Genomic DNA, 56,853 nt, shown 5'->3' with positions numbered 1-56,853 from the left:
CAGACGGCGTCGTACGACCTCGCCCAGGCGCTGGTCGGCACCGGCATCGGTGTGGCCCTCGTCTCCCGGATGGCCCTCACCCCCGTGCCGGGCACCACGCACCGGCCGCTCGCCGATCCGGCGCTCCACCGGGACGTGCACACCGTGACCCGGTCCGACACCGCCCTCACCCCGCTGGCGGACGTCTTCCGGGCCCTGCTGCTCGATGTGGCCGCCGACCTGAGGGGTACCTGGGCGTCACAGGGGTGAGCGGGCGACCGCCAGGAGGTCGGCCCCGAACAGCAGCGAGACCGCGGTGAGCGCGCCGACGACGAGGACGGCCTGGGCGGGGCGGATGCGCCAGCTCCTGACCAGCGCGCGGGCCAGGGGGATCAGGAGGGGGAAGGCGGGGAGCAGGAAGCGGGGCTTGGAGGAGAAGTTGCCCGAGCCGCCCACGACGACCAGGACCAGGACGCCCGCGAAGACCACCAGGACCAGCGGGGCGCGGTCCAGACAGAGCAGGCAGAACAGCAGGACGCCCGCCGCGACGATCACCAGGTCCGCCGCGAGGACGAAGCCACCGCCGTGCAGCAGCAGGCTCTTGAGGAAGCGCAGGGATCCCACGCCGAAGTCGAAGCGGGAGTTCCAGGCGCTCTGCACCTCGAAGTAGCCGCCGAGGAGGTCTCCGGTCCGGTGTCCCACCCACAGGACGTAGCCGAGCCAGCCGGCCGGAGCCAGCAGACAGCCCGCCCACAGTCCGAGGGGGACGCGCCCACGTCGCCGTACCGCCTCGTACGCGCCCGCGGCCACGACGGCCGCCGCGACCGCGAAGCCGCTCGGGCGGGACAGGCCGGCCAGCGCGGCCAGGGAACCGGCCCACAGCCAGCGGCCCCTGAGGACGCAGTACAGGGACCAGGCGGCCAGGGCGGAGAAGAGGGACTCGGTGTAGGCGATGGTGAGTTCGACCGACTGGGGCAGTACGGCCCACAGGGTGACCAGTGCGGTGGCGACGGCTCGGCCGTACAGGTGGTCGCCGATCCGGTAGACGCCCCAGGCGGCCACGACGGCGGCGGTCCCGGCGACGACCAGCGCGGCCTTGCCGGGGGTGAGCGGCAGGACCGTCGTCAGGGCCCGGATGAGCCCGGGGTACAGCGGGAAGAACGCCCAGTCGCTCTGCACGGCTCCCTTGCGGGTGATGTCGATGAGATCGCCGTAGCCGTACGTGGCGATGTGCAGGTACCAGCGGGCGTCCCAGGCGTGGGCCAGGTTCTTGATCAGAGGGCGCCCCATGGCGTGGTTGGCCATCACGACGGCGGCGACTCCGGCCAGCCGGACGGCCGTGAACACGGCGAGGGCGGGCAGCAGGCCGGACGGGGGCCTGCGGACGCCGACGGGGTGGGCGGGACCGAACGGCGCGGCGGACTCCGGCCGCGGGACGGAGGACGTGCTCACCCTCCGACCTTGGGCAATGGCCGAGGGTGTCGCAACGCGACATCCGGGTTTCTTACGGTCTTCCGCACCGGTTCAGACCTTCGCGACCGGCATCACATAGGGACCCCCTTGATCGATCATTCACCAGGCGGTTTAGCATATGAGCGCCACCTAGCTCGATCGAGAGATGGATCTGTGACTGTCAACGACGACTCGTTCACCAACTGGAAGAATCGCGAGGAAACCGCGGAGTCGATGATCCCGATCATCGGGAAGCTGCACCGGGAGCGGGACGTGACGGTCCTCCTCCACAGCCGCTCCCTGGTGAACAAGTCGGTGGTCAGCATCCTCAAGACCCACCGCTTCGCCCGCCAGATCGACGGCGCCGAGCTCTCGGTCACCGAGACGATGCCCTTCCTCCAGGCGCTCACCACGCTCGACCTCGGCCCTTCCCAGATCGACATCGGCATGCTCGCGGCCACCTACAAGGCCGACGACCGGGGCCTGAGCGTCGAGGCGTTCACCGCCGAGGCGGTCGCCGGGGCCACCGGCGCCAACAAGATCGAGCAGCGCGAGCCCCGCGACGTCGTCCTGTACGGCTTCGGCCGCATCGGCCGCCTGGTCGCCCGGCTGCTCATCGAGAAGTCCGGCTCCGGCAACGGCCTGCGGCTGCGGGCCATCGTGGTGCGCGGGGGCGGCGGCGAGGACATCGTCAAGCGCGCCTCGCTGCTGCGCCGGGACTCGATCCACGGCCAGTTCCAGGGCACGATCACCGTGGACGAGGAGAACAGCACGATCCTCGCCAACGGCAACGAGATCAAGGTGATCTACGCCGACGACCCGTCCGCCGTGGACTACACGGAGTACGGCATCCGGGACGCCATCCTCATCGACAACACGGGCAAGTGGCGGGACCGCGAGGGCCTCTCGAACCACCTGCGCCCGGGCATCGAGAAGGTCGTCCTGACCGCGCCGGGCAAGGGCGACGTGCCGAACATCGTGCACGGCGTCAACCACGACACCGTCAAGCCGGACGAGCAGATCCTGTCCTGCGCGTCCTGCACCACCAACGCGATCGTGCCGCCGCTGAAGGCGATGGCCGACGAGTACGGGGTGCTGCGCGGGCACGTGGAGACCGTCCACTCGTTCACCAACGACCAGAACCTGCTCGACAACTACCACAAGTCGGAGCGTCGCGGCCGGTCCGCGCCGCTCAACATGGTGATCACCGAGACGGGTGCCGCGTCCGCCGTCGCGAAGGCGCTGCCCGACCTGAAGGCGCGGATCACCGGCAGCTCGATCCGGGTCCCGGTGCCGGACGTGTCGATCGCGATCCTCAACCTGCAGCTGGCCCGCGAGGCGTCCCGCGAGGAGGTCCTCGACTACCTCCGCGAGGTGTCGCTGACCTCGCCGCTGAAGCGCCAGATCGACTTCATCACCGCCCCGGACGCGGTGTCCAGCGACTTCATCGGCTCGCGGCACGCGTCGATCGTCGACGCCGGGGCCCTGAAGGTGGAGGGCGACAACGCGATCCTCTACCTCTGGTACGACAACGAGTTCGGCTACTCCTGCCAGGTGGTCCGGGTCGTCCAGCACGTCTCGGGCGTGGAGTACCCGACGTTCCCGTCACCGGCGGTCTGATCCCCTCCGATCAGGAGGCTCAACTCTTCTTGGCGTGAAGGAGAGTTGAGCCTTCGGCATTTCACGGCGCCGCAGCACCCTTGACGTCCCCCGAAGCCGATGGCACCGTTTTTATCGATACAAAGGATCTCCCGACAGGAGTGCGTCCGTGCCCACCGCCACCGCGATCATCAACCTCGACATCGAGGGCCCGACGATCAGCCGCCATCTCTACGGCCACTTCGCCGAGCACCTCGGCCACTGCATCTACGGCGGCTTCTGGGTCGGCGAGGACTCCCCCGTCCCGAACGAGGGCGGCATCCGCCTCGACGTCGTCCAGGCCCTGCGCGCCCTGGACATCCCCAACCTCCGCTGGCCCGGCGGCTGTTTCGCCGACGAGTACCACTGGCGGGACGGCATCGGCCCGCGCGAGCAGCGCCCCCGCATGGTCAACACGCACTGGGGCAACGTGGAGGAGAACAACCACTTCGGCACCCACGAGTTCATGGCCCTGTGCGAACTGCTGGGCGCCGAGCCCTACATCAGCGGCAACGTCGGCTCCGGCACCGTCCGCGAGATGAGCGAGTGGGTGGAGTACCTCACCCGGGACGGCGACAGCCCGATGGTGCGGCTGCGCAAGGAGAACGGCCGCGAGGAGCCCTGGCGGGTGAAGTACTGGGGCATCGGCAACGAGACCTGGGGCTGCGGCGGCAACATGCGCGCCGAGTACTCCGCCGACCTGGCCCGCCAGTACGCCACCTACTGCCGCGACCACGGCGACAACAAGCTCTACCGCATCGCCTCGGGCGCCTCCGACGCCGACTACAAGTGGACCGAGACCCTGATGCAGCAGATCAGCTGCTTCGGCTGCGAGGCCACCCCGAAGAACTTCTTCCAGGGTCTCTCCGTCCACTACTACACGCTCGCGGGCCCCTGGGAGGCCAAGGGCAGCGCCACGGAGTTCGACGCCGAGGACTACTACCGCACGATGCTGTCGGCCCGCCGCATCGACCGCATCCTCACCGGCCACTCCACGGTCATGGACGTCTACGACCCGGGCCGCACGGTCGGCCTGGTCCTGGACGAGTGGGGCACCTGGTGGGACGTGGAGCCCGGCACCAACCCCGGCTTCCTCTTCCAACAGAACACCCTGCGCGACGCGCTGGTGGCGAGCACTCACTTCGACATCTTCCACAAGCACGCCGCCCGGCTGCACATGGCCAACATCGCCCAGACGGTCAACGTGCTCCAGGCCATGCTCCTCACCGACGGCGACGCCCTGGTCCTGACCCCGACCTACCACGTCTTCGAGATGAACAAGGGCCACCAGGACGCCGCCTCGCTCCCGGTGCACGTACGCGGCGAGGGCGCCCGGCGCCGCGTCGGGGACGCGGAACTCGACACCCTCTCCGCCTCCGCCAGCGTCAAGGACGGCAAGGTCCTGATATCGGTGAGCAACCTGGACGCCGAGGAACCCGCCGAGATCACCCTCGACCTGCGCGGCGGCACCCTCGGCGAGCCGACCGCCCGCATCCTCACGGCCGACAGGCTCCAGGCCCACAACACCCCGGAGGCCTCGGCGGCCGTCTCTCCGCAGGCCTTCGACGGTCTCTCGGTCACCGCCGACGGCCTGCGGCTCGCCCTCCCGCCCCACTCGTTCGTCACCGTCCAGGCCCCCCTGCACCAGCGCTGACCCCAGGAGTGCGCACATGACCCGATCCGCACGCCCGCTGCCCCCACGGCACCTGCGTCCGCCGATGGGCTGGAACAGCTGGGACTGCTACGGCACCACCGTCACCGAGGAAGAGGTCCTCGCCAACGCGGAGTTCATGCGCGAGCACCTGCTACCGCACGGCTGGGACACGGTGGTCGTCGACATCCAGTGGTACGAGCCGACGGCCCGCGCCCACGGCTACAACCCGGACGCACCGCTCGTCCTCGACGGCCACGGCCGCCAGCTCCCGGCACCGAACAGGTTCCCCTCCGCCGTGGACGGGGCCGGGTTCGGGCCGCTGGCCGAGCGGGTGCACGGCATGGGCCTGCGGTTCGGGCTGCACATCATGCGGGGCATCCCCCGGCGGGCGGTGGAGGCGAAACTCCCCGTGTTCGGGACGGAGTTCACGGCCGCCGACGTCGCCGACACGGACTCCGTCTGTCCCTGGAACTCCGACAACTACGGCCTGGACCACGACCACCCCGGCGCCCAGGCGTACTACGACGCGCAGGTCGCCCAGTTCGCCGACTGGGGCGTCGACTTCATCAAGGCCGACGACATGCTCTTCCCTTACCACGAACGGGAGATCGCCGCCTACGCCCGGGCGATCGAGCGCAGCGGGCGGCCCATCGAGCTGAGCCTCTCCCCCGGCACGGACATGTCGGTCGCCCGCCTGGACCATCTGCGGGAGCACGCCACCATGTGGCGGGTGTGCGACGACCTGTGGGACCGGTGGGAGGACGTCGAGGCGCAGTTCGCCCGCATGGCCCGCTGGGCACCCTGGCAGGGCGCGGTGCCGACCAGCGGCTCCGCCGCACGGGGCTGGGCGGACGCCGACATGCTGCCGCTGGGCCACATCGGCATCCGCGCCGAGCGCGGCGAGGACCGGCAGTCCCGCCTCACCCGGCCCGAGCAGGTCAGCCTGCTCACCCTCTGGCTGATCTCCCGCTCGCCGCTGATGATGGGCGGCGACCTGCCCACCAGCCCGCCCGGGACCATCGAACTGCTCACCAACGACGAGGCGCTCGACGTCCTGTGGCACAGCACCGGCAACCGGGAGGTGCTGCGGGAGCGGGACCTGGTGCTGTGGACCGCCCGGGACACCGACGGGTACAGCCGGTACGCGGCCGTGTTCTCCCTGGCCGGCGAGGAGCGCCGGTTCGAGGTGCCGCTGGGGTCGGTCGGGGCCGAACCCGGCGACCGGATACGGGAGCTGTGGACCCGCACCGACACCGCCCACGACGGCCGGCATCTGGTGGCCGAGCTGCCCGCCCACGGTGCCGCCCTCTATCGTCTTGGCGAGGACAGCAGGCGGGAGTGAACGTGGCGACGATCCAGGACGTGGCGAGGGCGGCCGGAGTCTCGGCGATGACCGTCTCCAATGTGATCAACGGCCACCCCAACGTCCGCCCCGCCACCCGGGACCGCGTCCTGGAGGCGATGACCCGGCTCGACTACCGGGTCAACGTCGCCGCCCGCAACCTGCGCAAGGGCCGTACCGGGACCATCGGCCTGGCCGTCCCCGAGATCAACCGCCCCTACTACGGCAGGCTGGCCGCCGCCATCATCGCGGCGGCGGCCCGGCACGACCTCCGGGTCAGCATCGAGCAGACCGGCGCCCGCCGGGAGAACGAACTGGCGGCTCTCTCCCTGTCCCGCAACCGGCTCTACGACGGGCTCATCCTCAGCACGGTCGGGATGGGCCCGGCGGATGTCGAGGCGCTCGACGTCGACCATCCGGTGGTCATCCTCGGCGAGCGGATCTTCGGCGGCCCTGTCGACCATGTCGCCATGCCGAACGAGGCGGCCTCGCAGGCGGCGACACGCCATCTCGTCGAGCGGGGGTGCCGGCGGATCGCCATCGTGTGCGGGCGGCTGGGCGGCGAGACCGATGTGTCGAGCCTGCGGCACGCCGGGTATCTGCAGGCGCTCGCGGAGGCCGGATCGGCGCCGGATCCGGAGCTGGTGGTGACCGTCGGGTCGCTCACCATGCAGGAGGCCGCCCGCCGCATCCGGGAACGGCTGGCGGACGGCCTGGTCTTCGACGGGGTGTTCTGTGTGACGGACACGGTGGCCATGGGCGTGCTGCGCGCTCTGGCCGACGCCGGGATCCGGGTGCCGGAGCAGGTCAGGGTGATCGGCTTCGACAACGTCGACGAGAGCGCGTATCTCGTGCCCTCCCTGTCCACCGTCGACCCGGACCACGACCTGATGGCCGAGCGCGCGGTCGCCCTGCTGGCGGCGCGCATCGACCGGGCCGGGCCCGGGCCGGAGCGGGAGGAGTTCGCCGGTCCCTTCCGCCTGGTGGTGCGGGAGTCGACGGGCGGCTGAACAGCTCAGGCGCCTTGGTGTTCCTTCGGCATCAGACAAGGTGACCGAACACCACCAGATTGTCCGTGTAGTCCTTGACGTCGTGGTCGTAGTCGCCCGCGCAGGTGATCAGACGGACCTCGGGGCGGCGGGTGTCCGCGTAGACGCGTTCGTTGGGGAAGTTGTCCTTGGCGAAGGTGTCGGCGTCGTCGACCACGAAGTTCGCCTGCGTGCCGTCCGCCCGGTCCACGGTGAACCGGTCGCCGCGCCCGAGTTCGTCCAGCCGCGCGAAGACGGCCGCCGAGACCTTGGTGTCGACGTGCCCGGCGATGATCGCGGTGCCCGCCTCGCCGGGTGCCGCGCCCCTCGCGTACCAGCCGACGAGGTTGGTGTCGTCGGCCGGCGGGGGCTGGAGCTGGCCCGAGGAGCCGATGGTGAGGATGGTGAAGGGGGCGTCGACGGCGATCTTCGGGATGACCAGGCGGGTCGGTGTGGACCGGGGCAGCGCCTCGACGGTCCGGCTCGCATCGGCCGACGGGGCGGCGTCCGCGCTCTCGGCCGGCACGGTGCCCGCGGCGTCGGAGGTCTTGCCGTGCCCGCCGAGCAGCACCACGGCCAGCAGCAGGACGGCCGCACCCCACACGGGAAGCCGCCCGCCGCGCCCGGGGCCGTTCGCGTCCTCGGGGTTCGGGTCTTCGGGGCAGGAGGCGCCAGCTGCCATCGGAGGTCACCTTTCTGGGTCGCGGCAGCGGGTTGGGCGGGCACGGGGGTCGCGGTGCCGTCGGCGTGTCGGACGTCGGCGGCACCGCAGCCCCCGTACGCGTATGCCCATCAGGACACGGACCCGGGGACTCTCCTGCGCCGCAGCGCGTAGGCTCCGGTGGCCGCTACCCCGAGGACTGCCAGCCCGCCGGCCGTGACCCCGGGCGTGGCGAGGCCGCCGCCTCCGGTGTGCATGCCGCCGTGCGGCTTGTCGCTCTGGTCGTCACCCCATGAGTCGCCCTTGCCCTGGTTCCCCTTGCCGCCTCCCTGGTCCCCCTTGCCGCTCTGGTCTCCTTTGCCTCCCTGGTTCCCCTGCCCCTCGTCGTCCTGGCCCTTGTAGCTGTCGGGGTCGAACCTGCTGTCGCTGCTGCTGTAGGAAGAGTCGTCACGGCCTCCGTCGTCACTGTTCCCCGTGCCCGACGCCTGGGCGGCGGGAGCGGAGAGGGCGAGGGCGGCGGTGGCGGCCGTCGTCGCGAGGATCATGCGGGCAGAACGCATCTCGATGTCCTTCCGCCGTGGCCGGGCGCCGATGCTCCATCAGCTGTAACGACCCGGCCCCGACATGAACCACCGTCAGTCAGCCCCACGCCCGGCACCATCCAGGCCGCCCATCCGGGGTGACGACACGCCCAACACCCCCCGGGTGGGTCAATCCCGTCCGAGGACGTACCGCCATTCGGGCGCGAGTGGGCCCGGCACCGGCGGGTCGCCGTGTGCCGGGCCCACCGCCGCGTCAGTAGCCGACGTAGAACGTGGCGTCGGCCTGGTCCGTGCTCGTGGAGATGGAGTCGATGCGCAGCACGTAGTCGGAGTGGCGGATGTAGCGCGTGGGGTAGTTGTACGACCGGAACGACGACCACGACGAGTCGGCGAGGCCGGCCGTCCGGTAGAAGGTGGCGTCCTGGGCGAACGCGGTCGTGCTGTCGTTCACGTCGAGCTGCAGCTGGTAGTTGTAGTGGCGCAGATAGCGGGTCGGGTAGTTGACCGACTGGAAGGACACCCCGCTGCTGTCGGCGAGCCCCGGGACCAGCTTCCACAGTCCGTCGGTGTACGGGTCGAAGGCGTACTCGTCGATCCGGCCGATGAAGTTGCTGTGCCGCACGTACCGGGCCGGGTAGTTGTAGGACTTCAGCCGGTTCCAGGTGGGGGTGCCCCATGCGGCGACGAGGTTGTTGTACTCGGTCGAGGTGATCGGCTGGATGCCGCAGTGCTTGGAGTTGAGTGGCTGGGTGTAGGTCTTCTGGTCGAGGGCGGTCCAGGTGCCGGCGGACAGGTCCGAGGTCTGCCAGGCGTAGAAGACGCCGTTGGGGGACCAGGTGTCGCCCCAGAGGTACCAGGTCGAGCTGGACGTGAGGGACTTGACCAGTTCCGGGGCCTCGGTGCCGTTGTGCGAGACGGCCGTGCTGAACTCCGTGAAGCTGCCCGGGTCCAGTGAGGTGGAGCGGGCGCCGACGAGCGTCGAGTTCTTCTTGAAGTACAGGTAGTTGACGCCGTTCACGCCGACCGCCAGGTCGCCGTCGATGACGTCGTAGCCGGGGTCGAAGAAGACCTGGGGGTCGCCGGCGGTGATGAAGTCGCTGGTGTAGTTGATCATGATGACGTTGTGGCCGCTGGAGTTGACGGCGGAGTAGATGACGCCGTACTCGCCGCGGCCCGCGTCCCAGAACGACTCGGGTGCCCAGGCGTGGGTGTCCATGTCGTGCAGCTTCATCCGCCGGTAGCCGGTGAAGGTGCGCAGGTCGGTGGAGTCCCAGACGTGGATGTACTGGCTGACGTACGTCCAGTCGGTGCCGTTCAGGTCGGTGGCGAGCACCACGAAGGTGCCGTCCTGCTTGCGCAGGATGAACGGGTCGCGCAGGCCGAGGGAGCCGGCCGTGGGGGTGGCGACGGGGTTGTTCTGGTTGAGCGGCGTCCACTGGAGGCCGTCGGTGCTGACGGCCAGGTGCAGGCCGTAGTTGGCGGCCAGCATGTCCGGGGACTCGGTGAAGTAGCACATCACGTAGGCCGAGTTGGTGGCGGCCTGTGCGCTGCCGGCGCCGAGGGCGAGGGCGCCGGTGGCGGCGAGGGGGACGGTCGCGGCCATGCCGAGGAAGTGACGGCGCGACAGGGGGGTGCCGTTCATGTGCGCTCCAGACGGGGGGAGCGTCCGATATATCGGACGCGGTTCGGAAAACCGATCAGAAACTAGAGGGACACGTGGGGCGCGTCAATGCTTGCGTAACAAGGGAGTTACTCGGATTTCCCTTTCCTGACCGGGAGCACGAGGGCCGCGGGGCGCAGCCCGGGGGCCGTTGCTGTGAGGGTCATGTGACCTGGCTGTTTGCCGGGACGCAGGATGGCCAGGGCCCGGCCGTGCCAGGTGTGGCGGCGCGGCTGCTGGAAGCTGTCCACGTTGTGCGGGTTGCCGTTGGCGACCCCGGCGAGCCCTCCGGCGCCTGCGACATCGAGTCCGACCTGCAGTGTCGCGTCGGGGACGAGTCGGCCGTGCGCGTCGACGACCTCGACGAGGACATGCGCCAGGTCGTCGCGGCCGGTGGTCAGGGACCGTACGTCGGAGACGAGCCGCAGGGCTGCCGGGGTGCCGGCCGTGCGCAGGGCCGTACGGCCGATCTCCTCGCCGTCGCGGTAGGCCACGGCCGTGAGCTCACCCGGCCGGTAGGGCACGGTGAAGGTGGCTATGGCGCGTTCGGGCGCGGCCGACGCCAACTCCTCTCCGTTGAGGACGAGTCGGGCGCTGTCGCCGGGCGTGTAGACGTGGACGGTCATCGGATGGCCGGGGTCCACGTCCCAGGTCCAGCCGGCGAGTTCGTCGAAGTACCCCCACCAGACGGCGACCTGCTCGGTGCCGGGCAGGGTCGGGCGTTCCACGAGGAGTTCCACGGGGCTGCGCCCGGTCAGCGCGGCCCGCCAGCGGTTCTGCGGCTTGCGCTGTCCGATCAGGTCCAGGTCGCCGCAGTTGCCCTGGAAGTAGGGGTACGGATAGCCGAAGCCGCCCCAGGAGTGGTGCAGGGTGCGGGCGATGGACCAGCCCGGCATGACGCTCTGGTCGCCGATGGACGCGGCCGTCCCTTCGGGGGCCATCGGTGTCTTGCCGATGCCGGACTCGCCGAGGTAGTCCCAGGCGGCCCACACCCAACTGCCGACGGCCCAGGCGTTCTCCGCCACGAACTCGGTGTCCTGGTGGAGGGTGGCGGGGAAGCCCTCGCTCTGGGTCATCGCCCGCTCGGGGTGGGCGGCGTGCATCGGCCCGTACGTCTTGCCGTTGGCGTTGTAGTGGACGTCACCGACGTCGACATAGCTCCAGGACGGGTCGTCGGCGCTGAAGGTGGAGCCGCCGCCGAGGGTGACGGGGCGGGTCCGGTCGAGGGCCCGGAGGGCGGCGGCCAGTTGGGCGCCCCGCTGTCCGCCGGTCTTGTCGGTGATCTCGTTGCCCAGGGACCAGATGACCACACTGGGGTGGTTGCGGTCGCGCAGGACGGTGCCGGTCAGGTCGCGTTCCCACCACTCGGCGAAGTACAGCGAGTAGTCCTGCGGGTTCTTGCCGGTGTCCCAGACGTCGAAGAACTCGTCCATCACCAGCATGCCGAGCCGGTCGCAGGCGTCGAGGAGCGCGGGGGTCGGCGGGTTGTGGGCGGTGCGGACGGCGTTGAAGCCGGCCGCCTTGAGCAGTTCGACCCGGCGCTCCTCGGAACGGTCCAGGGCGACGGCGCCCATCGGTCCGTGGTCGTGGTGGACACAGCCACCGGTGATCTTCACGGTCTCGCCGTTGAGCTGGAAGCCGACCTCGCCGTTCCAGACCAGGGAGCGGATCCCGAAGGCGGTGGTCACGGTGTCGACGACCCGGCCGCGGACCAGCACCTCGGCGCGGGCGGTGTAGAGGCTCGGCGAGTCCGGGGACCACAGGGCGGCGGGGCGGATCGGGAGGTCGAGGGAGGCCACTCCGGTGGCGTCGGTCGCGGCACGCCCCGTCGAGACCGGGTCGCCGTGCGGATCGAGCACGGTGACACGCACGTCCGCAGGGGCCCCTTCGACCGTCACCTCCGCATGGGCCACCGAGCGGTCGGGGCTCACCTCGGGGGTGGTGACATGGACGCCCCAGAGGGGGATGCGGACCGGGCCGGTCACGGTGAGCCAGGTGTGGCGGTAGATACCGGATCCCGAGTACCAGCGGCTGTTCTGGCCGCTGTTGTCGACCCGGACGGCGAGCACGTTCGGTCCCGTGGGATCGAGGTGCGGGGTCAGGTCGTATGCGAACGACGTGTAGCCGTAGGGGTGGAAGCCGAGGTGGACGCCGTTGAGCCAGACGTCGGCGTTCTGGTAGACGCCGTCGAAGCGCACCTCGGCGTGCTCCGCCGCGAGTTCGAAGCGCTTGCGGTACCAGCCGATGCCGCCCACGGTGTAGCCGGTCGAGCCGCCGTTCTCGCTGTGCGCGGTGTCGAACGGGCCGATGACCTGCGGGGCCTGGGACTGGCCCGGGTCCTTGACCACCAGCAGGGACGGATCGCTGGTGGCGGCGCCGTCCGTGGAGGTGGCGTAGGGCAGGTCCTCGATGCCCCAGTCGTGCGGGAGGTCCAGCGCCCGCCAGGCGGTGTCGTCGTACGACGGTCTCTGCGCGCCGTCGGCGTCGCCGCGCAGGAAGAGCCAGCCCTCGTCGAAGGACCGCTCGCGGGGTGTGCGGACATCGGCGGCGGCCGCCCGTGACACGGGCAGGCCGACCTCCAGTGCCGCCGCCGCTGCCGCGGCGAGGCCGAGGGCCTGACGCCGGGTCACTCCACGGGTGTGCTGTTCGCTCATCGTCGGCTCTCCGTCTCCTGAGAGAAATTCAGCGAAGGGCTTGTTCTTGCAAGTAATATGCAACAAGCTGATGCGACCCTTACCGCCGCCTCGCGACGTGGAGTCCCGCCGTGCCCCGACTCATGCCGGACACCGGACCGCAGCGTGTCCTCGCCCTCTCCAACCTCGTCTTCACGGTCGGCAGCGGCCTCTATCTGACGGCGGGGGTCCTGTACTTCACCGAGGCCGTACGGCTGCCCGCCGGACAGGTGGGGCTCGGGCTCGCCGCGGCCGGGCTGTTCTCGCTCGCGGTGGCCGTCGCCGTCGGCCATCTCGCGGACCGGCGCGGAGCGCGCGGTGTGTACGCGGCCACGCTCGTGGTGCAGACGCCGGCGACGGCCGCGTTCCTGTGGGCGGACGGCTTCTGGCCGTTCGTGCTGGTGGTGTCCGTGGCGACCGCCGCGAAGGCGGCCGGAACGGCGGCCCGCGCTCCGCTGATCCGGCACTACGGAGGCGACCGGCCGCAGGAGTTCCGCGCCTATCTGCGGGCCGTGACCAACGTCGGCGTCTCCGTCGGCGCGCTGGGCGCCGGCTGGGCGGTCCAGATCGGCACGGCCACCTCGTACCGGCTCCTGGTCGCCGGGCTCTCGGTGTCCTGCGCCGCCTCCGCGCTGGTCCTTCTCGCCCTGCCGCCGGTCGCACCCGCTCCCGCCGCCGGCGGCGGCCCCCGCCGGGTCGCGCTGCGGGACCGGCCGTATCTGCTGCTGACCGCCCTGGACGGGGTCATGGCGGTGCAGTTCAAGGTGCTGACCGTGGCCGTGCCGCTGTGGCTGGTCGGGGCGACGGCCGCGCCGCGCTGGCTCGTCTCGGGCACGATGCTCACCTGCACGGTGATCGTCGTCGCGTTCCAGGTGCGGGCGAGCAGGGGCGTCGACTCGCCCGCGGCCGGCGGGCGCGCCTATCGTCGCGCCGGGGTGGCGTTCCTCCTCTCCTGCGCGCTGATTCCGCTGGCCGCCGGGGTGCCGGGGTGGGTGGCGGCGGTCGTGCTGCTGGGGGCGGTCGTCGTGCACACGGTCGGTGAGCTGTGGCATGCGGCGGCGGGCTTCGAGGTGTCCTTCGCGCTCGCCCCGGAGCGGGCGACCGGGCAGTACCTGGGGGTGTTCGGGCTGGGCGCCGGGCTGGCCGAGGCCTTCGGGCCGGGGCTGCTGATCTGGCTGTGCATCGACTGGGGCCGGCCCGGCTGGTACATCCTGGGCGCGCTGTTCGCCGTCACCGGCCTGGCGGCGCCGCCCGCGGTGCGGTGGGCGCGGCGCCGTCAGGCTGCCGTGGGACAGGGGCGGGTGCTGGTGGCGGCCGGTTCCTGACGCGTTCACGCCCCGGCCAGGGCGGTGACCTCGGCCGGGGTCAGGGTTCTGCCGTGGACGCGGAAGTCGTCGACCGAGGCCTTGAGGTACGGGTCGGCGTACTGGGAGCGGCCGATGTAGTTGGCGCGGATGTGGTTGCCGAAGTGGCGGGGTTCGACGGTGACCGCCGTGTTGCGGCCCGTCTCCTGGCCGTCGACGTAGAGGACGGCCGTTCCGGCGCCGTAGGTCAGGGCCACGTGCACCCAGCGGTCGGTGGGCAGCGGGTCGGCGTCGATGCGCTGCTCGGCCCCGGCGCCGCCCGCGGTGATGGCGTAGCGGAGGGTGCCGGCGTCGCTGAGCGGGGTGAGGAACATGTTCGCGGTGACTCCGGTGCCGAAGTCGAAGATCCGGCTCCAGCCTGCCGGTTGGCCCAAGAGCTTGACCCAGGTGGTCACCGAGTAGGCGGACGCGCCCGCCAACAGGTCCTCGGCGAGGGCGACATGGCCGTCGGCGCCGTCCAGGGCGACGGCTCCGGCGAGGTGGCCCGCGGTCCAGCCCGCGCCGCCCGCCAGGGTTGCCGACCTGCCGTTGCCGGTGGCGTCGGACGCGACGGTGCCGGAGGTCTCGTCGAAGCGGTGCCAGGCGGCGAACTCCGGTGGCGGGGGCGGGGGTTGGCCGGTGAGCCAGTAGACGGAGTAGTGCTGGTGGTGGACGCGGGCGATCGGCAGCCGGGTGACCGGCTCGCCGTCCGCCAGGGCCGTGAAGGTCAGCGGGGTGGCCGAGGTCTGCCGGACCGAGTCCGTGTCCAGGCGGGGCAGCCAGGGGTTCGCCGTGTCACCGTACGCGCCTGCCAGGACGACCGGGCCGTGCAGGACGGCCTTGACGTCGGGGTCGTCGGGGGTCGCCTCGATGCTCGTGGTCATGGGCAGCGAGACCTCGACCCGGTCACCCGTGCGCCAGGCCCGGTCCAGGGTTAACCAGGTCGCGGAGGCGGGGCGTTGGGCCAGGGTGCGGCCGTTGAGCCTCACGCGGGCACCCGTGGCCCAGCCGGGGATGCGGACCAGGAGTGGGTGGGTGGCGGATCCGGCGGTGACGGTGAGCACGGTGCCGGAGGCGTCGGGCAGGGCGGTCTCCTGGCGCCAGGTGATGCCCTTCTCCGCCCACTTCACCTCGGACGGGATGAACAGGTTGACCAGCAGCCGCTGTTCGTCGTGGGTGTAGATCGTGTCGGCGAACTTGGCCTGCGTCTCCATGCCGGTGCCGTGGTCGCAGGAGAAGTTGTCGTAGTCGGTGGAGTAGGCGTCGGGGTCGGTGCCCATGAACGACGGCTGCTGCTTGAAGGAACCCGGGGCCAGGCCGGTGTAGTAGATGTTGAAGCCGTGCGCGGAGTCCGGGTCCTGTTCGCCGAGCATCTGGTTGAACAGGGTGCGTTCGTAGTAGTCGAGGAGGTCGGTGCGGTCCGGGGTCCGCAGGTGCAGCAGCCGGGTCAGCTTGAGCATGTTGTAGCTGTTGCAGTTCTCGCAGGTGCTGTTGCTCAACTGGCCCGCGACGACGTCCGGTTCGTGGAACGCCTCGCCGTTGCTGTTGCCGCCGATGACGTACGAGTGGTGCTCGGTGACGATCTGCCAGAAGTTCTCGGCGATGGTGCGGTAGCGGTCGGCCAGCCCCTCCTGCCAGAGCCGCATGGCGCCGACCATCTTCGGTATCTGGGTGTTGGCGTGCAGCCCGGCGAGCCGGTCCTCGCCGGCCGCGAGGGGGTCGAAGACCCGGGCGTGCGTGAAGCGCTCGGCGACCTGCAGCCAGCGGGCGTCGCCGGTGAGGGCGTGCAGATCGGCGAGCACGTCGTTCATCCCGCCGAACTCGGTCTCCAGCACCCGCTGCATCTGCTCGTAGCTCAGCTTCGCGGTACGCCGGTCGACCCACTCCCCCAGGCCCAGTACGACGTCCAGGGCCTGCCCGCTGCCGGCCAGCCGATGCTGTTCGACCAGCCCCGCCATGATCTTGTGCAGGGTGTAGTACGGCGCCCAGACCCCCGTTCCGGCCTCCAGCCGGTCGAAGAAGCTCTCCGGGAACGCCGAGAGATACCCCTGGCCGTAACCCGCGGCCGGTGCCGCGGCCTGGCACTCGGCGAGCGCGGCGACCAGCCGGGCGCCCTTGTCGCGCAGGGCGGTGTCGCCGGTGTTGGCGTAGGTGAGGGCGAGCCCGGAGAGCAGGTGGCCGGTGGAGTGGCCGCGCAGTTCGACGGTGGGGCCCTCCCAGCCGCCGCAGGGCTGGGCGGTGCTGGGCAGGCCGGCGTTGAGCCGGAAGGTGTGCAGCAGTCGGTCGATGTCGACGAAGCGCAGATAGGCGGTGTTGCGGCGCTGGTTGTCCTGGAACGGGCCGGGCAGCAGCGAGACGGCGGTGAGCGGGAAGGGCCGTACGCGCTCGTCCGGCACCTGCTCGTCCGGTGCGGCCTGGGCGCGGGCGCCGACCGGCAGTGTCAGGGCAGTGGCGGCCGCGGTGAGGAAGGCCCGTCTGCCGAGGGGGGGGTCACGAGATCCTCCGCATGTCGAGGGCGTGGGGCGAAGGAGTCCCGTTCCTCGCCCCACGGGCTGTCGTTCGAGATATCGAAAACGGTGCGACATGCTGTGCGGAGTTCTACGGTATGGGACGGACCGGTGATGTCAATGACGCCTCCCGAGCCGCGCCGGTCCACGCCCGCACCGGCCTTCCCCGGTCCACTCCCGCATCGGCCCGCTCCGGCCACTCCCGAAACGGCGTCACCTCCCCCGTCCGACGGGTCAGGCCGTCCGGACACATCGCCGCGCCTAGGGCCTGTCGTTTGGATCATGTCGGCGTCGCGGGGTGTGGCACGCACTCCCCCAGAGGGGGTACCCCCAGCGGCGTTGTCGTCACTCGCCGACGTCCCCCAGCCTTCGGCCGGGAGGTGCCCCCACCGCGTCGCCCGCCGCGGCAGCGGCTTATGTCTACGCCTCCTCCGCCCTGCAGCTGCACGCACCACACCCCGCTCGGGTCGGCAGAAATCCGCAGTCTCTCTCAGCCGACCTGATCCATACGACAGGCCCTGGCCTCGATCCGACAGTCCGTCCGAGAAGGGCCCCACATGCCCGGTCGCCTCCCCCGCCGTCTGCTCGCTCTCCTGCTCGCCGCCATGACCGGTGCGTCCGCCGTCGCGGCCCCCGCCCGTGCCGATACGGGCAGTGTGACGGAGTATCCGATCACCACCACTGCCGACAGCCTCCCCGCGGGAATCACCGCCGGGCCGGACGGCGCCCTGTGGTTCGCCCAGTCCGCGGCGGGCCGGATCGGGCGGATCGCGGCGGACGGCACGGTCGCCGACTACCGCACCCCGACCCGGGACAGCGGGCCCTTCGGCATCACCGCGATACCGGACCGCGCCCTCTGGTTCACCGAGCAGTCGGCCGGACGGACCGGGCGCATCACAACCTCCGGCTCCGTCACCGAGTTCACCCTGCCCGAAGGCCGCGAGCGCGCCGGACGGCATCGCACCGGGCCGCGACGGCGCGCTGTGGTTCACCGAGCCGGGCACCGACCGGATCGGCCGGATCACGGCCGAGGGCAGGGTCGCCGAGTATCCGGTGCCCACACCGAACAGCCTCCCGTACGGCATCGCGGCCGGCGCCGACGGAGCGCTCTGGTTCACCGAGCTGGCCGGCGGCAGGATCGGGCGGATCCAACCCGGCGGCCGTGTCACCGAGTTCCCGTTGCCGAGCCGCGCGGACTTTCCCGAGGACATCGTCGCCGGGCCGGGCGGGATGTGGTTCACCGCGTCCGGATCGAACTCCGTCGACCGGATCGACCGCACCGGCCGCGTCACCCGGTTCCGGCTGCCCGGCGCGGACGGCGACCCCGGCGGGATCGCCAACGGGCCGGACGGCGGGGTGTGGTTCACCGACGCGTCCGGCCGGGTCGGCCGGGTGACGGCGGACGGCAGGGTCACCGTCGCGACGGTGCCGTCCGGCCCGCACCGCACGGTGTGGTTCACCGAACTGCTGGGCAACGCGATCGGACGGGTTCGGGCGTCAACTCTGCAGAGGGCCGAGGCCGAGTTCGAACATTTCTCCCGTTGATGCCCGATGCCCCATCCGCCGGAACCCGTAGCGGCATGGGTGGAAGTCCCGTGGAAATTGACATGCTTTCAGACGAGGAATGTGGGATTCTTCGCTACAGTCCGGTGAGTAACACAGGGGGAGGTATCACCGTAGTGATCCGTATGCGCACATCCGTCGGAATCCTGGCCACCGTCGGCGCCGTCACCGCCGCCCAACTCGGCCTCGCCACCGGCGCGTCCGCGCGGGCCGAAGCGCCGCAGAGCGCCGGCTGCCCGATCGACATCGTCTTTCCGAGCCGCTTCTACGTGAACTCCAGCGGCTGGGTGACCGACGGCGGCCTGCACTTCGCGGTCAAGAACAAGAGCGCGAGCCAGAGCTTCAAGAAGGTCACGTTCACCGTGACGGACGTCAAGAACATCCGCTTCGGCAGCGCCACGGCCTCGGGCGGCAAGGTCACCCACAGGACGTCGAAGACGGTGTCGGTGTACACGGCGACCCTGAAGAAGAAGAGCAGCCTCGGCGTGAAGGTGCAGACGCATCTGCTGAACACCAGCACCTACAAGGTGAAGTTCACCCTGCACGGCTCGGGGTGGAACTGCGCCGTCGACCAGGGCACCTGGGGCTCCTGATCGCGGCCGGCCCGTACCCTGGAGGCCGTGGTCGACTACGGCGAAGGGCCGGGCGCGGCGGCAGCCCGGCTCACCGGGCGGCGGGTATCGGGTGAGCGGGCGCGGTCGGGCCGTCTGGCGGAGGTGACGCTCGCGGGCGGTACCGCGGTCATGGTCAAGCGCGGCGACGGCCCCGGCGCGGTACAGGCCGAGGTGGCCGGGCTGTGCTGGCTGGCCGCCGCCGGGGCGGTCGCGGTGCCGGAGGTGCTGGGGCACGACGAGCGGTGGATGGTGACCGAACTGGTCCCCACCGGGCGTCCGGACGCCGGGGCGGCGGCGCGCTTCGGCCGCTCCCTGGCCGCCCTGCACACCGCAGGCGCCCCGGCCTTCGGGGCGGCCCCGCCGAACGGCCCGCGGGACGCCTGGATCGGCCTCGCCCCGATGCGCAACGAGCCGGGCGCCGACTGGCCGCACTGGTACGCCGAGCACCGGGTGCTGCCGTATCTGCGCACGGCGGTCGACCGCGGGACCCTGCGTCCCGGAGAGGCCGCGGTGATCGAGCGGGTCTGCGAGCGGCTGCCGGAGCTCGCCGGGCCGGCCGAGCCGCCCGCCCGGCTGCACGGCGACCTGTGGAACGGCAACGTCCTGTGGGGCGCGGACGGCAGGGTCCGGCTGATCGACCCGGCCGCGCACGGCGGACACCGCGAGACCGACCTCGCGATGCTCCGCCTCTTCGGCTGCCCGCGCCTGGACCGGATCCTGGCGGGCTACCAGGAGGCGACTCCCCTGGCCGACGGCTGGGCGGAGCGCATCGATATGCACCAACTCCATCCCCTACTGGTGCATGCCGCACTCTTCGGGCGTAGCTATGCCGAACAGGCTCTGGCGACATCCCGGATGATCATGGGCATTTGACGCCGTCACATGCCGGACGGGCATGTGAAATCGGCCACGTCCGCGGGCGATTCGGCGCTGCTGCCTTAACAAGCTCTTAATTCGGACTGAGATTACGCAGAGTAAGGAAACCAACCACGCGTTCGAATCGTATAAGTGCATGGAAGAACGAAACAGGGAGAGACCATGCAACCGTTCGCGCTCAACTACGCACGGCCCGCAGTGCAGTTGGACGTATCCACTCCGTACGCGTATGACTCCGGGCTGCAGTTGAACGTTCTCCACGATGGCCGGATCGCGGCCACCGATCACGCAACGCTCAGAGCCCTGGGGACGACGACCTCCACCGCGGGTTCCAAGACGCACTTCGACGACTGAGCGCGGACCCCGACGATGACCGTGCTCATCCTGACCACTGACGAGGACGTGACGGCGGACATGGTGGTCCTCCGGCTCCACGAGGCCTCCGTGCCCGTCGTCCGTCTCGATCCTGCCGATCTGACCAGTGGTGTGGCCCTGTCGGGCGAGTATGTACAGGGCGTCAGCCGCGGACATCTGTCCGTGAACGGGCGCCTGGTGAGCATGAACGGCCTGCGCTCCGTGTGGGTGCGCAGGCCGGGAGTCGCGGCCGCCCGGGCGGCGCAGCCGTCCGCCTGGCTGAGCGAGGAGTCCTCGCAGGCGCTGTACGGCATGCTGCGCGGGACCGACGCGCGCTGGATGAACCATCCGGACGCGGCCCGCCAGGCCCGGCACAAGCCGTGGCAGCTGCGGCTGGCGCAGCGCAGCGGGCTCGCCGTGCCCGCGACGCTGATCACCACGTTCCCGCAGGCGGCCAGGGAGTTCGCGGAGCGGTTCCCGGACCTGGTGGTGAAGCCGGTGTCGGGCGCGCATCCGCAGGAACCGCCGCGGGCGGTGCCGACCAGCCGGGTCGCGCCGGACGCCGACTTCGCGGCGGTGGCGTTCGGCCCGACACTGCTCCAGCGCCGGGTCGCCAAGCGGGCCGACATCCGGCTGACGGTGGTCGGCGAGCGACTGCTGGCCGCCCGCAAGCCGGTGCACCCGGACGCCCATCCCGACGACGTGGACGTCCGGTTCGCCCCGTCCGTCTCTCCCTGGCTCGCGGCGGACGTGCCGCCGCGAGTCGCCGAGGCCGTTCACACGTATATGAAGGACGCCGAGCTGGCCTACGGCGCCTTCGACTTCGCGGAGGACGCCGACGGCATCTGGTGGTTCCTGGAGTGCAACCAGTCGGGCCAGTTCGGGTTCGTCGAGATGGACACCGGTCAGCCCATCGCCGAGTCCATCGCCGAGTGGCTGGCGACCGGCACCGCGCGGTGCCGGTCGTACGTCAACGGCGGGCGGAGCACGACGCCTTGACGGGCGGGGCGACGGTGTGGAACAGAGCACGGAGAAAGGAACGGGAGATGCGCATCGGACTGCTGGGGACCGGTCCCTGGGCGCGGGCGGCTTACGCGCCCGCACTGGCGGGACATGGTTCGCTGGACTTCGCCGGGGTGTGGGGCCGCCGCCCGGAGGCCGCGGCGGACCTGGCGGAGGAGTACGGCGTCCCGTCGTACGACGATGTGGACGCGCTGTTCGCCGATGTCGACGCGGTGGCGGTGGCGCTGCCGCCGTCCGTGCAGGCGGAGCTGGCGGTACGGGCCGCGCAGGCTGGGCGGCATCTGCTCCTTGACAAGCCCCTGGCGATCGGCGTGGCCGAGGGGCGGGCGGTGGTGGAGGCGGCCGAGCGGGCCCGGGTGGCCTCGGTGGTGTTCTTCACCACCCGGTTCCAGACGGAGCCGGAGGCGTGGATCGGCGAACAGGCCGCCACCGCCGGGTGGTTCACGGCGCGGGCGCAGTGGCTGGGCGCGGTGTTCACCGACGAGAGCCCGTTCGCCGCGTCACCGTGGCGGCGGGAGATGGGCGCGCTGTGGGACGTGGGGCCGCACGCCCTGTCCGTGCTGCTGCCGGTGCTGGGCGACGTACGGCGGGTGGCGGCCGCCGTGCACGGCCCGGCGGACACCGTCCATCTCGTCCTCGACCATGCCACCGGAGCGTCGAGCACGGTGACACTGAGCCTCACCGCGCCCCCGGCGGCGGCCGGGGCCGATGTGGAGCTACGGGGCGAGGCCGGGGTGACGCTCCTGCCGAGGAGCGCGGAAGGAGCGGTCCCCGCCCTGACCCGGGCCGCCGACGCCCTCGTCACCGCCGCGCGCACGGGCCGCGCGCACCCCTGCGACGCGGCCTTCGGCCTGCGGGTCACCGAGATCCTCACGGAGGCGGAGACCATGCTCGGCAAGGACGTCGGCTAGGTGCCGGCTACGCGTCGTCGTCGAACGGTTCGTCGCTCCATCTGAACCAGGCCCGGTCCCCCTCGATGTGCAGCAGGAACTCGGGGACCGGGCCGTCCGGCGAGATCAGTGACACCTGGCGGCGGATCTCGCCGTGGACCTCCTCCCAGGCCTCCCAGTCGTCGTCCTCGGCCAGGACCAGCTCCCGGGCGAACAGGTCGCGGACCTCGGCGAAGCCCGGTCCGGCGGTGAAGCCGCCCGACAGCCAGGGGAAGTCGGCCTCGTCGATGACGATCTCACCGACCGGCTCCCGGCCCCCGCGCACCTGCCAGACACCGCCCTCGAAACCCATGCCGACCCCTCCCGTCAGCCGCCGGTCACCACCGCTCTCAGCATGTCACCCGGCACTGACAGCGGACGCAGCCCAGAAGTTCACCCGCTCCCGGACGACGGGGTAGCCCGCTCTGGCGAAGTGCGCGGCCATCGGGAGGTTGCCCTGGTCGGTGGCGGCGGCGATGAACTCGGCGCCCTGTTCGACGAGGAAGTGGGTGCACTCCACGAGCAGGTCGTAGGCGTACCCGTGCCCGCGGTGCTCGGGCAGTACGCCGATGAACCCGACACAGGGCCCGGCCGGGTTGCGCCCGGGGATGTGGATGCCGGCCGGCTCGCCGGCGGGGGTGCGGGCGATCTGCCACCACTCGCGGGGCGAGGGCATCCAGTGGAAGAAGTCCATCTCCTCCTGGGCCGCCTGGTCCAGCCCCCCTTGCCCGATGGCGCGGCGGGCATGGGCATCCAGGGTGGCTGAGTGGATGCGGCGCAGGGCGTCGAAGAACACCCGGTCGTCGGGCTCGGGGGTGAAGACGAGGCGGCCGGGCCGTTCGGGCAGGCCGCACTCGGGGGTCCAGCGGTAGTTGTAGCGCTCCACCAGCAGCTCGAAGCCGGCCTTGCGGGCGGCGGCGAAGCCGGTTTCGGCGGCGGTGCGCAGGCCGGGGTCGTCGTGCCAGCCCGTGGGCAGGTCGAGCTCCAGATCCTCCACCTGCCAGGGCGCGCCGCGCAGCAGCTCGGCGCCGGCTTCCTCCTCGCCCTCGGCCACGTCGAACCAGTTGATCAGGAGCGGCTCGGTGTCCTCGGGCCTGCCCCACCAGGCGGCGCGGGCGACCACCCGTCCGCCGCGCAGGGCGACGCGCTTCCAGTCGGCGCGGAACAGGGTGCGCCGGTGCTTCTCCCGCATGCGCAGCGGGTCGGGCAGGGTGTCGAAGACCTGGGCGGTGCTGTCGTCGAGCGTACGGATGATGACCGGATCGGTCACGGATTCCTCCGGGATGCGTGCTACGGGACGCGCTCCCGGGTCAGCTCTGACCTGTCACGCCCGGACAACGGGGAGGGAGCGCTGGATGGGTGTGGTGAACACGGCACTCGCCTCCTTCCGTCCGGTCTCGGGCGTGGGTTCATACGGTAGGGGCCCGGCCCGGACGCGTCCACGGGTTTTCCCACAGCGGCAATTCAAGATCGGAGCGGGCCCGCCGACCGGGCACGGGCGTAGCTTAGGGATGTGACTTCGGTGCGCGGCTGGTCGTCGCGTGGCTATCGGGACGGTCGTGGCTGGCTGCAGGGTGCGCCGCCGCCACGCTGGGTCCGGGTGCTGCCCGTCGCACTGCTGGCGGTCGTGACCGCGGCGACGCTGCTCAGCCCCAACGGCCACGACTTCGGTTTCCTGCTCGGCGCCATCCCGCCGCTGGCCGTCCTGTCGTACGGCCCGCTGGCGACGGCCGTGCTCAGCAGTCTGGTGGTGCTCCTGCTGAACGTGCCGGCCACGCATCTGAACCATCCCGGTGACACCGACCTGCTCACGGTCACGTTCGTCGCGGTACTGAGCGTGTTCGTGTCCTATGTGCGCAGTCACCGGGACGCCCAGCTGGTCACCGAGCGCGCGGTGGGCGAGGCGGTGCAGCGGGCCGTGCTGCCCCCGCTGCCGGAGCGGGTCGGGGCGGTGGGGTGCACGGGGCTGTACCGGGCCGCGCAGCACGGGACGCTGGTCGGCGGCGACTTCTTCGACGTGCGGGACGGGCCGTACGGGGTGCGGGCGGTGATGGGGGACGTACGGGGGCACGGGCTGGCCGCCGTCTCCACGGTGGTGTCGCTGCTGGGGGCCTTCCGGGAGGCGGTCCTGGACCAGCCGGACCTGGAGTCGGTGGCGGCGCGGATGGACCGCAGGCTGAGGGTGGACTCGGCCGACGTACCGCACGCGGAACTGTTCGCCACGGCCCTGCTGCTGGAGTTCTCCGCCGATCTGCGGTCGGTGCGGATGGTGGCCTGCGGTCATCCGGCGCCCGTGCTGCTGCGGGACGGGCGCGCGCAGGAACTGGCGGTGGCGCCGGGGGCACCGCTGGGGCTCGCGCTGGCGGGTGTGGAGCCGCCGAAGGAGATCACGGTCGAGCTGGGGCAGGGCGACCGGCTGTTCCTCGCCTCGGACGGGGTCTGGGAGGCCCGTGACAGGACAGGGTGCTTCTACCCCCTCCCGGAGCGGCTCGCCGGGCTCGCCGGCAGGCACGCCAAGGACACGGCCCCGCTCACCGAGCAGGTGTGGGCGGACCTGGCCGGGAACTTCGAGGTGCGGGACGACGCCACCATGCTCGTGCTGACGCCCGCCATCGATTGACGTCTCAGCCCACGTCCCACAGGAACCGGTGGGTGTGGATGCCGAAGTACGGGAACGACTGCACCTCGCGTACGCCCTCGATGGGCCGGACCACGTCGTTGACGAAGTCGAGCAGGTCCTTGGCGCCGGGCGTGACCACCTCCGCGAACAGGTCGAAACCACCCGAGGTGAAGACGGAGTAGACCACTTCGGGGTGGCCGGCGAGGGCGTCGGCGACGGCCCGGGGGTCGCCGTCCACGCCGATGCCGAGCAGCGCCATGGCCTGGCCGCCCATGGCCATCGGGTCGGTGACGCCGACGACCTGGACGGCCCGGGAGTCCAGCAGGCGCTGCAGCCGCTGCCGGGCCGCCGAGGCGGAGAGGCCGACCCTGGGGCCGAGGTCGGCGTAGGCGATGCGGCCGTCGGTCTGGAGTTCACGCAGGATGGCCCGGTCGATGTCGTCCATGTGCACGTCGGCTCCCTCTCTCAGCCGGCCAGTTCGAGCAGGGCGGCCCCGAACACCGCGGTGTGGGTGTCGACGTCCTGCTCGGTGGTGTCGGGGCACATCAGGGCCATGTTGTGGAACGGGGTGAGGAGGATGCCCCGGTTGGCGAGGTAGAGGTGCAGGAAGTCCTCCAGCTCGGTGTCGGCGGCGGCCTCGGACTCGGTGCCGGTACGCGGGGCCGGAGAGGCGAAGCGGTACTCGGTGCGGGCGCCCAGCCGGCTCACCGACCAGGGCAGCGCGTGCGCCTCGAAGGCCGCGCGGACGCCGGTCTCGAAGCGTTCGGAGAGCGTGGCCATGCGGGCGAACGCCTCGTCGGTGAGCACGTGCTCCAGCGTGGCCCGGGTCGCGGCGACCGAGAGGGCGTTGCCGGCGAGGGTGCCGCCGACCCCGCCCATGTCCACCAGGTCCAGGTCGTCTCGGGCGAGGAGGCGCTCGGCGAGGTCGGCGGAGAGGCCGTAGGCGCCGGCCGGGATGCCGCCGCCGATGGCCTTGCCGATGGTCAGCAGGTCGGGCTCCAGCTCCCAGGCGGCGGTGCAGCCGCCGGGCCCGGCCGAGAAGGTGTGCGTCTCGTCGTTGATGAGCAGCGTGCCGTACTGCCGGGTCAGGGCGCGGACGCCGGCCAGGTAGCCGGGTTCGGGCAGCACGATGCCGATGTTGGTGAGCGCGGGTTCCATGAGGACGGCGGCGACATCGCCGTGGGCGAGTTCGCGCTCCAGCTGCTCCAGGTCGTTGAACTCGGCGACCCGGCTGGTCAGGGTGACGTCGCAGGGCGCGCCGACGTTCCCGGGGCGGGGCGCGCCCTTGCCGTCGGGGCCGACGACGATGAGGGACTCGTCGACGCTGCCGTGGTAGCTGTAGCTGTTGACCAGGATCTTCGGGCGGCCGGTGACGGCCCGGGCGAGCCGGATGGCCCAGCGGTTGGCGTCGGTCGCGGTGAGCGAGAAGCTCCAGCGGGCGAGGCCGAAGCGGCGGGTCAGCTCCGCGCCGACCCACTCCGCGTCCTCCGTCGGCAGCATCGCGGTGGCCCCGCCCAGCTCGGCGAACCGGAGCTGCACGGCCTCGGTGACGGCGGCCGGCGAGTGACCTGCCATCGCGCCGGTGTCGCCGAGGCAGAAGTCGATGTACGTGTGCCCGTCGACGTCGGTGACCCGGGCGCCGCGCGCGGTCGCCAGGTACCGGGGGAACGCGCCCGCGGTCTTGTTCATCCATGTCATGGGGACCCGGCCGAAGAGATGGTCGGCGCCCGCATATGCGGCTCGGGAGCGGGGATTGCGCCGCTCGGCCTCGGCGCTCTCCCGGGCCAGGAGGGTGTGCAGTCGGGTGCGGTCCATGAAGTACCCCTGATCGGGAGCTGCGGCGGCGGATCGACGGGAGCGTACGACCGATACCGGCCACATATCAAGGTATGACGATCGAATCGATCGTCGGAGCAATGGATTCGAGCGCGATCCCCTGCGAGGAGCGCTGTACCGTGCGACCCGGAAACGGAACTGACGTCCCATGTTCGAACAAACGCCCTGAAACGCCAGGGTTCGCCACCCCTTCCGCCAGTTAGAAATATCTACCAGCATGCATATGCCGGGTTGGCGTGCGGACGCACGCGGTGCCCGGTGTCGGTCGTTCTCCGCACTCGAGACAGGTGAGCGAAGATTTCCCGGAGCAGTGCATGACGAACACGATGTGGATGCAGGGCGTGGAGTGGCTCGCGGCGGCCTCGTCGGACCCCCGGGCGTGCAAGTGGGAATGGGACCACGGCGAGGGGGTCTCGCTGCTGGAGGCGGGCCGCTTCTGGGATGTGCTGAGCGTGCCGGACCGGCTCGGTCTGCTCACGCTGGACCTGCTGTGGAGACCCTCGCTGCCGGTCCCCGGGCCGACCCTGGTGGACACCGCGGCGCGCCGGGTCGGTTTCTTCCTGCCGCCCGACCCGTCCGGCGGCTGGATCGGCTCGGGGCTGCGCTACGCGACCAAGGGGACATGGGTCGCCGTACCGCCGCCGTACCGGCCCGCGCGCTCCCTCGAATGGCTGGTGCCGCCCGACGGCAGCGGCTCGCTGCACGCCCCGGGCACGCTGGAACTGGCGCTGCGGGAGGCCAACGGCACGCTGGCGGTGCTGCGGCCGATCTGCGAGGAATAGCCCCGGGTCAGCGGCGGGACGGGAGCACCAGGACCATGGCCAGCCGGCTCTCGGCCTCGGCCGGCACGGTACGGCCCTCGGCCCGCCACTCCCGGACGAGCTGGGCGTAGATCGGCTCGCGGGAGTACAGGGCCCGGGGTTGCTGGGCCGGGAGCCAGGGCGTCGGGAAGGTTCCGTCCATGCCGGTGCAACGCCCGGAACACGCTGGTGACACGCGCCGCCCGGCCCGCTCACCGGGTCGGGTGAGCGGGTCGCCCGAACGGGCCCGCCCCCGTCCTACAAACACCCTGGCGGCCCGTCGGCCGAACACTCCGGCGGCCCCTCGGCCCTCCGGCGCCCCACCGGTCGACGGGCATCCCGGAGCAGCCGCTCGTATCCTCTGAAGTCAGGGTTCCGACTGGAAGTCAGGGTTCGCCGTCCGGCACCACCGCACGTTCCTTCTCACGTGCTCGGAGTCAGCCCATGTCGCACACGTCCGCCAGGCCGCGCAGAGGGGCCGCGATCGCCGTCGTCCTGGGGACACTGACGCTGCCGCTCGCCGGCGGGACGGCACACGCCTCGCCCGCCTCCGTGCCGGCCGCCTTCACCGCATCCTCGCCGGCCCCGTCGCCGTCCCGCACCCCGGACGTCCGGGCGATGACCCCGGCCGTGGCCCGCCGGCTCGACGCGGCCGTCCAGCAGGTCATGCGCGAGGCGAACGTGCCCGGCGTGACCGTCGGCATCTGGACGCCCGGTCAGGCCGACTACGTTCGCTCGTTCGGGGTCGCGAACAAGGAGACCGGGCAGCCGATGTCGTCCGACATGTATATGCGGATCGGCAGCGAGACCAAGATGTTCACCGTGACGGCGCTGCTGCAGCTGGTCGACGAGGGCAGGCTGAGCCTGGACGATCCGATCGGCAAGTACATCGCGGGCGTACCCGACGGTGATCGGATCACCCTGCGTCAACTGGCCGGGATGCGCAGCGGGTTGTTCAACTACTCGGAGGACGAGGGCTTCTACAGGGCCCTGACCTCGGATCCGCAACGCACCATGACCCCCCGGCAGTTGCTCGACTACGCCTTCAGGCATCCGGCGCTGTTCCGGCCCGGCGAGAAGTTCTCCTACTCCAACACCAACCTGATCCTGCTCGGCCTGCTCGTCGAGAAGAGGAGCGGGCAGCCGCTCGGGCGGTACATCGCGCAGCACATCCTCGGCCCGGCGGGTATGCACCACACCCTGTTCCCGGTCGGGAACGAGTTCCCCGCCCCGCACGCGCAGGGCTACACGGACCAGACGGCGAGCGGCAAGGTCGAGGACTCGGCCGACTGGAACCCCTCCTGGGCCTGGGCGGCCGGCGCGATGATCTCCGATCTGGACGACCTGCACACCTGGGCTCGCACGGCGGCCACGGGGATCTTCCCCGACGGCTCGGTCATGGTCGGTCCCGCCGTCCAGAGACAGCGGCTGACGACACCCCCGACCGGGATCCCCGGCACCGGGTACGGCCTCGGCATCTTCGACGTCCAGGGCTGGATCGGGCACAACGGCTCGCTGCCGGGCTACGAGGCGCTCACCGTCTACCTGCCGTCGACACGGACGACCGTGGTCGTGCTGCTGAACACCGATGTCGACTACAGGGGGACCATCGAGCCCAGCACGGTCTTCGGCAAGGCGGTCACCCGGATCATCTCCCCGGACCACGTGTTCGACCTGCCCGCGGAGCCCGCCGCCCACTGACGGCGACGACACGCCGGAATGCAACTCGCCCTGTGTGCACGGCATTTCCGACACTTGACACAGAAGCGAACAGTCACCGAGCGGATTCGAAGCGATGTAACGATTCACCGTGCGGGGCCGGTCAATGACGGTGTGTACTGTGCTGCGAGCGCCACACGGGAGGGCCCCGGGCTCCCCCTGCCCTCCGCTGCCCTACTCCCCCTGGAAACCGATTCCATGATCGAATTGCCGGAACTGGTGGCCGGTGGTCTCGCCGCCGGAACGCTCTCCGCTCTCGCCCTCGGCGGCAGCCTGCTGCGGTCCCGGCGCCAGAAGGCGGCACTGCAGACCGAGGTGACGGAGCTGCGCGCCCAACTGGAGGGCGCCGAAGGCGCGTTCGTCTCCGAGATCGAGCATCTCGCCGCCCGCCGGATGCCCGCCGCCGCGGCACAGCTCACGCATCCGCACCTCAAGGTGCCGGGCCCGGTACGGCAGAACACGCCCGGGACCCCCACCGGGATCGCGCTGGAGTACGTGCTGACCGCGCTGCGCGAGGAGCTGGCGGCACAGCGCGTGCGGATCGACGCGGCCGCGCAGGCCGGGCTCCGGGGTGCCACCCGGGAGATCCAGGCCGCCCTCTACCGGCTGCAGGACGCCTTGCGGGGACTCGAACAGCGCTACGACGACCCCGAGTTGGCGCAGACCCTGTTCGCCCTGGACCACGAGAACGAGCAGTCGCTGCGGCGGGCGCAGGTCGCCGCGGTCGTGTGCGGGGCCTGGGTGGGGCTGGCCCGCGAGGAGTCCCACGTGGTGGACGCGGTGACCGGGGGCCAGGCCCGGCTCGCGGGCTACCACCGGGTCCGGGTCCACAACCATCTGGAGCCGGGCACCGCGCTGGTGTCCCACGCGGTCGAACCGGTCGCCATCATCGTCGCCGAACTCCTCGACAACGCGCTGCGCCACTCGGCGCCGGACACCGACGTCATCGTCAACCTGGAGCACGTCCACCACGGGGTGTGCGTCACCGTCGACGACGCGGGCCTCGGCATGACGCAGGACGAACGGGCCCGCGCCCAGCGGCTGGTGGCGGGCAGCGACCCGATCCTGCTCACCGACCTCGGCGACCCGCCGCGCATGGGCCTGGCCGCGATCGGCCAGCTCACCCGGCAGTTCGACCTGAGCGTCGACGTCTCCTCGCCCTCGCCGTACGGCGGGGTGCGCGCGGTGCTGCGGGTGGACAGCCATCTGCTCGGCCGGATCGACCCGGAGGAACGGCCGCCCTCGGCCAGCGCACCGCGCTCGACCAGGGAGCGCGCGGCGCGCAAGGCACCGCCCCGCGAGCCGGCCCTGCCCCAGCCGCCGACGGCGACGGCGACCGAGCCTTCGGCACCGGTGCCCGCCCCGTCCGGCCCGGGGTCCGAGCACGAGCGCGCCGCCGCCCCCGGACACCCCGAGCAGGGTGACCTGGCCGCTCTGCCGCAGCGGCGCCGCCGTACCCGTACCGACGCCTCCGCCGCGCCGCAGCCGCACACGGCCGCGCGCCGTCCCGAGGAGGCGGCCGCCGCGCTGGCGGCCCTGCAGTACGGGACCGCGGCGGCGCGGACCCCCAAGCGGGCGAGCACGCCCGATTCCCACCTGACCGACGACGAAGGAGGAGCGGCCAGATGACCAGCCGCGATGCGGGCGAGACGGCATGGGTGCTGGATCCGATCCTGCAGGTACCGCATGTACTGGCCGCCGTCCTGCTCACCCGGGACGGCCTCGCGACCGGCTACACGGACGCCCTGTCCCAGGCGTCCGCCGAGCGGGTGGCCGCGATCACCAGTACCGTGCAGGGCGCCTGCCGGGCCGCGGCCGCCGCGTTCGCGGACCGGGACCGGGCCGAGGTACGGCAGGTGGTCATCGAGTCGGACCTCGGGTACGTGCTGATCGTGCCGACCGACCACGGCACCTGTGTGGCGGCCTACGGCGACCCGGAGGTGCGGCTCGACCTGCTGGCGCACCGGGTGCACTCGCAGGTGGCCCGGCTGGGTGAGAAGGCGATGGCGGCCGCGCCCAGAGGCTCCGACGGCGGCGCGCCGGCATGACCGGCCGCCGTGGCGGCCGTCCCCTGGTCCCCGCGTATCTGTCGACCGGCGGGGTGGCCCGGCCCAGCCGTCCGCATCTGGAACGGCTGACGGTGCTCACCCGCGACGGGACTCCGCTGCCCGCCGGTCTGCCCGCCGCCGAACTGGCCCTGCTGGAGCTGCTGTCCGGCGGTGCGCTCACGGTGGTGGAGGCGGCGGCGCTGCTGCGGCTGCCGGTCTCCGCCGTCCGGGTACTGGCCGCCGACCTCGTCGACCGGGGCCTGATCCAGGCCCGCGCGCCGATCCCGCCCGCCGAACGGTTCGACCCCGACCTGCTGAAGAGAGTGGCCGATGGCCTCCGCGCCCTCAAGCACCAGTGAGCTGCCCCGCGCGGGTGGCCCCCATCTCCCCGAATCCGCCCGCGACCTGGTGAAGATCCTGGTCACGGGACCGTTCGGGGTGGGCAAGACGACCCTGATCGACTCGGTGTCGGAGATCCGCCCGCTGCACACCGAGGAGCACCTCACCGAGGCCTCGGTCCATGTCGACGACCTCGACGGGGTGCGGGAGAAGGAGACGACGACCGTCGCGATCGACTTCGGGCGGATCAGCCTGTCCGGCGGGATCGTGCTGTACATGTTCGGCACTCCGGGACAGCAGCGGTTCCGGACCCTGTGGGACGACATCTCCTACGGGGCGCTCGGCGCCCTGGTCCTGGTCGACAGCCGGCGGATCGACGCCTCGTTCGACGTGCTCGGACTGGTGGAGGAGGCGGGACTGCCGTACGCCGTCGCCTTCAACGCGTTCCCCGACGCGCCGGCCCACTACACGGGCGAACAGCTGCGTGCCGCCCTGGACCTGGAGCCGGGCACCCCGATGGTGACCTGTGACGCGCGTGACCCGCACTCCTCGGTCGACGCGCTGCTCGCCCTCGTACAGCATCTGATCGACGACCGGCCGGCGGAGGCCCGATGACCGCGCAGCAGTCCTTCACCGTCTCCGGTCCGGTGCGCCTGTGGGAGGACGGCTTCGCCCGCAACCCGCACGGCTACTACGCGGCCCTGCGCGCCCAGGGCCCGGTCGGCTGGGCCGAGCTCGCACCGGGCACGCCCGCGTACGTCGTCACCGAACGGCGCGCCGCCCTGGACGTGCTGCGGGACGTCGAGACCTTCTCGCACGACCCACGGGAGTGGGAGGCCACGGTCCCCGAGGACTCCCCGCTGCTCGGCATGATGCGCTGGCGGCCCAACGCCCTGTTCTCCGACGCCGGCGCCCACCTGCGCTACCGCACCACCCTCATCGACGTGTTCGACCTGATCGAACCGCACGACCTGCGCTCGCTGGTGCACCGGGCCGTACGGCTGCTCGTGGACCGGTTCGCACCCCGGGGCGAGGCGGATCTCGTCACCGACTTCACCCGCCCGCTGATGGCGCTGGTGTTCAACAACCTGTTCGGGCTGCCGGACAGTCAGGGCGACCGGCTCAACGAGGGCCTGTTCAAGATGATGGAGGGCGGCGCGCAGGCCGCCGAGGGCGAGGCGGAATTCGCCGACTACGTGCTGCGGCTGATCGCCGCCAAGGTCGAGGAGCGCGGCGAGGACCTGCCGAGCATGCTCCTGGACCATCCCGCCCAGCTGACCCCGGAGGAGGTCACCTGGCAGGTCTTCCTCACCCTCGGCGCGGGCTACGAGCCGACCACCAACCTGCTGTCCAACGCGCTCTCCCGGATCCTCGGCAACCCGCTCTACTACTCCACGCTGACCAGCGGCGCCCGGCCGGTCATGGACGCGGTGGTCGAGGTGCTGCACCACGAGACCCCGCTGTCCAACTACGGCATCTACTACGCCCGCCGGCCCGTCTCCTTCCACGGGGCCTGGGTCCGGCCGGCGATCCCGGTGGTCGTCTCCTTCGGTGCCGTGGGGCTGTTCGCCGAACGGGAGGTCACCAGCGGCCGGCGGGCCGGGGACGCCTCGCACCTGTCGTGGGGGGCGGGCCCGCACGCCTGTCCGGTCCGGCACCACGCGCTGCTCATCGCCACCGAGGCGATCGAACGGCTCACCCTGTGGCTGCCCGACCTCGACCCCGTCCTGCCCCGTGAACGGCTCAGCTGGCGGCCCGGCCCGTTCCACCGCTCGCTGACGTCCCTGCCCGTCCGGTTCAGCCCCCGCTCCCCCGACCAGCCTGGAGAGTCGCCGTGACCGTCACCGACCGCATCGCTCTCGACCCGTTCGGCTCCGACATCCCGGCGGAGAGCGCACGGTTACGCGCCCTCGGCCCCGTCGTGCCCGTCGAACTGCCCGGCGGCATACCCGCCTGGGCGCCGACCGGCTACGACGTCCTCAAGGAGCTCATCCTCGATCCTCAAGTGAGCAAGGACCCGCGCAAACACTGGCGGTTGTGGCCGGAGATCGGCGAACACCCCTCCTGGGGCTGGGTGCTGGGCTGGATCGGCGTGGTGAACATGCTCTCCGCCTACGGCCCCGACCACACCCGGCTGCGCAAGCTGGTGGCGCCGAGCTTCACCCACCGCCGTACCGAGGCGATGCTGCCGCGGGTCACGGCGATCGCCGGGGAACTGCTCGACGCCATGGCGGCCGCGGGTGCCGACGGCTCGGCGGTGGATCTGCGGGCCGGGCTGGCCCAGCCGCTGCCCATGCGGATGATCTGCGAACTGTTCGGTGTGCCCGACGAGATGCGGGCGGACACCGGTGAGCTGATCGCGGCCATCATGGACACCTCCGACCTGACCCCGGAGCACGCCGCGTTCGTGCAGGAGCGGATCGGCACGGTCCTCGGCGGGCTCATCGCCCACAAGGTGGAGCACCCCGGGGACGACATGACCACGGAGCTGATCCGGGTCCGCGACGAGGACGGCGACCGGCTCAGCGACGAAGAGCTGCTCTACACGCTGCTGTTGGTGATCGGCGCCGGTTTCGAGACCACCGTCAACCTGATCGGCAACGCGGCGGTGGCCCTGCTGACGCATCCGGTGCAGCTGGCGGCGGTGCGCTCCGGGACGATCGGCTGGGACGCGGTGATCGACGAGACGCTGCGGGTGCATCCGTCGATCGCCTCGCTGCCGCTGCGGTTCGCGGTGAGCGACCTGAAGGTCGGGGACGTCACCGTTCCGGCCGGGGACGCGATCATCACCACGTTCGCGGCGGCCGGCGTGGATCCGGAGCGCTACGGGCCGGACGCGGGCGTGTTCGACGCGGCGCGCGGGGCCGACGACCATCTCGCGTTCGGGATCGGGGTGCACCGCTGCATCGGCGCGCCGCTGGCCCGGGCGGAGGCACTGGCCGCGCTGCCCGCGCTGTTCGAACGCTTCCCGGGGCTGCGGCTCGCGGTCGGCGAGGACGAACTGCGGCAGGTGCCGTCGTTCATCGCCTTCGGCTGGCAGGAGATCCCGGTCCTGCTGGGGACCTGAGCCGGACGGGGACCCGAGACGGGTGCGGGCCTGAGACGGCTCGGGTGCGGGGGCTGCGACCGGTCCCCCGTTCCGGTCGTGCCCCCGCGAAACGCGAACTTACGTCCGGATCCCGCCGTTGGGTATCGCGCCGATGCCCGTTCGGACGTGCGGAGGACTCACCCGTGCACAGGTGAGTCCGGTTGGCCCGGATTCGCCTGCCGGAGGGCGGGCGCGGCGAGCTCCCCGAGCACGAGGTGGGCCAGCACGACCTCGTACAGGTCGGTGCCGGCGGCCAGCAGCTGACGCTCCAGGACCGGCTCGGCGCCCCGGACGTGTTCACGGACGGTCTGGGCGTGCACCCCCAGGTCCTGGGCCGCGCGTTCGGCGTTGCCGCCGGCGGCGATCCAGGCGCGCAGGGTACCGCGCAGGTCCCGGCCGTCACGGGTCAGGCGCTCCAGGAGGTCGTGCGCCCAGGCCCGCAGCCCGGGCCCGGCCAGCAGCTCGCCCAGGGGGACGGCGCAGGGCTGCGGTGCCGTGGCGGCGAGGTCCTCCGTCTGCGCCGCCTGGGTGTTGAGGGCCAGATGGGCGGTGGCGCGCACGGTGAGGTCGGAGAAGTCGGCGCCCAGCAGCGCCTCGACGCGGTCCATGCGGGCGCGGACGGTGTTGCGGCTGACGCCGAGGACCTTGGCCGCGCTGACGGCGGTGAACTCCAGGCCGAGCCGGGTGGTGGCCAGGAGTTCCGCGCGGGTGTGGTGGGGCAGGGTGTCGAGCGGCCGCAGCACGGCGGCGGACCAGGCGTGCAGCGCGAGGGGGTCCATCAGCCGTTCCGGATGGGTGCGTTCGGCGTACACGGCGGCCTGGTCGGGGCGGAAGCGGGCGACGGCGAGGGCGCTGACCGCCTGGCCGTAGGCGGTGGCGGTACGGGCGAGGCTCTGCCGGACGCTGCCGCCGAGGAAGGTGCCGGGGCGGCCGTCGACGAGCGAGCGCAGCCACTGGCCCGCCTTGGGCGCGGGGCTGAGGACGATGACATGGCCGTCCATCGCGGGGCAGCGCACGACCAGGGCCTGACCGCGGGTGATGTCGAGGCAGTCCTCGGCGAGGCCGTCGCGTTCCGCCGGGTGCCCCTCGACGATGTACACACTGGCGCTGTCGGTGTCGAGGAGGCCGGGCCACAGACCGGCGGCGACCCGGCGGGCGGAGACGGTGTCCTCCACCATCAGCAGTTGCAGAATGGCGAGGCGGAGATCGGCGGCGGCGCGCCGGAGCCGGCGCCCGGCGGCCGTCAACTCACGTTCACGCAGGAGGAGTTCGACGACCCCGGCGGTGTGGGTGACGATGTCGGCGGCGCGCCGGTCGAAGGGGGTCGCACGGGACACGGCGAGCAGTCCGGCGGCCGCCGGGCGCGGGTCGGAGGCGCGGACGGCGACGAGGCGGAGGTGACGGTCGCCGTCCTGGACGGCCGCGGCGGAGATCCGCCCGGCGACCACCCCGGCCACGAGGCCGTCGTCGAGGGGAAGCCGGTCCCCGGCGAGCAGGGCGCCGTCGGCGTCCTGGAGGCAGACGGCCGCCTGCACCGCATGGGCGAGCCAGGCGACGACCCGGCGCGGATCGCGGGCACCGGGGCGCAGATGGTCCAGCAGCTCCGCGGCCCAGGTGTCCTCGTCGGCTGTCGGGTGCCGCGGGCCCTGCCCTGCTCGGCCTGCCATCTCGCCCTGCTCCTCGTCCATCGCGTTGACCTCGGCATACGGACGTTACCCGATGAACCCGGCCCGGTCCCGACCGCCGGGTACGACTCCGTCGGCGGCCCTCGGGGGAGTACGAGGCCCTCCGCGGCGAGGGCCTGTCGAACGCCGAAATCGCCACTGAGCTGGTCATCAGCCACGAGAGCGGGGCTGGCCGGGGGGGCGGAGACCGGGCCTGACGGCCCTGGTTGTCCCCCGAGCGAGCTACCTGATGTGTCCACCGTGCGGTGATGTGCCGCACCGGCGGTCTCGCGTTGACTCGGTAACCGTCAACACAGCGTTCGGACCGAGCGGTCCGGGCCACGGCGAGCAGCGGAGGGCAACGCCATGAAAACGACGCGCAGTTCCGAACGGTCCGGTTTCCCCGGAGGCCGCCGGTTCGCCGCGGCCCTGGTCGTCTCGACGCTGGCCGGAGCCGGACCGACCGCATGTACCGCCGATGTCCAGGACGCAGCGCAGACGGCGGCGGAGACCACGGTGGCCGGGAAGGCCGTGGATCAGGCCGCGATCACCTGGGGCAAGTGCCCCCAGCCGTCCGAGGGAACGAGCCGGAATCCCCGGCTGACCTGCGGGACGTTGAAGGTCCCGCTGAACTACCGGAAGCCGGGCGGCGCGAAGATCGAGGTGGCGGTTTCCCGGCTGTCCACCGCCGAACCCGGCAAGCGGCACGGCGTCCTGCTGCTGAACCCGGGCGGACCGGCCCTGGGCGGCCTCGACATGCCCGCGACCATGGCGCCGACACTGCCGAAATCCGTGCTGGACCGCTACGACCTGATCGGCTTCGACCCGCGTGGCGTCGAGCACAGCACCCCGCAGAGCTGCCGTCTCAAGGACCCCACCGTGACCGGGCTGTTCCCCTATCCGGCGGCGGACGGATCGATCACCAAGAACGTGGCCCGCGCCAAGGCCGACGCCGAGCAGTGCGCCCGCGCGGCGGGCGAGAACCTGCAGTACTACACGACCGCCGACACCGCCCGGGACATGGACCGCATCCGCCGGGCACTCGGCGAGAAGAAGATCTCCTACTGGGGTCAGTCGTACGGCACCTACCTCGGCGCCGTCTACAGGTCCCTGTTCCCGGACCGGACCGATCGGATGATCCTGGAAGGCAACGTGAACCCCACCAAGGTCTGGGCCGACGAGGTGGCGGACACCTGGGGCAAGGGCATGGCCGACCGGTTTCCCGACGCGGCCCGCGTCGCCGCGGCGCAGCACGCCGCCCTCGGTCTGGGCCACACCGTCGAGCAGGTGACCCGGACCTACCTGGCCCTCGCCGACCGGCTCGACCGCAAGCCCGCCCCGGTTCCCGGCACGTCGACGGCGTTGGACGGGCCGACGCTGCGGAACGTCACCTACGCCCTGCTTCTGCACAACGAGACCCTTCCGGTGCTCACCCAGTTCTGGAAAGCCGCTGCCGACCTGGCCGACAGCCGCACCACGGACGCCGACAACACGGTCCTCAAGCAGGTGTTCGCCGACACCCCGTCGTCCCCTGGCGTCCCCACGGACAACCAGGCCACCATGTTCCTGGCTCTCGTCTGCGGCGACGCCCCATGGCCCCACAACGTCGACGGCTACGCCGCCCGCACCGCCGCCGACCGGAAGGCATGGCCGCTCACCGCGGGAATGCCGGCCGACATCTGGGCGTGCGCCTTCTGGAAGAAGCCGGTGGAGGCGCCCGTCGCCGTGACCGGCACGGGTCCGCGCAACACCCTGATCCTGCAGAACCGCCGGGACAACGCCACACCGTGGGAAGGTGCCGTCGGACTCCACCGGGCCCTCGGCGACAGGTCCGTCCTGGTCGGCGTCGACAACGGCGGGCACTACGCCTACGACGAGGGTTCCGCCTGCGCCGACAAGGCCACCGTCGGCTTCCTGACCACCGGTCACCTGCCGCCCAAGGACGTCTACTGCACCGACGTCAAGCAGAAGCAGTCCCGCGCCCGGTGACTCGTCGCACGCATCGCGATGCGTCGACGGGTGACAGCGGAACCGAGAACCCGCAGGGCGTGCGTGGCGCTCACGTGGGTACGGCATAAGCTCGGCGGATGGCGAAGTACTTCGACGTGCACCCGGACAACCCGCAGCCGCGCAGCATCTCCCAGATCGCCGACTCGGTGCGGTCGGGGTCGCTCATCGCATACCCGACCGACTCCTGCTACGCGCTGGGCTGCCAGCTCGGCAGCCGGGACGGCATCGACCGGATCCGCAGCATCCGGCACCTGGACGACCGGCACCACTTCACGCTGATGTGCCGCGACTTCGCCCAGCTCGGCCAGTTCGTGCGGGTCGACAACGACGTGTTCCGGGCCGTGAAGGCGTCCACCCCCGGCAGCTACACCTTCATCCTCCCGGCGACCCGCGAGGTGCCGCGCAAGCTGCTGCACCCGAAGAAGAAGACCGTCGGCGTCCGCATCCCCGACCATGTGGTCACCCAGGCACTGCTCGCGGAGCTGGGCGAGCCGCTGCTGTCCAGCACCCTGCTGCTGCCGGACGAGGAGGAGCCGCTGACCCAGGGCTGGGAGATCAAGGACCGCCTCGACCACCAGGTGGACGCCGTGGTCGACTCCGGGGAGTGCGGCACCGAGCCGACGACGGTCATCGACTTCTCCGGCGGGGAGGCGGAGATCGTCCGCCGGGGAGCCGGAGACACCACACGCTTCGAGTGACCACTTCCGGCTCCCCTGACCACGGCTCACCCGCCTTCGCGTGCCAGGATGATCGGGACATGCCGCGCCGGGTGTCCCGCACCCCGACGCCGACTCCACAGAGAGGCACTTGCGCCATGACCGCCGTACAGGGAACCGACGTGGACATCACCACCGAGGACGGCGTCGCCGACGCCTACCTGGCCCACCCCGCCGACGGGCTCCCCCACCCCGGGGTGCTCTTCTACCAGGACGCGTACGGAATCCGCCCGCACCTGAAGTCGATGGCGGACCGGCTCGCCGGTGCGGGCTACACGGTCCTGATCCCCAACGTCTTCTACCGCAGCGGCCGTACGCCGGTCGTGGAGCTGCCGGAGTTCATCGACCCGGCCGCGGACCCGACCATCTGGCAGCGGATCATGCCGGTCATGCAGTCGCTGACGCCCGAGCGCGTCGAGCGGGACGCCCGCGCCTACCTGGACTGGCTGGCCGACAGCCCGCTGGTGGCCGACGGACCGGTCGGCATCACCGGTTACTGCATGGGCGCCCGGCTGGCCGTGGGCACCGCCGCCGTCTTCCCGGAGCGGGTCGCCGCGGCAGCCGGCTTCCACGGCGGCAGGCTGGTCACCGACACCCCGGACAGCCCGCACCTGACGGTCGGGCCGATCACCGCGGAGCTGTACTTCGGCTTCGCCGACCAGGACCAGTCGATGACCGCGGAGCAGATCCGCACCTTCGAGGAGGCGCTCGACGCCGCCGGGATCCGCAACACCTGCGAGATCTACCCGGGCGCCGCGCACGGCTACACGCAGGCCGACACCCCGGCGTACTCCGCCGAGGCCGCCGAGCGCCACTGGGCGGCACTGCTCGACCTGCTGAAGCGCGCCTTCTGATCCGCCCGCGTCACTGATTCCCCCAGGGGCCCGTCGACCGACGGGCCCCTATTTCCTTCCGCTTCGTTCCAGCCATTGACATGCACTCGCCCCAACGCCACGCTGAGAGCGCTCTCAGACTGGTCCGGACCAATGTCCGTACCTACCCCGACCCCACACGGAGGTGGAGAGTGCGCACAGGACTCGCACGCCGGACGCTGCCCCTGGCGGCCGCGGCGGTGCTGATCGGCGGGGCGTTCACACTGGGCGCCCCGGCACCGGCCGGCGCGGCCGTACCGGACACGATCCCGTTGACGATCACCAACAACTCCGGCCGCGGCGACCAGGTCTACGTCTACGACCTCGGCACCCAGCTCTCCACGGGACAGCAGGGCTACGCCGACGCGAACGGCACCTTCCACGCCTGGCCGGCCGGTGGCACCCCGCCGACCCCGGCGCCGGACGCCTCGATCGCGGGCCCGGCGGCGGGCCGGTCGGTGACGATCCGGATCCCGAAGTTCTCCGGCCGGATCTACTTCTCCTACGGCCGGAAGCTCGACTTCAGGCTGACCACCGGCGGTCTGGTGCAGCCCGCCGTGCAGAACCCGAGCGACCCCAACCGCGACATCCTCTTCAACTGGTCCGAGTACACGATGAACGACTCGGGCCTGTGGATCAACAGCACCCAGGTGGACATGTTCTCGGCGCCGTACGCGGTCGGGGTGCAGCGCTCCGACGGCAGCACGGCGAGCACCGGGCATCTCAAGTCCGGTGGCTACAACGGCTTCTTCACCGCCCTGCGCGGTCAGTCCGGCGGCTGGGCGAACCTCGTCCAGACCCGGTCCGACGGCACCGTGCTGCGCGCGCTGTCCCCGCTGTACGGCGTGGAGACCGGGGCGCTCCCGTCGACCGTGATGGACGACTACGTCAACCGGGTCTGGTCGAAGTACTCGACGTCGACCCTGACCGTCACCCCGTTCGCCGACCAGCCGGGCACCAAGTACTACGGCCGGGTCTCCGGCAACGTCATGAACTTCACCAACGCGTCCGGGGCGGTGGTGACGAGCTTCCAGAAGCCGGACGCGAACAGCGTCTTCGGCTGCCACAACCTGCTCGACGCGCCCAACGACCAGGTACGCGGCCCGATCTCCCGCACACTCTGCGCGGGCTTCAACCGGTCCACTCTGTTGACCGGTTCGGCCCAGCCGGACACCGACCCGGCCGACTTCTACCAGGACGCGGTCACCAACCAGTACGCGCGCACCATCCACGCGCAGATGGCCGACGGCAAGGCGTACGCCTTCGCCTTCGACGACGTCGGCAACCAGGAGTCGCTGGTCAACGACGGCAATCCGCAGCAGGCGTACCTCACGCTGGACCCGCTGAGCTGACGCGGCCGAGCGGCCCGCGACCGGATTCCGGTCGCGGGCCGCTCAACTGCCGTATGTCAGCCGGTCGTCACGGCGGTGTCGTCGACGACGAAGCTGGTCTGGAGCGAGGAGTCCTCGACACCGCTGAACTTCAGGGTGACGGTCGAGCCCGCGTACGACCCGAGGCTGAAGGACTTCTGGACGTACCCGGAGGCCGCGTTGAGGTTCGAGTACGTGGCCAGGGTGGTCGAACCGGCGGTCACCGTCAGCTTGTCGTACTGGGTGCTGGTGGTGGTCTCGGCGGTGTCGATGTGCAGGTAGAACGTGAACGTGGTGTTGGTGCAGCCGCTCGGGATCGTCACCGACTGGGACAGCGTGTCGGTGTGGGACGACCCGTAGCCGTCGAGCCAGGCGTAGTACGAACCGCCGTGCGACGACTGGCTGCTGGAGTTGGTGATCACTCCGCTGGTCGCCGTCCAGGTGGTGTTGCCGGACTCGAAGCCGTTGTTGCCCAGCAGTTGCGAGGAGGTGCAGGAGCCGCTGCCGGACGAGCTGACGGTCCAGGTGAAGGAGGCCGTGCCGGTGGCGCCGGTGGAGTCGGTCACCGTGACGGTCGTGCTGTAGGTGCCCGCCGTGGTGGGCGTACCGGAGATGGCGCCGGTCGAGCTGCTGATCGACAGGCCGGTCGGCAGGCCGGTCGCCGCGTAGGTCAGCGAGCCGCTGTTGGTGCTGCTCGCCGAGATCTGCAGGCTCACCGCGGTGCCCACGGTCGAGGACTGGCTGCCCGGGTTGGTCACCGTGACGCCCGAGGTGGGCACGGTGATGTGGCTGCCCACGTTGATGCCGGCGAACGCGTTGCCCACCCCGGCGTACTGGGTGGAACTGGTGCCGTACAGGGCGGCGGCCGCGTTCAGGGCGGCGGTGCGGGCACCGGCGTACGTGGTGCTGGACGTCATGTACGACGTCAGCGCCTTGTACCAGATCTGCAGGGCCGCGTCCCGGCCGATGCCGGCGACCGCGACACCGTCGGAGGTGGTGCTGGTGTAGGTGACGCCGTTGATGGTCTTGGTGCCGCTGCCCTCGGAGAGCAGGTAGAACATGTGGTTCGCCGGGCCCGAGGAGTAGTGCACGTCGAGGTTGCCGACCCCGGAGTACCAGCTGTCGGCCGACGAGCCGTCCTTGCTCGGCTTGTCCATGTACCGCAGCGGCGTGCCGTCGCCGTTGATGTCGATCTTCTCGCCGATGAGGTAGTCGCCGACGTCGGTGGAGTTGTTGGCGTAGAACTCCACGCCGGTGCCGAAGATATCGGAGGTCGCCTCGTTCAACCCGCCGGATTCACCGGTGTAGTTGAGTCCGGCGGTGTTGGACGTGACACCGTGGCTCATCTCGTGGCCGGCCACGTCCAGCGAGGTCAGCGCGTGCGTGCCGCCCGAGCCGTCGCCGTAGGTCATGCAGAAGCAGCTGTCGTCCCAGAAGGCGTTGACGTAGCTGCTGCTGTAGTGGACCCGGGAGTAGGCGGCGACGCCGTCGTTCTTGATGCCGCTGCGGCCGAAGGTGTTCTTGTAGAAGTCCCAGGTCTCCTGGGCTCCGTAGGCCGCGTCGGCGCCGGCGGTCTGGGTGTTGGAGCCGGATCCGGTGCCCCAGACGTCGTCGGAGTCGGTCATGAGGGTGCCGGTGCCCGACGTGGCGTTGTTGAGGTTGTACGTCTTGTGGCCGCCGCGCGTGGTGTCGTACAGCTGGTACGTCGAACCGGAGAGCGTGGTCGACAGGGACACCGTGCCGCTGTACTGGGTGTTGCCGGTACCGGACTTGACCGCCTGGTAGCGGTACAGCTCCTTGCCGGTGGTGGCGTCCGTTATGACGTGCAGCTGACTGGGCGTGCCGTCGTCCTGGAAGCCGCCGATCACGGTCTCCCAGGCGAGCTTCGGGGTGCCGGTGCCGGCCCAGATCACCTTGCGGGCGCTGTCCGTGGTGGCCTTCGTGGCGTCGAGGGCCCTGGCGGTCTTCAGTGCCTTGGTCGCGGCGGCCGACTTGGTGACGGTCGGGCTGACGGAGGCGACCTTGATGGTGTGCTTGTTGTTGAAGGTGGAGCTCACGGTGCCGGCCGCGAGGGAGGCGGGCGGGGTGTGCACGACCAGGTCGCCGCCGAGCACGGGGAGGCCGGCGTAAGTGCGCTCGTAACGGGTGTGCAGGGTGCCGTCGTTGTCCTTGACGACGTCCTTGACGACCAGTTTCTCCTGGGCGCCGAGGCCGAGGGTGCGGGCGGTCGCCGTGGTCTTCTGCCGGGCGCTCTTCATCAGCGCGGTGTGCTGGGCGGGGGAGAGTTTCGCCTCCAGGCCACCGGTGCGCACGGGGCTGGGGTGGGGGGAGGCTGGCTTGGCGTTCGCCGGGACCGACTGGATGCCGACGGCGAGGAAGGCCGCGGTGGAGACCAGGGCGGCTCCTACCGTGGCGCGTCTGTGGGGAAGACGTCTCACTCGTACTCCTCCTGCTGCGGCCGCCGGGTCGCGGCCGGTGACAGACCGGGCAGACGGGTGTGCTGTCCGGGACGAGCTGAGCTGTGCGGGAACCGGGATCGGGGAACCGGGATGCGTGGTCCGTCATCCTTCTTTCCTGATCCATGGACACACCATGGGGAAAGCGTGTGCTGAGCGAGGATTCCAGTTTTGACCCGCGCATGTCAGCCAGGTCGAGGTCAATCGAGGGTTTTCCCTATGCAGCGTGGGGTGGTTGGGGCGGAACGGTCCTCACGAGGACGGCGGGCGCACCATGAACACGTCCACCGGATCCTCGGCCTCGACCGTGAACCCGTGCCGTTCGTAGAGCCGTTGGGCCGCGCTGCCCCGCAGGACGTTCAGCCGCACGGGGATCCCGTCGCGGTCGCACCGCTCCAGCAGCGCGCGCAGCACGCCCGAGCCGACGCCGGCGCCCTGGACGTCCGGGGCCAGATAGAAGTGTTCCAGCCAGTGGGCGTCCCCGGCGGGCCGCAGCGCCACACAGCCGGCGAAGGCACCGCCCACCTCGATCACCCGGGTGTGGGCCGCGTCGAACCCGTCCCGCAGCCGCTGCCGGACCCGCTGCGGGTCGTACCGCCCGAGCCGTTCCAGATCACCCCGCAGAACGACGGCCCGCAGTTCGGCCACCGCCTCGACGTCCGCGGACGAGGCCGGCCGCATGTTCCAGTCCGCCATGATCGCCACGCTATCCCGGACGCCGTTCGGCCGAAAGAGGCGGCCGGTTCGAGGTCGGGGGTCCCGCCGAACCGGGCCGGACGGCGGGCGACGGCATCGAGGTGCGGGTGACGGGGGTGGCGGCGGACGCGCCGGACACCGACCGCCCCGGAAAGGACGCCACGGGATCTCCCGACTGCCCTCCGCCAGACTTCGACACCCTGCCCCATTTATCCTTGTTTGGGTCCGGGATGTGATCCCCTGCGCCCCGGACCGGACGTCGGCAGCTCCCACCCCCACGGAAAGGGCTCACCCATGCGGGTCTTCATCGTCGGCACAGGCAACATGGCGGGCGGTATCGCCACCCGGGCCCTGGCGGGCGGGCACGCCGTCCGGCTGATCGGTACGGATCCGGCCAAGGCAGCCGCGCTCGCCGACGCCCTGGGCGAGCGGGTGGCCGGGGCCGATGTGGCGCCCGCCGTGCCGGACGCCGTGGGGGCGGCGGACGTGGTGGTGCTCGCCGTGCCGTTCGACGTGGCCAAGCAGGTCGTGACCGAGTACGGGGACCAGCTCGCCGGGAAGACGGTCGTCGACATCTCCAACCCGGTGGACTTCTCGACCTTCGACTCGCTCACGGTGCCCGCGGACAGCTCCGCCGCCCAACAGCTCGCGGACGCCGCCGCGCCCGGCACACGGATCGTGAAGGCCTTCAACACCACGTTCGCCGGTGCGCTGGTCGCCGGTGAGGTCGGCGGACTGCCGCTGGACGTGTTCATCGCGGGCGACGACGCGGCGGCCCGCGACCAGGTGGCCGAGCTGGCCTCCTCCGGCGGCCTCAACCCGGTGGTCGTCGGCGGCCTCCGCCACGCCCGTGAGCTGGAGGGCATCCAGTTGCTGCACATGGCTCTGCAGACACGGCCCGAGGGGCACGGCTGGATGAGCGCGATCAAGATCGTCGCCCCGTGATGCCGTAGCGGCAGCTGAAGTCCCGGTGAACGCCGCGTCCGCCACCCCCGGCCCGTAGTACCTTCCCCACAACAGCCGTGACTCTGGGGGGAGTTACATATGCACGGCACGATAAGCGGGTTCCACTACGGCGCGGTCACTCCGGTGGCGGCCTATCTGATGGCCTGTCTGGGCGCGGCGCTGGGGCTGCGCTGCATCGTCCGGTCGCTGTACCACAACGGGCAGTCCTGGAAGCCCGGTTGGCTGGCCCTGGGGGCGGCCTCGATCGGCTGCGGCATCTGGACGATGCACTTCATCGCGATGATCGGTTTCCATGTCCAGGGGACCACGATCCGCTACGACGTGAGCCTGACCCTGCTCAGTCTGGCGGTGGCGATCCTGGTGGTCGGCATCGGTGTCTTCGCGGTCGGCTACCGGGGCGCGACCGCCGGCACCCTCTGGGCGGCGGGTGTGGTCACGGGGCTCGGTGTGGCGGCCATGCACTATCTGGGCATGGCCGCGCTCCGCCTTGACGGAACGATTCACTACGACCGGTTCACGGTCGCCCTGTCGGTGGTGATCGCGATCGCGGCGGCGACGGCCGCGCTGTGGGCGGCCGTGTCGATCCGGGGCTTCACGGCGAGCCTGGGCGCCAGCCTGGTGATGGGCCTGGCGGTGTCCGGCATGCACTACACCGCCATGGCGGCCGTGAGCGTCGATCTGCACCCGGCGTCCGTCACCGCCTGGTCGAGCGGGTCACCGACGTCGCTGCTGTTGCCCATGCTGCTGGGCCCGGCCGTCTTCCTGCTGCTGGCCGGGGTGGTGGTGATGTTCGACCCCCTGCTGGTCCTGGGCGAGGACGACTGGGACCGCGGGACGGGCGAGAAGGGCGGGCCCGCGACACCGGCCCGGGCGGCGCGTTCACGGCCGCCGGGCCCACGCGGCGGACGCACCCCCCGCAACCGCTACAGCCGTCCGGCCCGCCCTGCGCCCGGCGGCGGGGGCCGGCCCGGCTCGCCGACCCGGGCCGCATCGGCCGCCACGGACCTTTCCGGCGCCCCGGGCGGCACCGGCCCGTACGACACACCCGGCGGCACCGGTCGGCACGGCGCCCCCGCCCGCCCCGCACCCGGCCCACAGGATCGGTACGGCACCCCCTCGAACCCCTACGAGTGGTGACCGCTCAGCCCTCCGCCCGCTCCTCCTCCGGTGCGGCGCGGTGGGTGAGGGGTGCCCGCAGGTCCAGATGCTCGCGCAGGGTCGTACCGGTGTACGCCGTACGGTAGACGCCGCGCTCCTGCAGCTCCGGGATCAGCAGCTCGACGATGTCGTCCAGGCGGTCGGGGATGAGGTACGGCGTGACGTTGAAACCGTCGACGGTGCCGTGGCGCACGTAGTGGGCGAACTTGTCGGCGAGACCGGACGGAGTGCCGACGTGCCCGCGCTGCGGTCCGGGGGCGATGACAGTGTCCCGGCGCGACCAGCCATTAACGTCCGCCTGCTGCCGCCATTCGGCGGCGACCTTGCGCGGATCGGCGATCCGGCGGGCGCCGAAGGAGCCGTCGTTCTCCTCGACGAGCGGGTCCTCGGCGGGCAGCGGCCCGTCTCTGCAAGTGCGTTCGGCGCAGCGGCTACCTCGACCACACCGACCTCCCCCAGTTCTCGGCTTCGCTCGAACCGGGGGACGACTGGGACATCCGCCGAGCCGTCACCTGGGGCACCCCGCCGCGTCGAGGGTTGCCGTCCGGCCTGCCAGGGCTTGATCACCGGAACTCGTGGCTCGGGCGAACCGTGGCTCGGCGTGTCCTACGACGTCGAGGGAGCCGCGAACGGCGGGCCGACAAGGCCTCGGCAAGGGCGCGTTGCTACGGTGCCCCGGTGTCTGACTCCTCACGCGATACCGCAGAAGGCGCCGGCTGGGGCTCGGCCGAACGCGGCGCCTACAAGCAACTGATGCCGGAGCACGTCGAGAAGATCTTCTGGTTCGACCCCAGAACCCTGTGGGCCGCCCGCAACGGCGTGCTGGCGTCCTGGTTCGGCGACCCGACCGGCCGTACCCGCAGCCGCTGGGTGGCCCAGCGGGCGGCGGCCGGAGCGCCCGCCGACAAGGTGATCCGGCGTCATGAGGCGGACCGGTTCTCGTTCATGGTGATCGGCGACACCGGTGAGGGCGACGACTCCCAGTACGCCGTCGTGCCGGGCTTTCTGAAGGCGAGTCAGGACACCGACTTCGCGGTGATCGCGAGCGACGTGATCTATCCGGTGGGCACCACCGACGACTACGGCACCAAGTTCTTCCGCCCGTACCAGGACTATCCGGCGCCGATATACGCGATACCCGGCAACCACGACTGGTACGAGGACCTCGGCGCGTTCATGCGCGTCTTCTGCGAGGACACCCCGCCGCTCCCGCCCGAACCGAAGCCCCGCCCGCTCACCCGGGCCTGGTGGCGCGCCCTGCTGTGGCACCGGCCGCGCCCGGCCGACGAGCAACTCTTGTCGGACGCAAGGAAGTTGCGGCCGACGCAGCAGCAGACGGCCGTACAGCCGGGCCCGTACTGGGCGATCGACGCCGGGCCGGTCCGGATCGTCGGTATCGACACCGGTCTGCTCGGCACGATCGACGCCGAACAGGGCGCCTGGCTGCGCGAGGTGTCCCGGGGGCCGCGCCCGAAGATCCTGGTCACCGGCTCCCCGCTGTACGTGGACGGCGAGCACCACCCGTGCCCGATCGAGGGCGGCGGCACGGTCGACGACATCGTCCGCGACCCGGCCCACCACTATGTGGCGGCGATCGGCGGCGACATCCACAACTACCAGCGCTACCCCGTCGACGTCGACGGCCGCACCGTCCAGTACGTCGTCGCGGGCGGCGGCGGTGCCTTCATGCACGCCACCCACACCATCCCCCCGGTCTCGATCGCGAACGTCACCGAGGACGACTTCCGCTGCTACCCGCTGCGCGGCGACTCCCTCGCCTTCTACAGCCGTCTGTACGGCCGCAGACTGCGGCTCCCCCGCTTCCTCACGCTCACCGAGGCGGAGGCGACGGCCGTGATCGCCGAGCGCTTGGGCATCAAGCCCGGCCGCGCTCCCGGCCCGGACGCCCGGGTCACCCGCCGCACCCGGCTGGTGGCGAGCCTGCTCGGCGCAGGCAGCCGCCCGGACCGCACATCCCGCTTCCGGCTGCCCGTGAAGAAGGTGTACACCCAGCTGTTCTCACCGGGCTCGGCCACCTACAGCCCGCCGTTCTTCAAGTGCTTCCTGCGCCTCGACGTCAGCCCGGAGGCGGTACGGCTGCGCTGCTTCGCCGCCACCGGAAACCGCCCGCAGGAACTGGATCCGCCGGTCGAGGACGAGATCACCATCCCCCTCGTCTGATCACACTCCCGCAATGTTCGGGTGCCACAATCGGGGCAGAACTGACGTACGACCGCTGGAGGACCCGTGCCGTCCACCCCCCGCCCGCTGCGCAGACTGGGCTTTCTGACCATCGGCCTGTTCGACGGGGCGGATCCGGGCAAGGGCCACGAGTCCACGCTGGAGATCATCGAGCTCGGGGAGCGGCTCGGCTTCGACAGCGCGTGGCTGCGCCACCGGCACCTCCAGTACGGCATCTCGTCCCCGGTCGCCGTACTGGCGGCGGCCTCGCAGCGCACCGGCCGGATCGAACTGGGCACCGCGGTGATCCCGCTGGGCTGGGAGAACCCGCTGCGGCTCGCGGAGGACCTGGCGACCGTCGACATCCTGTCCGGCGGCCGCCTCAACCCCGGCGTGAGCGTGGGCCCGCCCATGCACTACGAGCAGGTCAGGGAGGCCCTCTACCCGGACACGGCCGACAGCGAGGACTTCAGCTACGAGCGGGTGCGGCGGCTGCTGGACTTCGTGCGGGGCAAGCCGGCCACCGACTTCAGCGGGGTGGAGGGCTTCGAGGTGTTCTCCGATGTGGTGCAGCCGCACTCCCCCGGCCTCGGCCGGCGGCTCTGGTACGGCGGCGGCAGTCTCGGCTCGGCACGCTGGGCGGGCGAGCACGGCATGAACTTCCTGACCAGCAGCGTCGTCAAGGCCGAGGACCCGGACGGCTCGACCGACTTCGCGGAGATCCAGCTCTCCCACATCCGCGAGTTCCGCGCCCACCACCCGGACGGCGACGCGGCCCGGGTCTCGCAGGGACTGGTCGTCATCCCCACCGACTCCGCCACGCCCGAGCAGCGCGCCAAGTACGAGGCGTACGCGGCCAAGCGGCTGCCCCGCACCACGGCCCCGCAGGGTCCGGCGCGGCTGCTGTTCGCACCGGACCTGGTGGGCACCTCGGCCGAGCTCGCGGAACAGCTGCACGCGCACGCCGCGTTCCGCGAGATCGACGAGGTGGCCTTCGCGCTGCCGTTCACGTTCGAGCACGAGGACTACGTCCAGATCCTCACGGACATGGCGGCCCACCTCGGCCCCGCGCTGGGTTGGCACCCGGCCGCCGCCGTCTGAGGGCCTGGGTCACCAGCGGCCCGCCTCCGTGCCGGTGACCGGCTCCGACGGCCTGCCGTCCACGCCGACCGGCACCTCGCCGTGCAGCATCACCCGGTGCATGACCCGGGGGAAGCCGAGATGGGCGTTGTCACCGGGCGCCAGATGGATGGTGGCCCGGTTGTCCCAGAAGGCGACGCTGCCGGGCTCCCAGCGGAAGCGGACCGTGTACTCGGGCCGTACGGCCTGTTCGAGAAGCATCTCGAGGAGAGCGGCGCTCTCCGGCCGGGAGACGTCGGCGATCTGCTCGACGTAGTAGCCGTTCACGTACAGCACCCGCTCACCGGTCTCCGGGTGGACGCGCACCAGCGGGTGCACCGAGGCCACCTGATGGTCCAGCAGATTACGCAGGTAGGAGTCGTCGCCGGGGCGGGACTGGTAACCGACGCCGAGCCGGTGCTCGGCGCGCAGTCCGTCGACGAAGGCGCGCACGGGCGCGGAGAGCCCTGCGTAGGCGGCGGCGAGATTGGACCAGGTGGTGTCACCGCCGTACGGCGGGACGGTCTCGGCGCGCAGGATGGTGGCGGTCGGCGGGTCGACCCGGGCGCCGTGGTCGCAGTGCCAGCCTCGCAGCAGCGTGTGCCGACGGCGCTGGAGCCACTCCTCGTGCTCCATCCCGAACCGCCCGCCCAGCTCCAGCCGGTCGGCGGTGGTCTCCACCTCGGGGAAGTCCGCGGGTGAGGCGCTGCCGCGCCGCCCCAGGACGACCGGCTCGCCGAACCGGCGGGCGAAGGCCACATGCCCGGCGTGGTCCAGCCGCTGCCCCCGGAAGAACACGACCTTCCAGCGCAGCACGGCCTCCCGGACGACGGCGACCACCGAGTCGTCGAGGTCCTCGGTGAGGTCGACCCCGGTGATCTCGGCGCCGATGTACCCGGCGACGGGCTTCACCGCGACCGTCTGGTTCCCCGTGCTGCTTTCCGTCGTCATACGCGCTCCGATGCTCGCCGGTACCGCTTCCCCGAAGATCGTGACAGCCCGGCGCGCTCCGTAAAAGACGTTGCGAAACGCGTCGGCCGCGTGATGATCACAGGGCAGTGGACCTTCAGCCGAGGAGTGACCCATGCACGACACGGCCGACCTCATCGCCGAGGCCTACGGGCTCGGTCCCGGCCCCCGCACGCTGGTGCCCGTCGCCCGTGGCGCGTTGGGGCAGATCTGGAAGCTGTCCGGCAGCGGTTGCTCCTGGGCGGTCAAGCAACTCCTCTTCGGCGGTGACGAGGCCGGCGTCGAGCAGGAGGCCGCGTTACGGCTCGCCTGCGAGCGTCTCGGCATCGCCTCGCCGCGCCTCCACACCAACCGCCACGGCACCCATCTCACCGCCGTCCCGACCGCCACCGGTGAGACCCACGTAAAGCTGTACGACTGGATCGAGGGCACTCGTGCGGACCTCACCGACCCGGAGATCCTGGACTGGTTCGGCCGGACCATGGGCCTCCTGCACCGGGCGGGCGCGGGCGCGACGGAGGCACCGGCCGCGTGGTACGAGCGGTGTCCGAGCGACGGCGACTGGAAGGAACTGCACGAGAAGGTGACCGGGGCCGGCCTGCCCTGGGCGGACGCGCTGGGCCGGTTCATCGGCACGTCGGCGGTGGAGCTGGGCCGCTGGGTGACCCCGTCCGACGCGGGCGACCGGGTGACGTCGCACCTCGATCTGCAACCCCAGAACGTCCTGGTCGGCGCGGCCGGACCGGTGCTGCTCGACTGGGACAACGCCGGACCCGCCTCCGCGGAACGGGAGTTGGCGCGGGCGCTGTTCGTCTGGGCGGGCGGCAACGACGTGGACGCGGAGGCCGCCCGGCGCCTGATCCGCGCCTACCGGCAGGCGGGCGGCCCGGCCACGGTCCGCGGCCCGGGGTCCTTCGCCATGCTCCTGGCGACCGCGCTGAACTATGTCCACGTCCAGGCCGAGGCCGCCGTCGACCCCGAACTGACGCCCGCCCAGCGCGAGTTCGCGAACGGCGAGGTCGTCGCCCAGCTGGCCGACGTGCCGGACCCGGCGGCGCTGTCCCGGCTGGTCACGGCCGTCGCGGACGAATAGCCGCACCCCGGCCGCCGCCGCCCGCTCCGCTTGATCACCACTCGCCCCGTCCCTGAGGGTGGGGGAAGCACACAGTCGAGGGAAGGTCCCACCGTGACCAGCATTCCGGTGTACATGCTCAACGACGACACGACGATTCCCGCCGTCGGCCTGGGCACCTGGCCGATGGACGACACACAGGCCGAGCAGGCCGTTCGCCACGCGCTGGAGGCGGGTTACCGGCTCGTGGACACCGCGGTGAACTACCGCAACGAGACCGGGGTCGGCCGGGGTGTCGCGAGCAGCGGTGTCCCCCGTGACGAGGTGGTGGTGACGACCAAGCTGCCGGGCCGCCACCACGGCTACGAGGAGACCCTCGCCTCCTTCGAGGAGTCCCGGCAGCGGCTGGGCCTGGAGTACGTGGACCTGTATCTGATCCACTGGCCCAACCCGCGGGTCGGCAAGTACGTCGACTCGTGGAAGGCGATGATCAAGCTGCGCGCGGAGGGGCTCGTGCGGTCGATCGGCGTCTCCAACTTCACCGAGGAGCACCTGGCGCGGCTGGAGAAGGAGACGGGGGTGCTGCCGTCCGTGAACCAGGTGGAGCTGCATCCGCTGTTCCCGCAGGAGGAGCTGCGCGCCTTCCACGCCCACAAGGGCATCGTCACCGAGAGCTGGAGCCCGCTGGGCCGGGACGGCGGGCTGCTGCGCGACCCGGCCGTGGTGAGCGTGGCGGAGGCGCTCGGGGTGACGCCCGCGCAGGTGGTCCTGCGCTGGCACGTCCAGCTCGGTGCCGTCGTCATCCCGAAGTCGGCGGACGCGGGGCGGCAGCGCGCGAACCTGGACGTCTTCGGTTTCCGGCTGGGCGCCGCCCAGATGGCGGTGCTCTCCGAGCGTGCCCACCAGCGGCTGGGGGGCGACCCGGACAGCCACGAGGAGTTCTGAGCGCCGCCTACTCCTCCAAGCGCTCCCGGGGAGCCTCCCGCTCGGTCTCGGTGCCGGTCGCGGTGAGGCTCCCGAGGATGTCCAGCAGTTCGGCGTCGCGGCTGCCGGGTTCGGCGTGGAAGACGACGAGGGTGAGCCCGTCGGTGCCGTCCATGGACAGCTTGTTCGAGCGTACGTCCAGGTCGCCGACCAGCGGGTGGGTGAGGTGGTTCATCCGGCCGCGCCGGGGCCGTACCTCGTGCCGGGCCCACAGGGTGCGGAAGCGCTCGCTGCGCACCGAGAGGTCGCCGACCAGGTCGCGCAGTCTCGGGTCGTCGCTGTCGGGTCCGGCGTAGGCGCGCAGGGTGGCCACGCCCTCCTCGGTGAGGTCCTCCCAGTCGCGGCGCAGCTCCCGCTCGGCCGGGTCGAGGAAGACGGCCCGCATCAGGTTGACGCCGATCCTGTAGTTCGGGGAGAGGGCCGTGGCCAGCGCGTTGACGGCCAGGCAGTCGGTGTACCGGTTCTGGATGTAGGCGGGGTTCCGGGTCCAGCCGTGGAGCAGCTGGAGGATGCCGGCGGGCACCTGCTCGGGCCGGTGCGGCTCCCGGGTCCGCCGGGCGTGCCGTACGTCGGCGGGGCGGTCCTGGGTCAGGGCGACCAGGTACGTGGTGGCGTCGGGGTCCAGGCCGAGCACCCGCGCGAGGGCTTCCAGCACCTGGACGGAGGGGTTGCGGTCGCGGCCCTGCTCCAGCCTCAGGTAGTAGTCGGAACTGATGCCGGCGAGCATCGCGACCTCCTCGCGGCGCAGCCCCGGCACCCGGCGCAGCCCCCCGCCGGGCAGCCCCACGTCCTCGGGCCGTACCAGTGCCCTGCGGGCACGCAGGAACTCACCGAGCGCGTTCGAACCGTCCACGCCCCCAACCCTACGGGCCGGCCCTGCGCGGTGCCTGGTCCTGCCGCTCCCAGGAACACCGGGACTTAGCCACGCCCCGTCCGGCCGCCGCAGGGTGGATTACGAGGAGGGGACACCGGACCGTACCGGTGGCCCCGGGACCTTCCGAGAGGCACACCATCATGACCGCACAGCTCGCCGGCACCCTGACCCCGGCCGACGGCCTGACCCTGACCCGCGTCGGCTACGGCGCCATGCAGCTGGCAGGACCGCATGTCTTCGGCCCGCCGAAGGACCGTGCCCGGGCCGTCGCGGTGCTGCGCGCCGCGGTGGCGGCGGGCATCACCCATATCGACACCGCCGACTTCTACGGACCGGTGGTCGTCAACGAGATCATCAGGGAGGCCCTGCACCCGTACCCGGAGGACCTGCACATCGTCACCAAGGTGGGCGCCCGTCGCGACGCCGCCGGCAACTGGGTCATGATGCGCAACCCCGAGGACCTGAAGGCGCAGGTGTACGACAACCTGCGGAACCTCGGCGTGGAGACCCTGGACGTGGTGAATCTGCGGCTCGGTGATGTGGACGCGCCGAACGAGGAACCGTTCGCCGACCAGTTCGGGGCGCTGGCCGCGCTGCGCGAGGCGGGGCTGATCCGGCATCTGGGGCTCAGCGCGGTCTCCCCGGGGCAGCTGGCGGAGGCGCAGGCGATCGCGCCCGTGGTCACCGTGCAGAACCTGTACAACCTGGCGAACCGGCAGGACGACGCGCTGGTCGAGCGGACCGCGGCGGAGAACATCGCCTTCGTGCCGTACTTCCCGCTGGGCGGCTTCAGCCCGCTGCAGTCCGAGACGCTGACCAAGGTCGCCGAGCGGCTCGGTGCCTCGGCGCAGCAGGTGGCGCTGGCCTGGCTGCTGCAGCGCTCCCCGAACATCGCGCTGATCCCGGGCACCTCCTCGCCGGAGCACCTGCGGGAGAACATCGCGGCCGCCTCCCTGGTGCTGCCCGAGGACGCGGTCACCGAACTGGACGGGATCGGACAGCAGGCCGCGGGCTGAGAGCCGGGGCCCCGGGACCGCCGTACGGGAGAAGCCGCCGGTGGCTGACGACGAGCGGCTGCGCGCCTACCGGGGCAAGCGGGACTTCGGGCGGACCCGGGAGCCGGCGGGGCGGGCGGCGCCGGCCGGGGACGGGCCCCGGTTCGTGGTCCGGATCCATGACGCGCGCCGGACGCACGTCGGCTTCCGGTTGCAGGTCGGCGACGTCCTGAGGTCCTGGTCGGTGCCCAAGGGCCCGTCGGCCGACCCCGGGGACAAGCGGCCGGCCGTGCCCACCGAGGACCGTCCACCGGCGTACGAGGACTTCGAGGGCGTGATCCCGAGGGGCGAGTACGGCGGTGGCACGGTGCTCGTCCGGGACCGCGGCTGGTACGAGCCCCTCAGCCATGACCGCGGGGGGACGGCCGGTCGGCTTCGCCGAGTCGCTGGAGCGCGGGCACGCGACCTTCCGGCTGCACGGTGCAAAGCTGCGCGGGACTACGCCCTGACCCGCTTCCGGGGCAGCGACGGCGAGGACGTCTGGCTGCTGGTGAAGAAGGACTCCGCCCGGGTACCTGGGCGCAGGGTTTCCCGGCGGAGTGGTCCGGAATCCCGGCGGGGTGGTCCGGAGACGGACGGCGAGTTGACCGAGGCGCGTCCTGGCGGTGCGGACTGCGCACGGATTGGACCGTTCCGGCCCCAACTCGTCTCGCGGCGGCCTATGTTCGCGACGGCACTCGATCGTCCGCTCAGGAGGCACTCACATGCGCACCGCGCTCCGTACCGCCCTGACAGGGGCGGTGGCCGTCGGCACCCTGCTGACCTGTGGCACCGCGTACGCCACCCCCGCCGGGCCCGGCGTGACGGGCAGGCTGATCAGCACCACCACCATCGGGGACACGGACTACGTCCTGCGGGAGATCACCGTCCCGCCGGGCCAGACCACCGGCTGGCACTACCACGACGGCCCGGTCTACGGGTACGTCCAGAAGGGCACCCTCAGCCACTTCCACGCCGACTGCAAGGAGGACGGCGTGTACCGCAAGGGCGGCACGGTGTACGAGTCGGGCGGGCCGAGCGATGTGCACCTGGGCGCCAACCTCGGTGCCACCGACCTGGTCCTCGACGTGCTGTACGTCCTCCCGCACGGCTCGCCGTACTCCGAGTCGGTGCCGAACCCCGGCTGTGACTTCGAGTAGCCCGGTCACCTCCGGATGACCGGCAACGGGCCTTCGGGCAGCGGCTGTTCGGCCCAGATGGTCTTGCCGCTGCCCGTCTGCCGGCTGCCCCAGCGCTGGGTGAGCTGGGCGACGAGGAGCAGACCGCGGCCGCCCTCGTCGTAGGCGTGCGCGCGGCGCAGATGGGGTGAGGTCGAACTGCCGTCGGAGACCTCGCAGATGAGGGCCCGGTCGCGGATCAGCCGTAGCTGGATGGGCGGTTCGCCGTAGCGGATGGCGTTGGTGACGAGTTCGCTGACGACGAGTTCGGTGACGAACACGGCCTCGTCGAGCCCCCAGTCGGTGAGTCGCTCGGTGGCCGCCTGCCGGAAGCGGGCCACCTGGGCCGGGTCGGGCGGCACGTCCCAGGTGGCGACACGGTCGGCGCCGAGGGCGCGGGTGCGGGCCAGGAGCAGGGCGACGTCGTCGGAGGGCTGTTCCGGCATGACGGCCTTGAGCACGTTGTCGCTGAGGTCCTCCAGGGAGGCGGCGGGCGCGCTCAGCACACGGCACATCTCCTCGGTGGCGCGGTCGACGTCCCGGTCCCGGTCCCCGATCAGGCCGTCCGTGTAGAGGGCGACGACGGCTCCCTCGGGCAGGTGGAGCTCCGTCGCCTCGAAGGGCAGTCCGCCGACGCCGAGCGGCGGCCCCGCGGTCATGGGGATCAGCTCGGCGCAGCAGCCGGGCAGTACGAGGGCGGGGGCCGGGTGTCCGGCGGCGGCGAGCGAGAGGTGCCGCGAGACGGGGTCGTAGACGGCGTACAGGCAGGTGGCGCCCAGTTCGGCGACCTCCTCGGCGGGGCCGTCCGCCGCGAGGTGGGTCACCAGGTCGTCGAGGTGGGTGAGGAGCTCGTCGGGGGGCAGGTCCACGTCCGCGAGGGTGCGTACGGCCGTCCGCAGCCGGCCCATGGTGGCCGAGGAACGGATGCCGTGGCCGACGACGTCGCCGACGACCAGGCCGACCCGGCTGCCGGAGAGCGGGATCACGTCGAACCAGTCGCCGCCGATGCCGGCCACCGATCCGCTGGGCAGATAGCGGTGGGCGACCTCGACGGCGGCCTGGCCGCGCAGCAGGCCGCTGGGCAGCAGGCTGTGCTGGAGGGCGAGGGCGGTGGAGCGCTCACGGGCGAAGCGGCGCGCGTTGTCGATACAGACGGCGGCGCGGCTGGCGAGTTCCTCGGCGAAGACGGTGTCGTCGATGACGTAGTCGTCGGGGTGGCGCACCCGCACGCCCACGACGACACCGAG

At 71.6% G+C, this 56,853-nt stretch carries 51 protein-coding genes, 1 pseudogene and 1 riboswitch (2 of these 53 only partly in view); of the genes and pseudogenes, 34 read left to right on the top strand and 18 right to left on the bottom strand.

Annotated features, from left to right (window positions below; translation table 11 throughout):
- Positions 1-249 carry the 3' end of a LysR family transcriptional regulator gene (locus tag AB0D85_RS43365; protein WP_362333784.1) on the top strand. Its footprint begins 693 nt before the window's first position, so only the last 249 of its 942 coding nucleotides appear in the window; its start codon lies off the left edge, out of view; the stop codon is at positions 247-249.
- Here AB0D85_RS43365 and AB0D85_RS43360 read toward each other — a convergent pair.
- Positions 238-1,431: a hypothetical protein gene (locus tag AB0D85_RS43360; RefSeq protein ID WP_362333781.1), complete on the bottom strand. Its 1,194-nt coding sequence runs from the start codon at positions 1,429-1,431 to the stop codon at positions 238-240. The genes AB0D85_RS43365 and AB0D85_RS43360 overlap by 12 nt on opposite strands.
- 174 nt (positions 1,432-1,605) lie before the next feature.
- On the opposite strand from AB0D85_RS43360, the gene AB0D85_RS43355 reads away from it, so the two are divergent.
- The 4 genes from AB0D85_RS43355 to AB0D85_RS43340 all read left to right on the top strand — a co-directional run bounded on the left by AB0D85_RS43355 (position 1,606) and on the right by AB0D85_RS43340 (position 7,075).
- Positions 1,606-3,051: a glyceraldehyde-3-phosphate dehydrogenase gene (locus AB0D85_RS43355; RefSeq protein WP_362333778.1), complete on the top strand. Its 1,446-nt coding sequence runs from the start codon at positions 1,606-1,608 to the stop codon at positions 3,049-3,051.
- A 148-nt stretch (positions 3,052-3,199) separates the two neighbouring features.
- Positions 3,200-4,723: an alpha-L-arabinofuranosidase C-terminal domain-containing protein gene (locus tag AB0D85_RS43350; RefSeq protein WP_362333774.1), complete on the top strand. Its 1,524-nt coding sequence runs from the start codon at positions 3,200-3,202 to the stop codon at positions 4,721-4,723.
- Between the two features lie 16 nt (positions 4,724-4,739).
- A complete protein-coding gene (locus tag AB0D85_RS43345) occupies positions 4,740-6,065 on the top strand; it encodes an alpha-galactosidase (protein ID WP_362333771.1) in 1,326 nt (441 codons plus the stop codon).
- A gap of 2 nt (positions 6,066-6,067) precedes the next feature.
- A complete protein-coding gene (locus AB0D85_RS43340; RefSeq protein WP_362333768.1) occupies positions 6,068-7,075 on the top strand; it encodes a LacI family DNA-binding transcriptional regulator in 1,008 nt (335 codons plus the stop codon).
- Positions 7,076-7,106: 31 nt separating this feature from the next.
- On the opposite strand, the gene AB0D85_RS43335 is transcribed toward AB0D85_RS43340, so the two are convergent.
- The 4 genes from AB0D85_RS43335 to AB0D85_RS43320 form a co-directional block, all read right to left on the bottom strand.
- A complete protein-coding gene (locus tag AB0D85_RS43335) occupies positions 7,107-7,775 on the bottom strand; it encodes a class F sortase (protein ID WP_362333765.1) in 669 nt (222 codons plus the stop codon).
- A 110-nt stretch (positions 7,776-7,885) separates the two neighbouring features.
- Positions 7,886-8,314 (bottom strand): hypothetical protein, encoded by a 429-nt coding sequence (locus AB0D85_RS43330; RefSeq protein WP_362333762.1) that lies wholly within the window; start codon positions 8,312-8,314, stop codon positions 7,886-7,888.
- A gap of 235 nt (positions 8,315-8,549) precedes the next feature.
- Positions 8,550-9,938 carry a glycoside hydrolase family 43 protein gene (locus AB0D85_RS43325; RefSeq protein ID WP_362333759.1) on the bottom strand — a complete coding sequence of 463 codons (1,389 nt, stop codon included), beginning with the start codon at positions 9,936-9,938 and terminating at the stop codon, positions 8,550-8,552.
- Positions 9,939-10,045: 107 nt separating this feature from the next.
- Positions 10,046-12,610 (bottom strand): glycoside hydrolase family 2 TIM barrel-domain containing protein, encoded by a 2,565-nt coding sequence (locus AB0D85_RS43320; RefSeq protein WP_362333756.1) that lies wholly within the window; start codon positions 12,608-12,610, stop codon positions 10,046-10,048.
- 110 nt (positions 12,611-12,720) lie between these two features.
- Here AB0D85_RS43320 and AB0D85_RS43315 point away from each other — a divergent pair, with 110 nt between their 5' ends.
- Positions 12,721-13,953: an MFS transporter gene (locus AB0D85_RS43315; protein ID WP_362333753.1), complete on the top strand. Its 1,233-nt coding sequence runs from the start codon at positions 12,721-12,723 to the stop codon at positions 13,951-13,953.
- A gap of 5 nt (positions 13,954-13,958) precedes the next feature.
- Here the strand turns inward: AB0D85_RS43315 and AB0D85_RS43310 are convergent, their stop codons facing one another.
- Entirely contained in the window at positions 13,959-16,409 is a 2,451-nt protein-coding gene (locus AB0D85_RS43310) for a beta-L-arabinofuranosidase domain-containing protein (RefSeq protein WP_362333868.1), read from the bottom strand.
- 1,122 nt (positions 16,410-17,531) lie between these two features.
- On the opposite strand from AB0D85_RS43310, the gene AB0D85_RS43305 reads away from it, so the two are divergent.
- From AB0D85_RS43305 to AB0D85_RS43280, 6 genes are all read left to right on the top strand, one after another.
- Entirely contained in the window at positions 17,532-18,023 is a 492-nt protein-coding gene (locus AB0D85_RS43305; protein ID WP_362333750.1) for a hypothetical protein, read from the top strand.
- Between the two features lie 143 nt (positions 18,024-18,166).
- Positions 18,167-18,634: a hypothetical protein gene (locus tag AB0D85_RS43300; protein ID WP_362333747.1), complete on the top strand. Its 468-nt coding sequence runs from the start codon at positions 18,167-18,169 to the stop codon at positions 18,632-18,634.
- Between the two features lie 27 nt (positions 18,635-18,661).
- A complete protein-coding gene (locus AB0D85_RS43295; protein ID WP_362333744.1) occupies positions 18,662-19,528 on the top strand; it encodes a fructosamine kinase family protein in 867 nt (288 codons plus the stop codon).
- A 165-nt stretch (positions 19,529-19,693) separates the two neighbouring features.
- Positions 19,694-19,885: a putative ATP-grasp-modified RiPP gene (gene tgmA, locus AB0D85_RS43290; protein WP_362333741.1), complete on the top strand. Its 192-nt coding sequence runs from the start codon at positions 19,694-19,696 to the stop codon at positions 19,883-19,885.
- Between the two features lie 15 nt (positions 19,886-19,900).
- On the top strand, positions 19,901-20,884 hold the full coding sequence (gene tgmB, locus AB0D85_RS43285; RefSeq protein WP_362333738.1) for an ATP-grasp ribosomal peptide maturase: 984 nt from the start codon (positions 19,901-19,903) through the stop codon (positions 20,882-20,884).
- Between the two features lie 47 nt (positions 20,885-20,931).
- Positions 20,932-21,819: a Gfo/Idh/MocA family oxidoreductase gene (locus AB0D85_RS43280; protein WP_362333735.1), complete on the top strand. Its 888-nt coding sequence runs from the start codon at positions 20,932-20,934 to the stop codon at positions 21,817-21,819.
- 7 nt (positions 21,820-21,826) lie between these two features.
- On the opposite strand, the gene AB0D85_RS43275 is transcribed toward AB0D85_RS43280, so the two are convergent.
- Positions 21,827-22,150, bottom strand: a complete 324-nt coding sequence (locus AB0D85_RS43275) for a hypothetical protein (RefSeq protein WP_362333732.1) — start codon at positions 22,148-22,150, stop codon at positions 21,827-21,829.
- Between the two features lie 45 nt (positions 22,151-22,195).
- On the bottom strand, positions 22,196-23,107 hold the full coding sequence (locus tag AB0D85_RS43270) for a GNAT family N-acetyltransferase (RefSeq protein WP_362333729.1): 912 nt from the start codon (positions 23,105-23,107) through the stop codon (positions 22,196-22,198).
- Between the two features lie 243 nt (positions 23,108-23,350).
- Between AB0D85_RS43270 and AB0D85_RS43265 the strand changes: the two genes are divergently transcribed.
- Entirely contained in the window at positions 23,351-24,457 is a 1,107-nt protein-coding gene (locus AB0D85_RS43265) for a PP2C family protein-serine/threonine phosphatase (RefSeq protein ID WP_362333726.1), read from the top strand.
- A gap of 4 nt (positions 24,458-24,461) precedes the next feature.
- On the opposite strand, the gene AB0D85_RS43260 is transcribed toward AB0D85_RS43265, so the two are convergent.
- Positions 24,462-24,902 (bottom strand): Lrp/AsnC family transcriptional regulator, encoded by a 441-nt coding sequence (locus AB0D85_RS43260; RefSeq protein WP_362333723.1) that lies wholly within the window; start codon positions 24,900-24,902, stop codon positions 24,462-24,464.
- A gap of 20 nt (positions 24,903-24,922) precedes the next feature.
- Positions 24,923-26,272, bottom strand: a complete 1,350-nt coding sequence (locus AB0D85_RS43255; RefSeq protein ID WP_362333720.1) for a transaminase — start codon at positions 26,270-26,272, stop codon at positions 24,923-24,925.
- A gap of 335 nt (positions 26,273-26,607) precedes the next feature.
- Between AB0D85_RS43255 and AB0D85_RS43250 the strand changes: the two genes are divergently transcribed.
- Complete coding sequence (locus tag AB0D85_RS43250; RefSeq protein WP_362333716.1) at positions 26,608-27,075, top strand: hypothetical protein; 468 nt, start codon at positions 26,608-26,610, stop codon at positions 27,073-27,075.
- Positions 27,076-27,082: 7 nt separating this feature from the next.
- Here AB0D85_RS43250 and AB0D85_RS43245 read toward each other — a convergent pair whose 3' ends face one another.
- Complete coding sequence (locus tag AB0D85_RS43245; protein WP_362333713.1) at positions 27,083-27,256, bottom strand: hypothetical protein; 174 nt, start codon at positions 27,254-27,256, stop codon at positions 27,083-27,085.
- Between the two features lie 281 nt (positions 27,257-27,537).
- On the opposite strand from AB0D85_RS43245, the gene AB0D85_RS43240 reads away from it, so the two are divergent.
- The 7 genes from AB0D85_RS43240 to AB0D85_RS43210 all read left to right on the top strand — a co-directional run bounded on the left by AB0D85_RS43240 (position 27,538) and on the right by AB0D85_RS43210 (position 34,266).
- On the top strand, positions 27,538-28,794 hold the full coding sequence (locus AB0D85_RS43240; protein WP_362333710.1) for a serine hydrolase domain-containing protein: 1,257 nt from the start codon (positions 27,538-27,540) through the stop codon (positions 28,792-28,794).
- Between the two features lie 216 nt (positions 28,795-29,010).
- Positions 29,011-30,441: an ATP-binding protein gene (locus tag AB0D85_RS43235; RefSeq protein WP_362333707.1), complete on the top strand. Its 1,431-nt coding sequence runs from the start codon at positions 29,011-29,013 to the stop codon at positions 30,439-30,441.
- Entirely contained in the window at positions 30,438-30,860 is a 423-nt protein-coding gene (locus tag AB0D85_RS43230) for a roadblock/LC7 domain-containing protein (protein WP_362333703.1), read from the top strand. The genes AB0D85_RS43235 and AB0D85_RS43230 overlap by 4 nt, the downstream gene beginning before the upstream one ends.
- On the top strand, positions 30,857-31,219 hold the full coding sequence (locus AB0D85_RS43225) for a DUF742 domain-containing protein (protein ID WP_362333700.1): 363 nt from the start codon (positions 30,857-30,859) through the stop codon (positions 31,217-31,219). The genes AB0D85_RS43230 and AB0D85_RS43225 overlap by 4 nt, the downstream gene beginning before the upstream one ends.
- Positions 31,191-31,814: an ATP/GTP-binding protein gene (locus AB0D85_RS43220; RefSeq protein WP_362333697.1), complete on the top strand. Its 624-nt coding sequence runs from the start codon at positions 31,191-31,193 to the stop codon at positions 31,812-31,814. Before AB0D85_RS43225 ends, AB0D85_RS43220 begins: the two co-directional genes overlap by 29 nt.
- Entirely contained in the window at positions 31,811-33,037 is a 1,227-nt protein-coding gene (locus AB0D85_RS43215; RefSeq protein WP_362333694.1) for a cytochrome P450, read from the top strand. The genes AB0D85_RS43220 and AB0D85_RS43215 overlap by 4 nt, the downstream gene beginning before the upstream one ends.
- A complete protein-coding gene (locus AB0D85_RS43210; protein WP_362333691.1) occupies positions 33,034-34,266 on the top strand; it encodes a cytochrome P450 in 1,233 nt (410 codons plus the stop codon). The genes AB0D85_RS43215 and AB0D85_RS43210 overlap by 4 nt, the downstream gene beginning before the upstream one ends.
- A gap of 158 nt (positions 34,267-34,424) precedes the next feature.
- On the opposite strand, the gene AB0D85_RS43205 is transcribed toward AB0D85_RS43210, so the two are convergent.
- Entirely contained in the window at positions 34,425-35,954 is a 1,530-nt protein-coding gene (locus AB0D85_RS43205; RefSeq protein ID WP_362333688.1) for a helix-turn-helix domain-containing protein, read from the bottom strand.
- A 363-nt stretch (positions 35,955-36,317) separates the two neighbouring features.
- Here AB0D85_RS43205 and AB0D85_RS43200 point away from each other — a divergent pair, with 363 nt between their 5' ends.
- The 4 genes from AB0D85_RS43200 to AB0D85_RS43185 all read left to right on the top strand — a co-directional run bounded on the left by AB0D85_RS43200 (position 36,318) and on the right by AB0D85_RS43185 (position 40,901).
- Positions 36,318-37,940 carry an alpha/beta hydrolase gene (locus AB0D85_RS43200; RefSeq protein WP_362333684.1) on the top strand — a complete coding sequence of 541 codons (1,623 nt, stop codon included), beginning with the start codon at positions 36,318-36,320 and terminating at the stop codon, positions 37,938-37,940.
- A 98-nt stretch (positions 37,941-38,038) separates the two neighbouring features.
- Positions 38,039-38,659, top strand: coding sequence for an L-threonylcarbamoyladenylate synthase (locus tag AB0D85_RS43195; protein WP_362333682.1), 621 nt, complete (start codon positions 38,039-38,041; stop codon positions 38,657-38,659).
- 116 nt (positions 38,660-38,775) lie between these two features.
- The gene (locus AB0D85_RS43190) at positions 38,776-39,531 is read left to right on the top strand and encodes a dienelactone hydrolase family protein (protein ID WP_362333679.1); all 756 of its coding nucleotides are present in this window, start codon (positions 38,776-38,778) and stop codon (positions 39,529-39,531) included.
- 218 nt (positions 39,532-39,749) lie between these two features.
- Positions 39,750-40,901, top strand: a complete 1,152-nt coding sequence (locus tag AB0D85_RS43185) for a glycoside hydrolase family 64 protein (protein ID WP_362333865.1) — start codon at positions 39,750-39,752, stop codon at positions 40,899-40,901.
- A gap of 56 nt (positions 40,902-40,957) precedes the next feature.
- Here AB0D85_RS43185 and AB0D85_RS43180 read toward each other — a convergent pair whose 3' ends face one another.
- Positions 40,958-43,357 carry a M4 family metallopeptidase gene (locus tag AB0D85_RS43180; protein WP_362333676.1) on the bottom strand — a complete coding sequence of 800 codons (2,400 nt, stop codon included), beginning with the start codon at positions 43,355-43,357 and terminating at the stop codon, positions 40,958-40,960.
- Positions 43,358-43,627: 270 nt separating this feature from the next.
- A complete protein-coding gene (locus AB0D85_RS43175) occupies positions 43,628-44,071 on the bottom strand; it encodes a GNAT family N-acetyltransferase (protein WP_362333673.1) in 444 nt (147 codons plus the stop codon).
- Between the two features lie 294 nt (positions 44,072-44,365).
- Here AB0D85_RS43175 and AB0D85_RS43170 point away from each other — a divergent pair, with 294 nt between their 5' ends.
- Positions 44,366-45,016: an NAD(P)-binding domain-containing protein gene (locus AB0D85_RS43170; RefSeq protein ID WP_362333670.1), complete on the top strand. Its 651-nt coding sequence runs from the start codon at positions 44,366-44,368 to the stop codon at positions 45,014-45,016.
- A gap of 99 nt (positions 45,017-45,115) precedes the next feature.
- Entirely contained in the window at positions 45,116-46,174 is a 1,059-nt protein-coding gene (locus tag AB0D85_RS43165) for an MHYT domain-containing protein (protein WP_362333667.1), read from the top strand.
- A gap of 4 nt (positions 46,175-46,178) precedes the next feature.
- Here the strand turns inward: AB0D85_RS43165 and AB0D85_RS43160 are convergent, their stop codons facing one another.
- Positions 46,179-46,388, bottom strand: coding sequence for a hypothetical protein (locus AB0D85_RS43160; RefSeq protein WP_362333664.1), 210 nt, complete (start codon positions 46,386-46,388; stop codon positions 46,179-46,181).
- Between the two features lie 276 nt (positions 46,389-46,664).
- A riboswitch (SAM riboswitch) is annotated at positions 46,665-46,776 on the bottom strand.
- 97 nt (positions 46,777-46,873) lie between these two features.
- Between AB0D85_RS43160 and AB0D85_RS43155 the strand changes: the two genes are divergently transcribed.
- Positions 46,874-48,376, top strand: a complete 1,503-nt coding sequence (locus AB0D85_RS43155) for a metallophosphoesterase (protein WP_362333661.1) — start codon at positions 46,874-46,876, stop codon at positions 48,374-48,376.
- A gap of 66 nt (positions 48,377-48,442) precedes the next feature.
- Positions 48,443-49,477, top strand: coding sequence for an LLM class flavin-dependent oxidoreductase (locus AB0D85_RS43150; protein ID WP_362333658.1), 1,035 nt, complete (start codon positions 48,443-48,445; stop codon positions 49,475-49,477).
- Positions 49,478-49,486: 9 nt separating this feature from the next.
- Here AB0D85_RS43150 and AB0D85_RS43145 read toward each other — a convergent pair whose 3' ends face one another.
- Positions 49,487-50,446: a TauD/TfdA family dioxygenase gene (locus AB0D85_RS43145; RefSeq protein ID WP_362333655.1), complete on the bottom strand. Its 960-nt coding sequence runs from the start codon at positions 50,444-50,446 to the stop codon at positions 49,487-49,489.
- A gap of 133 nt (positions 50,447-50,579) precedes the next feature.
- Between AB0D85_RS43145 and AB0D85_RS43140 the strand changes: the two genes are divergently transcribed.
- A complete protein-coding gene (locus tag AB0D85_RS43140) occupies positions 50,580-51,557 on the top strand; it encodes a phosphotransferase (protein ID WP_362333652.1) in 978 nt (325 codons plus the stop codon).
- 93 nt (positions 51,558-51,650) lie between these two features.
- Complete coding sequence (locus AB0D85_RS43135; protein WP_362333649.1) at positions 51,651-52,481, top strand: aldo/keto reductase; 831 nt, start codon at positions 51,651-51,653, stop codon at positions 52,479-52,481.
- A 7-nt stretch (positions 52,482-52,488) separates the two neighbouring features.
- On the opposite strand, the gene AB0D85_RS43130 is transcribed toward AB0D85_RS43135, so the two are convergent.
- On the bottom strand, positions 52,489-53,373 hold the full coding sequence (locus AB0D85_RS43130) for a helix-turn-helix transcriptional regulator (RefSeq protein WP_362333646.1): 885 nt from the start codon (positions 53,371-53,373) through the stop codon (positions 52,489-52,491).
- Positions 53,374-53,534: 161 nt separating this feature from the next.
- Between AB0D85_RS43130 and AB0D85_RS43125 the strand changes: the two genes are divergently transcribed.
- From AB0D85_RS43125 to AB0D85_RS43115, 3 genes and pseudogenes are all read left to right on the top strand, one after another.
- Positions 53,535-54,410 (top strand): oxidoreductase, encoded by an 876-nt coding sequence (locus AB0D85_RS43125; RefSeq protein WP_362333643.1) that lies wholly within the window; start codon positions 53,535-53,537, stop codon positions 54,408-54,410.
- A gap of 40 nt (positions 54,411-54,450) precedes the next feature.
- A pseudogene (locus AB0D85_RS43120) lies at positions 54,451-54,945 on the top strand (DNA polymerase ligase N-terminal domain-containing protein); the annotation flags it as partial.
- A gap of 208 nt (positions 54,946-55,153) precedes the next feature.
- Entirely contained in the window at positions 55,154-55,588 is a 435-nt protein-coding gene (locus AB0D85_RS43115; RefSeq protein ID WP_362333640.1) for a cupin domain-containing protein, read from the top strand.
- Between the two features lie 5 nt (positions 55,589-55,593).
- On the opposite strand, the gene AB0D85_RS43110 is transcribed toward AB0D85_RS43115, so the two are convergent.
- Positions 55,594-56,853, bottom strand: partial view of a SpoIIE family protein phosphatase gene (locus AB0D85_RS43110; RefSeq protein ID WP_362333637.1) — the 3' portion only. Its footprint extends 1,104 nt past the window's final position; only the last 1,260 of its 2,364 coding nucleotides appear in the window; the start codon falls outside the window, past its right edge — the gene reads right to left on this strand; the stop codon is at positions 55,594-55,596.

It is taken from the genome of Streptomyces sp. NPDC048277, from assembly GCF_040652235.1.
In the GTDB taxonomy this organism is placed as follows: domain Bacteria; phylum Actinomycetota; class Actinomycetes; order Streptomycetales; family Streptomycetaceae; genus Streptomyces.
This window is presented reverse-complemented; position numbering and strand designations above follow the sequence as displayed.

What these genes read in the sequence shown, in the direction of transcription:
- AB0D85_RS43345 (WP_362333771.1), top strand. Translation starts at nt 4,740, where the DNA reads ATGACCCGATCCGCACGCCCGCTGCCCCCACGGCACCTGCGTCCGCCG.
- AB0D85_RS43335 (WP_362333765.1), bottom strand. Translation starts at nt 7,775, where the DNA reads ATGGCAGCTGGCGCCTCCTGCCCCGAAGACCCGAACCCCGAGGACGCG.
- AB0D85_RS43330 (WP_362333762.1), bottom strand. Translation starts at nt 8,314, where the DNA reads ATGCGTTCTGCCCGCATGATCCTCGCGACGACGGCCGCCACCGCCGCC.
- AB0D85_RS43325 (WP_362333759.1), bottom strand. Translation starts at nt 9,938, where the DNA reads ATGAACGGCACCCCCCTGTCGCGCCGTCACTTCCTCGGCATGGCCGCG.
- AB0D85_RS43320 (WP_362333756.1), bottom strand. Translation starts at nt 12,610, where the DNA reads ATGAGCGAACAGCACACCCGTGGAGTGACCCGGCGTCAGGCCCTCGGC.
- AB0D85_RS43300 (WP_362333747.1), top strand. Translation starts at nt 18,167, where the DNA reads ATGCGCACATCCGTCGGAATCCTGGCCACCGTCGGCGCCGTCACCGCC.
- tgmA (WP_362333741.1), top strand. Translation starts at nt 19,694, where the DNA reads ATGCAACCGTTCGCGCTCAACTACGCACGGCCCGCAGTGCAGTTGGAC.
- tgmB (WP_362333738.1), top strand. Translation starts at nt 19,901, where the DNA reads ATGACCGTGCTCATCCTGACCACTGACGAGGACGTGACGGCGGACATG.
- AB0D85_RS43280 (WP_362333735.1), top strand. Translation starts at nt 20,932, where the DNA reads ATGCGCATCGGACTGCTGGGGACCGGTCCCTGGGCGCGGGCGGCTTAC.
- AB0D85_RS43275 (WP_362333732.1), bottom strand. Translation starts at nt 22,150, where the DNA reads ATGGGTTTCGAGGGCGGTGTCTGGCAGGTGCGCGGGGGCCGGGAGCCG.
- AB0D85_RS43260 (WP_362333723.1), bottom strand. Translation starts at nt 24,902, where the DNA reads ATGGACGACATCGACCGGGCCATCCTGCGTGAACTCCAGACCGACGGC.
- AB0D85_RS43255 (WP_362333720.1), bottom strand. Translation starts at nt 26,272, where the DNA reads ATGGACCGCACCCGACTGCACACCCTCCTGGCCCGGGAGAGCGCCGAG.
- AB0D85_RS43250 (WP_362333716.1), top strand. Translation starts at nt 26,608, where the DNA reads ATGACGAACACGATGTGGATGCAGGGCGTGGAGTGGCTCGCGGCGGCC.
- AB0D85_RS43245 (WP_362333713.1), bottom strand. Translation starts at nt 27,256, where the DNA reads ATGGACGGAACCTTCCCGACGCCCTGGCTCCCGGCCCAGCAACCCCGG.
- AB0D85_RS43240 (WP_362333710.1), top strand. Translation starts at nt 27,538, where the DNA reads ATGTCGCACACGTCCGCCAGGCCGCGCAGAGGGGCCGCGATCGCCGTC.
- AB0D85_RS43235 (WP_362333707.1), top strand. Translation starts at nt 29,011, where the DNA reads ATGATCGAATTGCCGGAACTGGTGGCCGGTGGTCTCGCCGCCGGAACG.
- AB0D85_RS43230 (WP_362333703.1), top strand. Translation starts at nt 30,438, where the DNA reads ATGACCAGCCGCGATGCGGGCGAGACGGCATGGGTGCTGGATCCGATC.
- AB0D85_RS43225 (WP_362333700.1), top strand. Translation starts at nt 30,857, where the DNA reads ATGACCGGCCGCCGTGGCGGCCGTCCCCTGGTCCCCGCGTATCTGTCG.
- AB0D85_RS43220 (WP_362333697.1), top strand. Translation starts at nt 31,191, where the DNA reads ATGGCCTCCGCGCCCTCAAGCACCAGTGAGCTGCCCCGCGCGGGTGGC.
- AB0D85_RS43215 (WP_362333694.1), top strand. Translation starts at nt 31,811, where the DNA reads ATGACCGCGCAGCAGTCCTTCACCGTCTCCGGTCCGGTGCGCCTGTGG.
- AB0D85_RS43205 (WP_362333688.1), bottom strand. Translation starts at nt 35,954, where the DNA reads ATGGCAGGCCGAGCAGGGCAGGGCCCGCGGCACCCGACAGCCGACGAG.
- AB0D85_RS43200 (WP_362333684.1), top strand. Translation starts at nt 36,318, where the DNA reads ATGAAAACGACGCGCAGTTCCGAACGGTCCGGTTTCCCCGGAGGCCGC.
- AB0D85_RS43195 (WP_362333682.1), top strand. Translation starts at nt 38,039, where the DNA reads ATGGCGAAGTACTTCGACGTGCACCCGGACAACCCGCAGCCGCGCAGC.
- AB0D85_RS43190 (WP_362333679.1), top strand. Translation starts at nt 38,776, where the DNA reads ATGACCGCCGTACAGGGAACCGACGTGGACATCACCACCGAGGACGGC.
- AB0D85_RS43175 (WP_362333673.1), bottom strand. Translation starts at nt 44,071, where the DNA reads ATGGCGGACTGGAACATGCGGCCGGCCTCGTCCGCGGACGTCGAGGCG.
- AB0D85_RS43170 (WP_362333670.1), top strand. Translation starts at nt 44,366, where the DNA reads ATGCGGGTCTTCATCGTCGGCACAGGCAACATGGCGGGCGGTATCGCC.
- AB0D85_RS43165 (WP_362333667.1), top strand. Translation starts at nt 45,116, where the DNA reads ATGCACGGCACGATAAGCGGGTTCCACTACGGCGCGGTCACTCCGGTG.
- AB0D85_RS43145 (WP_362333655.1), bottom strand. Translation starts at nt 50,446, where the DNA reads ATGACGACGGAAAGCAGCACGGGGAACCAGACGGTCGCGGTGAAGCCC.
- AB0D85_RS43140 (WP_362333652.1), top strand. Translation starts at nt 50,580, where the DNA reads ATGCACGACACGGCCGACCTCATCGCCGAGGCCTACGGGCTCGGTCCC.
- AB0D85_RS43125 (WP_362333643.1), top strand. Translation starts at nt 53,535, where the DNA reads ATGACCGCACAGCTCGCCGGCACCCTGACCCCGGCCGACGGCCTGACC.
- AB0D85_RS43115 (WP_362333640.1), top strand. Translation starts at nt 55,154, where the DNA reads ATGCGCACCGCGCTCCGTACCGCCCTGACAGGGGCGGTGGCCGTCGGC.